Annotated in this window: 30 protein-coding genes, 1 tRNA gene and 1 pseudogene; 12 read left to right on the forward strand and 20 right to left on the reverse strand. The window is 41.4% G+C overall.

Annotated elements, in window-relative coordinates; translation table 11 throughout:
• Positions 1 to 661 (forward strand): annotated as a pseudogene (locus tag I3257_RS09675) (hypothetical protein); the annotation flags it as partial.
• Positions 662 to 665: 4 nt separating this feature from the next.
• Entirely contained in the window at positions 666 to 2378 is a 1713-nt protein-coding gene (locus I3257_RS09680; protein ID WP_238049608.1) for an AAA family ATPase, read from the forward strand.
• 51 nt (positions 2379 to 2429) lie between these two features.
• Here the strand turns inward: I3257_RS09680 and I3257_RS09685 are convergent, their stop codons facing one another.
• The 3 genes from I3257_RS09685 to I3257_RS09695 form a co-directional block, all read right to left on the reverse strand.
• Positions 2430 to 3107, reverse strand: a complete 678-nt coding sequence (locus I3257_RS09685; RefSeq protein ID WP_238049610.1) for a hypothetical protein — start codon at positions 3105 to 3107, stop codon at positions 2430 to 2432.
• A 39-nt stretch (positions 3108 to 3146) separates the two neighbouring features.
• Positions 3147 to 3866: a DUF805 domain-containing protein gene (locus I3257_RS09690; protein ID WP_238049612.1), complete on the reverse strand. Its 720-nt coding sequence runs from the start codon at positions 3864 to 3866 to the stop codon at positions 3147 to 3149.
• A gap of 558 nt (positions 3867 to 4424) precedes the next feature.
• The gene (locus I3257_RS09695) at positions 4425 to 5063 is read right to left on the reverse strand and encodes a helix-turn-helix domain-containing protein (RefSeq protein ID WP_238049614.1); all 639 of its coding nucleotides are present in this window, start codon (positions 5061 to 5063) and stop codon (positions 4425 to 4427) included.
• A gap of 307 nt (positions 5064 to 5370) precedes the next feature.
• Between I3257_RS09695 and I3257_RS09700 the strand changes: the two genes are divergently transcribed.
• The 3 genes from I3257_RS09700 to I3257_RS09710 are packed head-to-tail and all read left to right on the forward strand — an operon-like array spanning position 5371 to position 11268.
• On the forward strand, positions 5371 to 5697 hold the full coding sequence (locus I3257_RS09700; protein WP_238049616.1) for a hypothetical protein: 327 nt from the start codon (positions 5371 to 5373) through the stop codon (positions 5695 to 5697).
• Positions 5697 to 8021 (forward strand): hypothetical protein, encoded by a 2325-nt coding sequence (locus I3257_RS09705; RefSeq protein WP_218690661.1) that lies wholly within the window; start codon positions 5697 to 5699, stop codon positions 8019 to 8021. The genes I3257_RS09700 and I3257_RS09705 overlap by 1 nt, the downstream gene beginning before the upstream one ends.
• Positions 8014 to 11268, forward strand: a complete 3255-nt coding sequence (locus I3257_RS09710) for a site-specific integrase (protein WP_218690662.1) — start codon at positions 8014 to 8016, stop codon at positions 11266 to 11268. The genes I3257_RS09705 and I3257_RS09710 overlap by 8 nt, the downstream gene beginning before the upstream one ends.
• A gap of 57 nt (positions 11269 to 11325) precedes the next feature.
• Here I3257_RS09710 and I3257_RS09715 read toward each other — a convergent pair whose 3' ends face one another.
• From I3257_RS09715 to I3257_RS09750, 8 genes are all read right to left on the reverse strand, one after another.
• On the reverse strand, positions 11326 to 12597 hold the full coding sequence (locus tag I3257_RS09715) for a tyrosine-type recombinase/integrase (protein WP_218689752.1): 1272 nt from the start codon (positions 12595 to 12597) through the stop codon (positions 11326 to 11328).
• 171 nt (positions 12598 to 12768) lie between these two features.
• A tRNA-Ile gene (locus tag I3257_RS09720) sits at positions 12769 to 12845 on the reverse strand.
• Between the two features lie 95 nt (positions 12846 to 12940).
• Positions 12941 to 13105, reverse strand: coding sequence for an SDR family oxidoreductase (locus I3257_RS09725; RefSeq protein ID WP_238049618.1), 165 nt, complete (start codon positions 13103 to 13105; stop codon positions 12941 to 12943).
• Positions 13106 to 13119: 14 nt separating this feature from the next.
• Entirely contained in the window at positions 13120 to 14307 is a 1188-nt protein-coding gene (locus I3257_RS09730) for a tRNA nucleotidyltransferase (RefSeq protein ID WP_238049620.1), read from the reverse strand.
• Positions 14308 to 14514: 207 nt separating this feature from the next.
• Entirely contained in the window at positions 14515 to 16836 is a 2322-nt protein-coding gene (locus tag I3257_RS09735; RefSeq protein WP_060491229.1) for an NADP-dependent malic enzyme, read from the reverse strand.
• A 359-nt stretch (positions 16837 to 17195) separates the two neighbouring features.
• The gene (locus I3257_RS09740; RefSeq protein ID WP_238049622.1) at positions 17196 to 18662 is read right to left on the reverse strand and encodes a protein adenylyltransferase SelO family protein; all 1467 of its coding nucleotides are present in this window, start codon (positions 18660 to 18662) and stop codon (positions 17196 to 17198) included.
• Positions 18663 to 18985: 323 nt separating this feature from the next.
• Positions 18986 to 20164, reverse strand: a complete 1179-nt coding sequence (locus I3257_RS09745) for a fatty acid desaturase (protein ID WP_201539756.1) — start codon at positions 20162 to 20164, stop codon at positions 18986 to 18988.
• Between the two features lie 449 nt (positions 20165 to 20613).
• Positions 20614 to 21342 (reverse strand): glycerophosphodiester phosphodiesterase, encoded by a 729-nt coding sequence (locus I3257_RS09750; RefSeq protein ID WP_238049623.1) that lies wholly within the window; start codon positions 21340 to 21342, stop codon positions 20614 to 20616.
• Positions 21343 to 21779: 437 nt separating this feature from the next.
• Here I3257_RS09750 and I3257_RS09755 point away from each other — a divergent pair, with 437 nt between their 5' ends.
• The gene (locus tag I3257_RS09755; protein WP_238049625.1) at positions 21780 to 22715 is read left to right on the forward strand and encodes a hypothetical protein; all 936 of its coding nucleotides are present in this window, start codon (positions 21780 to 21782) and stop codon (positions 22713 to 22715) included.
• A gap of 169 nt (positions 22716 to 22884) precedes the next feature.
• Here the strand turns inward: I3257_RS09755 and I3257_RS09760 are convergent, their stop codons facing one another.
• Positions 22885 to 23481, reverse strand: a complete 597-nt coding sequence (locus I3257_RS09760) for a cob(I)yrinic acid a,c-diamide adenosyltransferase (RefSeq protein WP_109592647.1) — start codon at positions 23479 to 23481, stop codon at positions 22885 to 22887.
• Positions 23482 to 23698: 217 nt separating this feature from the next.
• Here I3257_RS09760 and cysS point away from each other — a divergent pair, with 217 nt between their 5' ends.
• From cysS to pdxH, 5 genes are all read left to right on the forward strand, one after another.
• Entirely contained in the window at positions 23699 to 25159 is a 1461-nt protein-coding gene (cysS, locus tag I3257_RS09765; RefSeq protein WP_238049627.1) for a cysteine--tRNA ligase, read from the forward strand.
• Between the two features lie 239 nt (positions 25160 to 25398).
• A complete protein-coding gene (locus I3257_RS09770) occupies positions 25399 to 27402 on the forward strand; it encodes a mechanosensitive ion channel family protein (RefSeq protein ID WP_238049628.1) in 2004 nt (667 codons plus the stop codon).
• A 411-nt stretch (positions 27403 to 27813) separates the two neighbouring features.
• Positions 27814 to 29286: an IMP dehydrogenase gene (gene guaB / locus I3257_RS09775; protein ID WP_045454296.1), complete on the forward strand. Its 1473-nt coding sequence runs from the start codon at positions 27814 to 27816 to the stop codon at positions 29284 to 29286.
• 213 nt (positions 29287 to 29499) lie between these two features.
• Complete coding sequence (gene glmM, locus I3257_RS09780; RefSeq protein ID WP_238049630.1) at positions 29500 to 30870, forward strand: phosphoglucosamine mutase; 1371 nt, start codon at positions 29500 to 29502, stop codon at positions 30868 to 30870.
• A gap of 43 nt (positions 30871 to 30913) precedes the next feature.
• Positions 30914 to 31558: a pyridoxamine 5'-phosphate oxidase gene (gene pdxH / locus I3257_RS09785; RefSeq protein ID WP_238049639.1), complete on the forward strand. Its 645-nt coding sequence runs from the start codon at positions 30914 to 30916 to the stop codon at positions 31556 to 31558.
• Between the two features lie 150 nt (positions 31559 to 31708).
• Here the strand turns inward: pdxH and I3257_RS09790 are convergent, their stop codons facing one another.
• From I3257_RS09790 to I3257_RS09820, 7 genes are all read right to left on the reverse strand, one after another.
• Positions 31709 to 32998, reverse strand: coding sequence for an HlyD family secretion protein (locus I3257_RS09790; RefSeq protein ID WP_238049632.1), 1290 nt, complete (start codon positions 32996 to 32998; stop codon positions 31709 to 31711).
• 107 nt (positions 32999 to 33105) lie between these two features.
• Positions 33106 to 34722: an MFS transporter gene (locus I3257_RS09795; RefSeq protein ID WP_238049634.1), complete on the reverse strand. Its 1617-nt coding sequence runs from the start codon at positions 34720 to 34722 to the stop codon at positions 33106 to 33108.
• Positions 34723 to 35254: 532 nt separating this feature from the next.
• Positions 35255 to 35884: a glutathione S-transferase gene (locus I3257_RS09800; protein WP_201614188.1), complete on the reverse strand. Its 630-nt coding sequence runs from the start codon at positions 35882 to 35884 to the stop codon at positions 35255 to 35257.
• 47 nt (positions 35885 to 35931) lie between these two features.
• The gene (locus I3257_RS09805) at positions 35932 to 36609 is read right to left on the reverse strand and encodes a type 1 glutamine amidotransferase domain-containing protein (protein WP_238049636.1); all 678 of its coding nucleotides are present in this window, start codon (positions 36607 to 36609) and stop codon (positions 35932 to 35934) included.
• 219 nt (positions 36610 to 36828) lie between these two features.
• Positions 36829 to 37878, reverse strand: coding sequence for an NADP-dependent oxidoreductase (locus I3257_RS09810; RefSeq protein ID WP_060491217.1), 1050 nt, complete (start codon positions 37876 to 37878; stop codon positions 36829 to 36831).
• 156 nt (positions 37879 to 38034) lie between these two features.
• Entirely contained in the window at positions 38035 to 39255 is a 1221-nt protein-coding gene (locus I3257_RS09815) for an iron-containing alcohol dehydrogenase (protein ID WP_238049637.1), read from the reverse strand.
• A 208-nt stretch (positions 39256 to 39463) separates the two neighbouring features.
• On the reverse strand, positions 39464 to 40066 hold the full coding sequence (locus I3257_RS09820; RefSeq protein ID WP_055124963.1) for a TetR/AcrR family transcriptional regulator: 603 nt from the start codon (positions 40064 to 40066) through the stop codon (positions 39464 to 39466).
• A 406-nt stretch (positions 40067 to 40472) separates the two neighbouring features.
• Here I3257_RS09820 and I3257_RS09825 point away from each other — a divergent pair, with 406 nt between their 5' ends.
• Positions 40473 to 41963: an aldehyde dehydrogenase family protein gene (locus tag I3257_RS09825; protein ID WP_238049638.1), complete on the forward strand. Its 1491-nt coding sequence runs from the start codon at positions 40473 to 40475 to the stop codon at positions 41961 to 41963.
• A gap of 94 nt (positions 41964 to 42057) precedes the next feature.
• Here the strand turns inward: I3257_RS09825 and I3257_RS09830 are convergent, their stop codons facing one another.
• Positions 42058 to 42288 (reverse strand): hypothetical protein, encoded by a 231-nt coding sequence (locus I3257_RS09830; protein ID WP_045446342.1) that lies wholly within the window; start codon positions 42286 to 42288, stop codon positions 42058 to 42060.
• Positions 42289 to 42557 lie beyond the last annotated feature (269 nt).

Raw genomic sequence — 42557 nt, forward strand, 5'->3', positions numbered from 1 at the left:
GGTTAATACGCTTAGTTTACCAAGTTTAGTTGTACGGTTTATTCAGCATAGCTCAGCGCAGAAATTATCATATTCAGGTAATAAAGATGCCGATAAGAGAGTGCAAGAGCTTGATGATGCCGAGCGATTACTTGATGAGCGTAGTGATGATCGTGATACCAAAGAGAAAGTTAAAACAAGTTTGACTAAAACATTAATTGAATTAGACGAATATCAAGAACAAGGAGCTTGGCCTAAAGCAGAGCTTGATCTTGAAGATGCTATTGAAGATTTGCGTGAGATTAATAATGAAAAAGGGAATGCTCAGTTTAGTGGTTTATTAACTGAGTTTGAAGCACAAGCCCGCCAGATTATATCCAAACAAGATGCACAAAGTGCTGCAAAACTTACAGAAGAAGTTAGAAGTGCTGCATTTAGCTTACATCGTCAAGATCCTGCTTTCTGGGTTGGTATGCTAGAGTATATGGATTATGGGTTTGACGATATTCAGTGGACTGATCGTGATGCTGCGTTTAGAGGTATCCAACATGCGAAACGCTTATTGCAAACAAGCCCTTCTCTTGACCAGTTGCAAGATGCTGTTGTCACCATTATGGGGCTAATGAAACCTGAAAGTAGGGCTGAAATGAATAACGTTGACACTAGTCTGCTGCGTAAGTAATGAGATGACTAATTCAGCATTTATTCGTGGCGATTTGATTGATAGTAAGTATTACGTAGACTTTTTTCTATATGAAGATGAGATAACTGAAACATATAGAGTTAAAACCAATAAAAATGAGCTTAAGTATCTTAAGCTCATTAAGTCTGAGTGTACGTCTATTTTGGAGGTGGAAGCTCTAAAAGAAGCACTATACTTGATAAATAAAAATAGCCACCAAAGTATTCTGACCTGCTCTGAGTTGCAAGCTTTACGCGTAGAAGGTCAATTCCAGTATTACTTTATACATGATTTCGTTCATGGGGAGTCTTTAAAACAGCGATTAGATAGAGAAATTAGTATAGCTGTATATGATGCGTGCAAAATGATAAGAGCAAGCTTTGATGTACTATCAAATGCTGGCATGTCTTCTACTCAGGTTTTAACTCCAAATGATATCTTTATAAACTACTTAGATGAAAAGGGGAGTGTATGCATATTCCCTTTAGATTTAACCCGCTATATAAAACACACAGAGTCATCTATACCTCGCTACTCATTGGCTTATCGAAGTAGGGATGAGGAACATAATACGAACTATTCACTAGCAACTTTGCTGTATAGGTGTCTGTTTGGTTTTTTACCTTGGCAGTATGATATTGAATGGACAGCTACTTACAAAGCAGTAGAGTATCAGGTCTTTTCTTACCGAGATTCAAACCCTCTAAGTCAATCAACATTTTACTCTCAGCACATACCGGACGATTTAAAAAGTATTGTTTTTCAAGCTTTAAATAATATAGGGGTAAACGAGTTTAGCAAGAAGTTAGACTTATTTATAAAGCAGTACTATGAGTTTCCTTATTATGAAGATATTCAGCTACCTAATAGTGAAACAAGAAACATCAAGCTTAAGGTATCAGAAGATTCTCATTATAAGAGTGCTCATGTCGGTCTAAGCAAAGTAGCAGGGATGATGGACCTCAAGTCGCTATTAATCACTGATATCATTGAGCCTTTAAAAAATAAGCAGACTTATAAAGAATATGGGATTAAGCCACTTAACGGCTTATTGTTTTATGGTCCTCCTGGCTGTGGCAAAACTTTTATAGCAAAACAACTTGCTGCTGAATTGGGTTATACATTCTTTGAAATTAAACCTTCTGACTTGGCCAGCACTTATGTACATGGTACTCAAGAAAAGATTGGCAAGCTATTTTTAGAAGCCAGCCTTAAGGCACCTTCGGTGATATTTATTGATGAGGTTGATGCAGTAATGCCAAGTCGTGATAGTGCACATATGGGTCAACACTATTCTTCAGAAGTTAATGAATTTCTCGCTCAGCTCACAGAATGTAGTGAGAAAGGCATTCTTACCATTATGGCTACAAATAGGCCTGATGCAATAGACAAAGCGATTCTAAGAACTGGTAGAGTTGATAAAGCGGTTTATATACCTCTGCCTGACTTTGATACTCGTAAAGAGATGCTGAAGATTCTCTTGAAAGGACGACCTATAGATAGTGGTTTGGATCTTGACTCTATAGCCATGTTGATGGCGCATTATACTTCCAGTGATATTAATTATATGGTCAATGAAGCGGCCAAACTTGCCCTGAAAGAAAATAGTAAAATTGGTCATGAACATTTAACGGAAGTGCTTCGCAAAACGAAATCATCTGTTAATTATGATCAGCTCGAAAAGTATGACTCTTTTACTGAGTTCCAAAGGTTTTAATTTTTTCTGTTTTAAGGCCTTAATCCAAGCTATGAGAATGTTGGTTACGAACTATCTATTAATTATTTTTAAGCTCTTTAGAGACTTAATAAACAAAGGCTTCCATACTTTTTCATCACTCAATCTATAAGATACGGTGACAAGGTGTTCCCTATCATTATTCTCAAAATAATACGCTCTAACAGCAACATAAGGGTTATTGCCTAATTGCCGTAAGTAACTTATTTCTAAAGCGTTTTGGTCGTTTATTTTCACAGGGTTAATACCGTACCAGCGTATTATTTTGATATTAATTTTAGCTAAAGATTGAGTTGTTTGGGTACGTAGTTGTTTGCTTAGTTGGTTACGTTCAAAGGCTGTAAGAGCATAAGGATCTTTCAAAGATGCGTATTCAGAGTAATTACCTAATGTTGTATGAATAATTATTCTAGCATAAGTATTAAATCCATTTTTATCGAAGCTATTCAAGCCTTTCTGCTGAAACACATAGCGGCCATCTTTTGATAATCCTAAGTCTGCTCTAGCATTAATTATTTCCAAAACCTCGTTATTAAGTTCTTTATATCTTCCTCCTTGAAGCTCCATACTTAACGGAATTGAAATTTCTCCGAGATTAGGAATAGAGTATTTTTGAAAATTAATATCAGAAGCATTGGATAATGATGACGCTAATAGTAGTAGCATCTGCAACAATAGGATGTCAAAATTGGTTTTGGCTTTTGAAAACATATTTTAATTCTCGAAGAATTTTATTTTACTTTGCATTTCTTATAAAAGCCTAGTCACCTTAGCTGGTGGACCCCATTTATTGTTTTGTGGAGAAGTGTTTTTACAGAGAAAGAATAGTATAACTATCCAACCTATAACTGGGATAAACCATAGTAATTGCCACCACCCTGATCTTCCAATATCATGCAAACGTCTTGTTCCAACAGCACAAATTGGGATAAGTAGCATTAAATTGATAATAGCTATAAAACTAAGAAGAGGTAATGCGCTTTCATAGCTTATATATTCTAAATTTATTATATATATGATTATTCTAGATATTTGAATTAAAATAATGGTAGCTAAATAAAAATACCAATACTCTTTTCTTCTTGCACGGCCCCTAAAGTCGGCAAAGTTTTTGAGTGCTTTTAATACCCAGCTGATAAAGCCGTATTTATTTTCGACCTGATATTTTTCATATTCCGCTGATTTTAGGTGTTCTATATCAATCGGGCTAGTTGAGTTATTAGTATGAGGTCTTAATGATTCTGGAGTAGCAGCAGGATTAGTCAACTCTTGGTTATATATCGTTTTATTTCTGTAGAACATCTCGTCTATGCTTCCTGTTCTAGAAAAAGTGAACTCTACTTCATCTTTAGGCACTGGCAGATTTTGTTCAGACCAGCTATAACCACTAAATATATATTTTTCACCATTACTTGCTTCTAAGCATCCTGAATTATTTTTACGATCATAGCTAGTTATCCTACCTTGCATTTATTCATACCTTTATATGTGAACCGCCCCGAGTATATCGGAGGCTATTTATTTAAGTTAGGTTACTAGTCTTAACTGATTAAGATTATCATAATAGCGTTTTTCAAACTCCAATATCAATCAAGCCACCTGAATGTTTCTAAAGATAGTAAGAACCCGCTAAAACATACCAGCAAATGACTAGTGGTTTTTTTGTATAATCAAGCCGATTGCTTTAATTTCCATAAACCTCTTACTGATAATGCTATACCCTGAGAAATTCATGACATTCACACCTGAGAAGGAAGAGCTGTGTTATCAGGCTTCATCTTATTTATGAGTAAAAATTAAGCTTTATACTCTTATTTAGTTAGAGTGGATACGTTCAAAGCCCTTAAGAAGTGACTTTTAACCACACTTATTAAGGGCTTTTTTTATATAGACTTAATATTCATATCACTACATTAATAATACCGGAGTACTTTCTATAGATCATTTACTGATAATAGTCTGAGATATACTGCACCAGGTTCAGGCTTGATATCTCCAAAATAAAAACCGTCAATTAAAAAACTGCTGTCACGTACTACTTTGACTGGACCTACTCAGCCGATAATCAAGCTTGGCCCGACTGATATTAAGTAGACGGGCAGCTTTAGAGACATTACCATCACATTTACTTAAAGCTGCTTGAATGATTTTGTCATTAAAGTGTTCTAGATCAAAACCTTCATAAAACAGGTTTTCAAGTGCACAATTAGCGATCTTATCATCCACGAGCTGTAAGCTACCACTGGTGGCAGATATCTTAAGTTTTTGCTCGCTTTCACTAATATCTTCTTTAATACTTGGTAGTAGTAGATCGCTCACATCAATCCAGTTATGACCTTCATTCAGGATGACCGCGCGTTCGGTGACGTTTTGAAGTTCACGTATATTACCTGGCCACGTATGTAAGCTGAGATGCTCTCGAGCTTGATCGGTAAATCCCTGAATATTTTTTTGATACATAGCAGCATATTTTTGTAGAAAAAATTTAGCCAATAACAATATGTCTTGTTTACGTTCTCTCAAAGGAGGCAGATGGATAGGAAAGGTACTCAGTCTATAATATAGGTCTTGGCGAAACTTACCTTGCGCGACTGCTGCTTGTAAGTCTTCATTGGTTGCTACAATGACTCGAATATCAACTGCTATATCAAACCCCGATATTAACAACAACACCTGAGAAAAATGAATTTCATATCTCGGTCTTCTAAGCTATACAAACAATAGTATATAAGAGTTTTCAAATCATTAGACTAAAATAAATCCGTGGCATATGGAGATGTTATTTATATTTTGGACACCATAGTATTGGGGTGTGTGCCACCTAATAAGTTATAGTTTAAATTAATATTTGGTCTACTCTAGCAGTGAATCCTTCTTCGCTATCGATGTTAATTTTAAAACTATAACTTAATAAAAATAAATATCAGATCAAAATTTTTTAAAATTATAATCTCCCAAGTTAATGTCTACGGATTTGACAGCAAAGGTCAATAGTGATTATCCGTGTTTAATTACGCCTGAAAGTATTAAAGATATTCAGCAGCTGGCATGGATGGAGGTTATAGATTTGATTTTCTTGAAAGATGCGCACCATCCTGATTTATTTAAAGCACTTAAAGGTACGGCACCTCGAAGCGTCATATGCCAACTAATGGGCATTAGATATCTGACTATAAAAGGCTATTGCCGTTTTGCAGGCATTAGTCAAAGTAGTTATGAATATATGCAATGTAAATTTGAACTAGAAGAGCGTGTTATAGGTATCCCTCAAAATATGAACTGGCTGAGTGATGTACCCTAATGAATATAAAGAAATTTGATAACAACGAATTAAAAATGGTTCTAGATCAGCTAGTACCACTTGATTCACCGCACTATATAAAAGTGCAAAATCTAATTATTAATCTTATTCAGATTAAACCTAGCTTTTGTCTTTGCGTTGGTGAACATGCCAGCCTAGTTATGCCAGTATTTACATCGTCTGAATGTGAAACTATCGTCAGGACAGTCATCAAGGGAAAAAAGATTGAGGATTGGGCAGTCACTTATATGCTGGTCTTGTTTTACCAGAAGTATGGTCAAGCACATATTGATAATGAAGCATGGCAGTTTATGAGTGCATATCTGCAAGTCATCATTATGATCGCTATACGTAAAGATGACCACTCCGCCAAAGTCAATCAGCTAAGTGTGCGTCTAAGGATGGGTTTAAAGGACAATAACCCACAATCTGAGATTGTTAAAAAATTGATTAGTATTCATGCTCAACATGCTTCACTCACAGATGTATTAGCGGCGTTACGTCAATACGAAGCCCAAATCGGAAATGATGAAAAGTTAGGCAGGATCGTTAATAAAAAGCTGGCTGGTAAAATTAGCCAGATCAGACTTGCTTATGAAGTGGTTGCAGAGAACAAAGCGTTTGTAGGTAAAACCTATAGCAATTCACAAAACAATGATCTTAATAAAGAACACGCTAATAAGCGATACCTAGATAGTGATGATGAGCCAATACGAGTCACAATATTTGGCAGACCCCATAAAAATGATAACGTGGCGGACGCTGAAAATATTGCTGATGATGACCCGCCTGCGCTCCTAGACAATGATTTTAAACCCTCCAGTACAACCGCTAAATCTTCAGAACTACAGCAATGGAAGCTAAAAAATAATTATCGACATGCCCGCCGTAATCAGTTTTATTTTCCTACCAACCTACGTCAACTAAGCCTACTAAGCTATCAAGTGCTATTTGCTCGGGTGTGGCAGCTTTTTATTATTGTCAGTTATAAGCAGCGTCAGGTTTATGCGGTCATATTACTATCACTATTAAGTGGTCGGAAGATCCAAGACGTAATTTATGAGTTAGAACTGGATAAAAGTCAGCGCAAGTGGTTGAGTCATGATAACGGTTCGGCTGCTGATAGTTATGCTATGAGTAATACTATTAACGTAACTTCGAATCGTAGGAGCCACTTATTACCGCATCGTCAAAGCCATGATAATGAATTTAAATTACCTCTGCCAGCTAGGCTACAAGCAGTTATTGAAAATAAGTTTTTGGTGGATAGTGATGAAGTATCTGAAGTGCTGGCAAGCTTAAAAACGCAACTAGAGCTACCAGTGTTATCAAATCAGCATATTGACGCTTGTTTATATACAGTTATAAAGAATGAGCTGCAAGAGCCATTACATGCCGACATGATTACTGGGGTTGACGTGAAACACAGCTCGCCCTTGTATTACACCAGTATTGAGACGATAAGCTTAGAGAGGACCTACTACAGCGCTATACAGCTATTGACTGAATACTGTACTGCAGACAGCCAAGGTGAGCTGCGACAGCTTAGTATGTCTAGCACCAAAAGCAATCGATATAAAAAATATATCGGTAGTGACATGACTTTGAATACTGATATCTGTCAAAAGTTTTTTGATGAGCTTGCTGAGGCAGCTGAGAGTTATAACGGTCGATTAAAGCGGAACGTAAGCATAAGGCAGGACCGTTATATTGAGCAGTTTAATGCTTATAGTGTCTGGCTATGGCACATCATCTTTATTCAGACTGGGATTAGACCTGTAAAGCATGCGCCTGGGCTTTTAAATCAATTTGATTTTAGGCAGCGGCTGTTATGGGTGTCGGATAAAGAAGAGCGTCATGGACAAGGGCAGGGAAGGCTTATTCCTCTTAGTGATTTCTTAATCACAGCTATTCAGAATTATATTGAATATATCAAGCAATTTGCGGTCATGCATAATTCTATATATCCCAATGATCAATTTCCTATAAATAACGTTTTCAACTCTAGTCAGCCACTCATTCAGCTATTTAGTCAAAATCCCAAAGGGTTTGCCGGTATTACGCCTAGTAAGGTTCGCTATCAGATAAAACATTTTTTTAGTCACCAAGATAATTGGCTAAGACATCAATTACGTTCACTACTAACGAATAGGTCTCCTGAGCATTTGATCTGCGCTTTATATGGTCATGAACATCCCGATCAGGAAGCTATGCATCCAATGTCGTCATTATCCATTAATGAGCTAAAAGAATTATCCGCTGACTTAGATAAAGTTGCTATTCGGCTTAACCTACGACAAGTTAAGGTGAATATATATGGATAATGCGGTTGCCCATCAGTTAAGAGAAGAAAATAAAAGTAAAAGTCATGAAGCTATCAAAAATGAGGCTAAGGTTTTGATAGCTTCGTATGTTGATGACAATCACATACCCACAGGGACAGATCTAACTGAATATTATCAAGCTATCGATAGTGTACTTGAAATGCATTTTGATACTGCGCATACCTATTATCTAGCCAGACAAGGGTTTTTAGAATATATACGGAGTTATAACAAAGCTCATGAACTGAATCTAGATGAACCAGTTGTGCCAGTCATAGCAGAGCGCGATAATTTAACAATATCTTATGATTGGATGGTGAATGGCACTCAAGTGAGTCATGCTAGCCAGCAGATGATTGAAATATGGCAACGAAAAAAAAGGTTCTCAAACAATGATTTTATTGAGTCGGCGCTCTACTGTAGCGTGATGTACGGGGGATTAGATGACATAGATGTGTTAAAAGCACTTTATCAATGGCTCCTAGGCGAACGTGAGATATACCAATTGCAGGTACCAGCAACTGATGAGTTACCAGGTTCAGGTATCGACCATGAGAGTTTGGCGCTAATCTTGCTAAGTATTGATGATGACAATTACGGTTGTTCTCATACGCAAGGTCATACTTCAGGGGATATATCTGATACAAGCTTACAGCGCTATGTCGAGTACATACCTGACGATATGACACTTTGCTTTTTATATGCGCTAAAAGATAAAAAGTTAAAAAAAGAAGGTGTGAAATCGTTTGAAACCATTATTAATGAGATTTGTAAGAAGCTAAAACTACAGAATAAAGATAAAAGTAAACCACATTTATCACAATTAATAAAATACGCTGACTATCATTGGCGGCAGATGAAAGGGGGCGATATAGACACTGCGCTGGCTATTGTTAGACAGGGCAGGATTAAAACGACGGGCTTAACTACAAATAAGCTTATTAATTATAATCAAGAGGTGTTTAAATCAAACCCACAGCCGCTTACTTGGTCAGAGTTGTTTGTAGCAAGTTATTCGGGATCAGACAAAAAAAGCACCAATAGTAGAGATTATCCAAGCTTTAGTAAGAATCTTATTAAAGAGGTTCAAGATGCCCTTAAAGGTAGTAAAGCATCCGCTATTATACAAGTAGAGCTGTTACAGCAGGAGTTAACCCAACCCAACGCCATGCGTCTTTTAGGATGGGTAAAGAGCTTATTGAATGATAGCAATAACAGGTTAGATACCATCAGTAAATATCTGGGATGTATTGGTCGGGATTGGCTGATGCTAACAATGGATGAGGAGCTTGATGAATGGTCTGATGAAGACTTTGAAGCTGTATATGAGGAGATTATTCAAAGTAAGATTAAGGATGGAAGAAAGCATTCTATTTTGCACAAAGACTCAGGCTTTGGTGAAGGCAATCTAGATACGGATGATGATTTAGTTGGCTGTGCAGACGATGTGTTAAGTCAAGGTAGTCTCAATGTCTTGAATAATGAGCATCTAAGCAAAAATAAAGTTTCATATCTGGATAAGCTCAAAGATACTCAAAAATTTACTTACGGCAGACTACGAGCTTTTCATGATTATCAGCGAACACACTACGATGCTCCATATGTGTATTTCCCGTGGGGTAATAAACGCCAAGTGGTAAATGCGAACATGATATCGCCTCGGATATATCATGCGATGAAAGAATATATAGTTAACTCAGAGCTAGACCTTGAGCAAAAAAGATTATGTTTACTAATCTTGAGTCTTGCATACCGAACAGGAATGCGAATTAAAGAACTTATCGGTATTAAAGTCGGTGATATAGCAGATATCTATACTGATGAGCATGGACAAAGAATAGAGCAGCCACAAATATGGCTAAGACCAAATCGCTATCGGAGATTGAAAAGTAGCAGCGCAAGTCGCCTTATAGCGGTTAACTGCCTACTTAAGAAAGACGAGCTAAAACAATTTACTCAGTTATATCGTCAGCAGAAAAGATTGAAGCGTCGTTACTTGTTTTCTCAAGGTTCAGGTGATCAGCCGTTACCCAGTGTGGTTTTTAGTAATCTCATGAAGTTAATTTGGGATAGATTGCTAGGAGAGCACGACTTCACATTTCATAGCTTTCGGCATACAGCTATTAGTCAGCAGGCGTTAGTATTAAGTAATTCGCCATTGGCACAGGTAATGACTGATTATGATAATGAGCAGTGTGGGAGAGTTATTGAAGGTATCCTTGGCTATCACAAGTATCAAGGCACTTGGTTTGGGCTAGCTAGCTTGGCAGGGCATTTAACGTGCGACACAACCTTCGAGCATTATATTCATACTGCTCATCTGCTGGCAGGGGAGCGGCTGAGTAACGCTTGCTTGGAGCTACCTATAACAGTTTTAGAGCTAATAACAGGACTAGATTACTCTATCATTTATAGGCAAGACAAAACTGCCTATGATGCAACGACAAAGACGGTGCAGTTAGATAAGATAAGATCATACTTTCTTAAAAAAATAGCTGTTAATAGAACTCCATTATTTAAGAATATAGATGAACCTAATAGCAATGCTATCCAGCAACTGTTAAACCGTAACTTAAATGGATTTAATGAGTCGAATATAAATTCAATTTTCATTCATCCTAAATATGCAGACGTCATAGGTTTTCTGGAGGAATTGCAGAAGTTAAGCATAAACTCTCGAGATGAGATGTTACCTGAGACTGCTATTAGACATGGCATAAATCTGACTGAAGCTCAGTCTATGTATCATCGCGCTAGAAAGATATTTGATGATGATAGGTTGTTATTAGGTAGACCTAGAGGTAGTGAAAATCAGGCAACGTTAATTAGAGCATTAAATAGAGCGTATCAGATGTCTATAAACAATCCCGACCAGTTGAAATTATTTATTAAGATATTTATTTTAAAACAAAATCTTAAACCTGCATCAATACATTTTGGCATCAAGCAAGAGCAATTACAGCTATTGCTTGATTTCATGGCGGTAGGCTGTCAGCTTATTGATTCATCCCAATGGCAGATTAGAGCATCAAGTAAACAAGCCGTTATTGATCTAAAAAAGAGCCTTAGAATTGATAAGCAAGTAAGAATAGGGTCGCGTCAAAATTTTCACGGGTACGATGTACGCGTCATAGAAAAGAAGCGTAAAAGGTCTGATAAAAATATGGCTAAGACGGATAATTATGACGCTTCATCAGGTGTATTGAGATACCTAGGTTATCTGTTGATGGTGTTGGTGGAATTCTAAAGGCTATAGAGTTTGTTTGGTTTATATATGCAAATATATGACAAGTGAAGTATTTCTTTATATAAGTTGTTTTATAAAATCGCTTTGTGTCATGCCAGCATGCTGACAATAGAAAGACTCTATTGAGTTTAAGGCTTCTCTTAATTGCCGCTGTGACACTTGGATATACTGTAGGGTAACATCATCGCTTGATTTAGCTTCACGATGATTGAGCAAGCGTTTAAGGACTGGATAGCTGATGCTAGAGTGATTAGCTACCGTTCCAAAAGTGCGGCGCAAATCATGTGGCGTAATATACAAGTTTGCTTGATTACCTATGGTTTTGTAACTGCCACTTAAATCTTTTATATGATCATCGCTGGCTTGCAAGTCACTCGGGAATACCCATCGCTTGCCAGCGCTTAATCTGAATCTTTCTTTAAGCAGAGCCTGTAAAATATCACTAGTAGGCATATGATAATCAGAACCGTTTTTTGTATCTTTGAATACTATTCTGCCAGCTTTAAGGTCGACGTCAGACCACTTTAAGGGCTGTGCTTCATTTAAACGCACACCAGTGAACATAAAAAGCAGCATGATATCTCGTGCATTATTGCTATGGGGCGCTTGCATGTGTGAGCTTCTATCAACATAATTTAAAAGTGTTTTGAGGTACATACCTAAATATTCTTCTTCAACATGTCTAGTACGCGGCTTAACTATATTCCAATCTTTCTTGGCGTTAAGTATGCGTACTGGTTGCTCTTTAATTAAAAAGTCTTCGTTATCATCTAAAAAGCTATCACGGCAATAATTCCAAACTGACCTTAGAGCTCTCATAGTTGCGTTAGCCTGAGCTTCACTATGTTTACTTATCTCTTTATGCTTATCACTTACCATTGACTTAGATATATCGTTTAAGGATACATCTAGCCAGTCTCCCAGCTTCTTTAGTATTTGACGATCATAAGTGGTAATAGTGCCTTTAGCTAAACTAGTCTTTGCTGATTTAAAGTAGGTATATGCATCTCTCAGTGTTGGTACATTATTAGTCTTATCTTTAGTGTCTTCCAAGATCTCATGAAGCCCGTCATAAACATGCATACCTTTTTTTATGTTTGCCATCATTATGCTGGCTTTCTCACGCGCTTCGGTTAGCGTAATCAAGTGCGTTTCTTCTACTTCGTCTCTATACAGCTTTCCATTGATGCGCTTATGTAATGTATAGCGCTTTGACTGCTTGCCTACACGTAGCGCAAAACCAGTTAGTACATCGTCCATATAGGTTTCAGTGCCTTTATCGGTATAGTCTACTGAATCAACAAGTTTTTTGGTAAGTTTAGCTTTCATATATCACCCATGTAGCAGTATATAACCATAGTGTTATTAGTCATCATACTTTAATTACTACAAGGATCAAAGTATCAAGATAGTATCAAAAAATTAATTACATCAATGTATTTACATAAAATTTAAGCAATAAAAAACCCTTACAAGCCAATGCTTATAAGGGTTTAAATATGGTGGGCCCAGTAGGACTTGAACCTACGACCAAAGGATTATGAGTCCTCTGCTCTAACCAACTGAGCTATGGGCCCTAACGCTAGACGGACAATGATACCTGAATTTTTTAATTTTTCAAGTAAAAGATAGGTAGTAATCAAGATATTTTTTATGATGCTCTGCTTTTCTATCAAATATGACCACCAGACAATGTCAGGCTGCGACCACCATCAACAGTAATAATCTCAGCAGTAACATAATTGGCCTGTACGAGGTACAACACATGATGGGCAATCTCGTCAGGTCGACCTATACGCTGCATAGGAATTGAGTCAATGATATCGCGTTGCTGCATCTTTTTAAATTTTCTTAACATTGGTTTCGTACTTGCAAGTGCTCAATTCTGGCTTGTTGTAATGCCGCACCAATCGCAGGGCCTGTTAGTGCTGAGTCAATATCCTGCATACGAATGGCATGAAAGCTATTCAGCGCTAGCATCATCTGACGGTGCTGTGTTGCCAATTGCAACACGTGGCTGGTCACTAATAGCTGCGATAACTTATCAGGCTCTTTATGAGCGCCGCAAATTTGTATGAGGTCAATTTTTTCAGCCGCGCTTAAATGGCTTATTGTGCTTAGCTTTGTGGCTTGCTGAGCGAAGAGAGTCGCAAATTGAGTATGGGTTTTTGGTACCTTAGCGGCGTTGCCTATATCATTGATACCTTTTATATTGGCTACTTTATTTACGTTTTCATTTGTATGTTCTGAGGTAAATAAAAATGAATTAAGGCTACTCATTAATAGCGCCCAACGTTGTGACAAGTTCAATTTCATTTGCCCTGCGAAATATAGCGCCGTCTGTACCGTTTCACGTATCTGAGTATTAGTCCAAGCTTCATGTAATGGCGCAAAATATTCTATGAGCGCACCAATCTCAAACAGTTGTTGCCAGTATACCTGCGGCGATAGCTGCATGGTTGCACGGCTAGATTCTTGCCAAATACGCTCTGCACTTAAATGCGCAAGCTCTCCAGAGTCGACCAATTGGCGCATCAAAGTCAAAGTTTCATCAGCAATGATAAAACCTAGGTCATAATAACGGCTATAGAATCGAGCGGTTCGAAGCACTCGTAGAGGGTCTTCGCTAAATGCACCTGATACATGACGCAAAATTTTGCTTTCTATATCAGCCATGCCACCATAATAGTCAATGACGTCACCGTTGATAGGCGTATCATCAGTTAAGCTGGTGACTTCTATCGCCATGGCATTAATCGTCAAGTCTCGACGTTGTAGATCTTCTTTTAAGCTGACGTCAGGACTGGCATGTACGCTAAAGCCTTTATACCCCAAGCCTTCTTTGCGTTCAGTGCGTGCCAGTGCGTATTCTTCATGGCTATTAGGATGCAAAAATACAGGGAAATCTGCACCCACTTGCTGGAATCCTGCATCAAGCATTTCTGCAACAGTTGCACCAACGACGACAAAATCTTTATCTTTAATAGGACGTGCTAACAGTTGATCGCGTACCGCGCCGCCGACAAGGTAAATTTGCATGAATGCCTCTATCTTTTATTTTTATTGAGCCAGTGATGACTGTTACTGAATAAGGCTACGTTGCGTCTTAGCCAATGTATAACAAGCAAAAAAAACCAGTCAACGCTATTTAATATCATTGACTGGTTTTAGTATAGCAGACGGTCTCTATAAATGAATAACAGAGACCATCTCGATAACACATACTACTAGGTAGCGCAGGATATATTACTGATTTTCGCTCGCCAAATCTTGAGCTTCAGTAACGGAAAGAGCAGTCATATTGACGATACCACGTGCAGTTGCTGATGGTGTGAGAATATGTACCGGTTTGCTAGTACCTAATAAAATAGGACCAATAGAGGCGCTACCAGTTGCTGTCTTGAGTAGGTTAAAGGCAATATTTGAGGCGTCAAGTGTTGGCAAGATGAGCAGATTTGCAGCACCTTTCAACGGACTTGATGGCATGTTGTTTAAACGAATATGTTCATTCAACGCGGCGTCACCTTGCATCTCGCCGTCGAATTCAAAGTCTACATTCATATCTGTCAGCAGTTCATAGACCTTGCGCATTTTTACAGCACTGGTGCGATTTGAAGCGCCAAAGTTAGAGTGAGAAACTAGTGCGACACGTGGTGTAATGCCAAAGCGACGTAACTGATCAACCGCCAAGACAGTCATTTCAGCCAATTGTTCAGCCGTTGGATCTTCGTGGATATAAGTATCGGCGATGAAAATATTACGATCTTGCATGAGTACCGCATTCATAGCATAGAAGTCATTCACACCTTCTTTTTTGCCAATAACGCTTTGTACATATTTTAAGTGCAACTGATAATGGCTAAACGTACCACATACCATACCATCTGCAGCGCCATTTTCGACCAATAGTGAGCCAATCAATGTGGTCTTACGACGAACATCACGGCGAGCAAGTTCAATACTCACACCAAGACGTTTGTTCTTCTCGTAGTAACCCTGCCAGTAGTCTTTATAACGAGGATCGTCATCGATATTGACGATAGAGATGTTCACACCATCTTTTAGACGTAACCCTAGTTTTTCGATATTGGCTTCGATGACTGAAGGACGACCAATTAAAATAGGTTGGGCTAGCTTTTCATCAACGACCACTTGCACAGCAAGTAAGATATTATTGTCTTCACCTTCACAGTAAACGATGCGTTTTGGATCGGCTTTAGCGCGAGCAAAGATTGGTTTCATCACGAATGCAGAGTTATAGACAAACTCAGACAGACGCTGACGATAAGCTTGCATATCAGCGATAGGTAAGGTTGCAACGCCTGAGTCCATCGCAGCTTGAGCGACCGCAGACGCGATCTCGATGATTAGGTTTGGCTCTAAAGGTCCTGGAATCAAGTAATCACGACCGAAACTTTGCATTTTTTCAATGTTTCTAGCGCTGGTGGTCGGCGTTGCTTCAACGTGTGCCATCGCAGCGATAGCTCTTACACAAGCAACTTTCATCTCTTCGTTAACAGTCGTGGCACCAACATCTAATGCGCCGCGGAAGATATAAGGGAAGCATAAAGCGTTGTTTACTTGGTTTGGATAGTCTGAGCGACCCGTTGCCATGATGACATCTGGACGTACGGCGTGCGCCAATTCTGGCATGATCTCAGGCGTTGGGTTAGCAAGTGCAAAGACGATAGGGTCTTTTGCCATACGGCGAACCATATCTTCAGATAACGTACCAGGCATCGATAGACCAAGGAACATATCGACATCATCCATCACTTCGTCGATAGTGGTCGCAGTCGTCTCACGCGCATAGCGCTGTTTGGTTTCGTCAAGATTTTCACGGATAGTCGTAATGATACCGCGTGAATCTGAAACAAAGATATTATTTTTGTTTACACCAAGTGCGCAAATAATATCTAAACAAGAAATGGCGGCGGCACCGGCACCTGAACAGACGATTTTAATCTCTTCGATTTTTTTGCCAGTAATCAATAGCGCGTTGAGCATCGCTGCTGCAACAATGATTGAAGTACCATGTTGGTCATCATGAAATACTGGAATGTTCATGCGCTTACGTAATTCGCGCTCAATTTTGAAACATTCTGGTGCTTTGATGTCTTCTAGATTGATGCCACCGAAAGTAGGCTCAAGAGAAGCAACGGCTTCGATGAATTTATCTGGATCATTTTGCGCAATTTCAATATCAAAAACGTCGATACCTGCGAATTTTTTGAATAAAACCCCTTTACCTTCCATTACAGGCTTCGATGCCAATGGCCCGATATTACCTAGACCCAGTACCGCTGTACCGTTGGTGATAACACCAACCAAGTTGCTACGGGCGGTATATTTAGCCGCTAACGTCGGATCTCTTTGAATCTCAAGACAAGGAACTGCCACACCTGGTGAATAGGCAAGTGCTAAGTCACGTTGGTTTGCCAACTGCTTAATAGGGGTGACAGAGATTTTACCTGGACGTGGGAACTCATGATAATGTAAGGCAGCTTGTTCAAACTGCTCTTTTTCTGTACTAAGGTTATCCGTATTCAAAGTGGTATCGTCATTCATAATAATTGCCATGGTTAGAATAAATTGGAATAAAGTAAATGGAGATAAAAATAACGTTTTACCCTCAAAAAATCATGGAATAATAATCCTCTAAGGGCAACGTGACGCTAAACAGTTAATAATTTAAAGTGTCAGGATTAGCGATTAAGCATTGAGCCAAAAAAGTAATCTAGTGGAATAGTTATTCTAGCACTATTGCCAATTCACTGCCTAGTCAGCTGCCGTGAACGGCAAGAATAATATAGTAAAATGATATTCATTATTTAGCCAATTAATAATGCCAAAAAATAGGGTTAAATATCAACCTTAATCTTATAATGTTTCAAAATATTACAGAATAGCAGTTTAATAACATATCATTAAGACGAGCAACTAATCGGCATTTGCGGCGCATGTGGGGTAGGCGGCATCGTGTCGAGAAGGGTAGCGATTGCTTGTACCTGATAAGGGTTAGCCAGTAAATCGAATACTCGATTCACTTCTTCGAACTGTCCTTGTTCTGCTGCCGTAATGGCACGCTGCGCCATACTATTACGCAGTACATAAACAGGATTATTGTGCTGCATATCATCGATAGCTTGCTCAAGTGGCAGCTGCTGTATTTGCGCCATATAACGAGTCGACCAATCTTGCCAGACTTGCTGGGCATCATCGCTAAGCTCATTCGTCATGGTTGACAATAGCTGCTCTTCATAATGGTGCCCATTCGGCGCGACCAAACCGAGTAGCGCACGGAAGCTATTGGTATAGTCTAGCAAGTTGTCTTCTAGTAAGGTTAGCCATTCAAAAGCCAAGGTTAAGCTCTCTTTTGCATGCGTCAGCCCAAGCTTGAGGCACAGTCCTTGCTGATAGTGCTGCATAAAGGTTGGCTCATAAGGCGCTAGACAGTCTGCTAACGCCTCACGTGTTACGCCCTCTAAGCGCATAAAATGTGGCAGCCAAGCATTGAGATTCCAGTGACCGATAGCTGGCTGGTTTTGATAAGCGTAGCGACCAGTATGATCAGAGTGGTTGTTGATCCAAGCAGGGTTGAAGCGCTCCATAAAACCAAATGGACCAAAGTCTAAGGTGCTACCAGTGATAGAGATGTTGTCAGTATTCATCACGCCATGCGCAAAGCCAATCAGTTGCCAGTCAGCAATCATTCGTGCGGTTCGCTCAACCACCGTGGTTAAAAATGTCAGTATGGGAGCGTCACTATCACGGCACTCTGGATAATAAGTGTCGATCATATAATCAGTGAACTCAGCGAGTAAATCAGGAGCAAAGCTGGCAATCCACTCGATATGACCTAAGCGAATGTGACTATCAGCCACGCGCATCAATGCCGCACCTGCTTCCATGCGCTCACGGCGCACCCTCGTATTGGAGACAACAAATCCCAAAGCATTAGAGGAAGGAACACCTAATTGTGTAAGGGCATGACCACATAAATACTCGCGAATAGTACTGCGCAAGACAGCGCGACCATCACCCATCCGCGAGTAAGGCGTCAGACCAATGCCCTTAAGGTGCAAGTCTTGCAATTGATTATTGTGATCGAGCACTTGTGCCATTAGCAAGCCGCGCCCATCACCCAATTGGCCTGCCCATTGTCCAAATTGGTGACCCGCATAAACCATGGCCAATGGCTTAAAATCCGCTGGCACGTATTGACCACCGAGTATCTCTACCCAATGTGTCATTAAATCTTCATCATTTGTCCAGCCTAACTGCTGCGCAACTTGCATGTTGAAGTGTCCAGCACGTGGATTGTCCAGCGGCGTTGGCGGTTGCTCATGATAAAGGCGAGTGTCTAGATTGACATAGGTATTTTGATAGCGCATACAAGCCGTTCCTGCTTTTGAAATATAAGTAAAGTGTAGGGGCGATAAAAGCACTATAGCATAGCCTTGATATTACATCGTTTCACTCTGTCCATCTCTTGTAATAGCGCACCCAAAAACCATTAGTAATATTGAATGCATTTAGCCTATCAAACAAAGATATTGCTTCCACCTATCTTTTTTATTTTCATAAATCAATGTTCGACACGATCTATAAAAGATGAGCAAAAAAATCCCTCTATCTGCTACAAATAGAGGGAAGGAGAAGCTTTACAATTATTGTTCATCACAAAGGTAATAAAATACAGCTAAATAATCAGCAATTATGCCGCTTTTTTACTGATACCAATCGAGCGAAACGCGGTTTTTAAATTGCTATTATGCTCAAGAATTTTTTGTTCAATCTTAGCATAGTCGTGCTTTAGCTCATCTTCCACTTCATGCAAGCGATCGGCATATTCTGTCTTTTTCAGCTCAATCGTTTTGGCTTTGAGCGCTTGCCATTCTTCAACAGTCTGCATAAAGGCATCATATTCAAACTTAATACGATCTTGGAAGCTTTTCATGGCATGAGGAAGATCAAGACCGCCCACTGCTGCCGTATCAATCTGCTGCTGTGCCGCTTTAAATTGCATTTGTACTTCTGCATGCTTGATAGTGGTGTCATCAACGGTACGTAGCTCACTGGTTAAGCCCAGCTTTGATAGGCCAGCAATCAACCATTTAGTAGGATCATACTGCCACCATTTTACGCCGTTACGATAGTCGTATTGGAAGAAGTGATGGTAGTTATGATAACCCTCACCCCACGTAAAGATAGCTAAGAAGAAGTTATCGCGAGCAGTATTGGTATCCGTATAAGGACGCGTGCCAAACATATGACATAGCGAGTTAATAAAGAAGGTAAAGTGGTGCGTCAGTACTAGACGTAGTAAGCCTACGATGACCAAAGTACCCCAAACATCACCCAATAACCAACCGATCGCAGCGACCACACCGATGTTTAATGCCGCAACCCATAAACCGTAATATTTATGCTGAATCTGTAAGGTTCTATCTTTGGTTAGGTCAGGGATATTTTTATAGTCAAATTTACCGCTAGGATAATTGCGTAGCATCCAGCCCATATGACTAAAGAAAAAGCCACGCTTTGCTGAGTACGGGTCTTCTAAGCGGTCATCGACATGACGATGATGCGTACGGTGACCAGAAACCCAATCAAATGCTGAACCTTGTACGGCAAAGGTGGAACCTAGCAATAAAAAGTTTTTGACGATTGGATGCGCTTTATAAGCACGATGCGATAGCAGGCGATGATAACCAGCGGTAATACTAATGCCTGTCCATACCATAAAGGCACCAAATACGCCCCAAACTGGCGCGCTAACATCATGAGTAAACAAATACCATGGTGTAATGATCGCAGCAGCAATAGGTGTGGCTACCAAGATAGTCGCTGGAATCCAGTTGATCGGCGCTTTTGTAAACTCAAACTCGCGCATATCAATGCTGTCTTTTTTAGTAGAGACATCTTGCTCTCCCGCAGCATGGGCGTAGTTGCGTTTGGCAACAGGCTGCTCATTAAGCGAGCTTGCAGTTTTACTCTCGTCAAAACGTGTCTTAAAACGTGTGGCTTGAGTGCTGGCGGCTTTGATAAGCGTATCACCAGATTTGATAGCGAAACGTAAGCCTTTAAGCGGTAAGCCAAGTGCTTTTTTTGCAATCATATAATATCCCTAGCGGTATTAATTTAAGCCTATATGATACCTTAAAAAATCAATAAAGTGAACAGTTATACACTGTAAAAATATTGCTAAATAACAATAACTTGTATTGATTATGGAATGTATTAATGAAAATAATGGATGACTTATCAGGCATTGAGGAGAAGTGTAAGTAACACCGTAGATATGTAGATGATTTTAAATAAATCAAATAAAGGCGATGCTTATTAACCCAGCAGTAAATGACTTGGATAATCAGTGATGATAACGTCAGCTTGCCATGCGATCAGCTGTTTAATCGTGTCAATATCATTGACCGTCCACGCACTCACTGGCAAGCCATGACAGTGGCTATGTTTAATGACTGCTCGACTAATCAGCGGATAGTGGATACCTAGCTGAATACAGCCAAGTTGCAAGGCGGTATTCGGTGCAGTCATTAAGACTTCAGGTGTGCGAATGAGCAAGCCGCGAGAGATATGCTTTAGTAATGGATGACGTTGTAAGCGAACATGTAGCTCTACATCGAAACTGGTCAGCACAATGGGTAGTTTGGCAAGTGGGCTATCGATGAGGTTGTGTGTCAATGCTTTTACCAATTTAGCATAATCAGTACGGTCATGCGTTTTAATCTCCAGTTCAATATCAGTAAAGCCCTTTAGCAACGGCACTACCTGCCCTAATGTCATAATCTGATGACCAAACTGCGAATGGCGTTGAATCTCAGCAAGATTTAACTGATCAACACGTGCTTGCTGACCACACATGCGTTGCAGCGTGTCATCATGGAACACGATTAAATGACCATCCGCACTCAGTTGTACATCAAACTCAACCCCTGCTAAACCCTGAGTGTTGAGACGTTGAGCGTACTCAAAGCCTGAAAAGGTATTTTCTAATGCTTCGCCACGCGCACCGCGATGACCCAATAAAAGCGTGTTTTCGAAATTTATCATAATTTATATGGTTGGTTAGTGATACGCGCAATCATATAGTGCTAAAACAACAGCGTCTAATAAAATTTGCTCGATAAAGCAATATTACTATGTGGTTCCTTTTATCCAAAAACTTTATAGAGATGAGCTGAGCGAAATCTTAGAATAGGTTTACTGTCTGTCAAACATTCAACAGACCTAGTTAATCGCGGTAGTCTAAAAGCGTATTTATAACGAATTCATAAGTATGTATTTGTTATGTTTTTGCAACTAAATACAGGTTTTACCTATAATGAGGGGCGTTATTTGTATATCCATGGGCTACACTAATGAACATTTTATTTAAACACCGTATAATAATCTGGTTTTCAAACCTAGGGCAGCTAGGGTTGCGGTTTGAACATCAATCACTGTCCATCAGTGGCGGTACGTATTAGTAAATTGGGAGCAAAAGAAATATGAGCGTAGCAAATAAAAACGTGAGCAAGTGGTATAAAGTGGCTGGTATTGGCATGGTATGTGGTTTAGCGCTTGCTGGCTGTGATCGCTCAGAGAAGGAAGATACCACCGAGACGGCAGAGCTCACAGAGCAAGAGTCTGCGTCTACTGAAAACACCGCAGCTACTGCGGTAAGCTGTGATGACCCAATGGTACAAGATCGTCTCAAAACGGCTCTAAAAAACACGCTCAATCAACAAGCACAAACGCTGGCTGCCAACTACGCAAATGATGCAGAGATCAGTCTCGCTAGCGGCGCTATCACTAATAAAACCAACGGCATTGTGATTGATGTACAAAATGCTGCAGTCTTACAAGCAGCCAATGACAATGGTATGACGACTTGTCAGGCAAGTGTGAGCATGACGTTGCCAAGCGAAGATTTGTATCAAGCCAGTCAAGTACAAGCAGCCAACAATCTGCCGAGCCTACAATCACGCTTAGCGCAAAATAACATCCGTATCAATAACAACATGTTGGTTGATGATGCCTTTACCTATGTCGTTGGTACTCAAGGCGGTCAAGTACGCACACGTATTGCTGGGCAGCCAGCATTGATTACTGTGGTCGCCGATGTGATGGCAGGTTCTGTATTTAAATCAGCGATGGATGAGCAGCGTGCCCAACGTAGCGCAGAGCGCCGTGCAGCACAAAACGATGACAGTCAGTCAGCACCCGTTCGTCAGCCTCAAGTAGTCAAGCCAGTTGAGCCGATTCGTCCTACTCAGCCTGCCACGCCGCCGACTATCAACAATCCAAGCAGTAGTAATACGGATAGCAGCGCGTCAGCCACTCCTGAGGTCAAAACCCCAGCCACACCAGCCGTACCGAAATCAGTACCTAAAGATGAAAGTATCGATATGGTCATTATTGAAGATGACAGCGCTACTTACTAATTAGTAAGATTTAAGCTGTTCTCAAACAATATTGTCGTGACTGAATAGTATTAATCAGTCAGTAAAAAGCCCGCAGTGTTAAGGTTGCGGGCTTTTTTATATTTTATGCTAAACCTTAATTCTAGGGTCTGCTTTTAGCGTTTTAGTCCACTGAAGTAGTCCTGCGCAATTATTTTTTATCAGCGAATTTTTGTAATACCTGACTGTCCCATAAGACTTCAGAGACTTTATTGGGATCTGTACAAAAGCGAGCAGCGACAAACAACCAATCCGATAAGCGATTGATAAAGCTCACGGCCGTACTGCGAATCGCTTGTGGACGCTCTTGCTGTAATAGCACTGCTTGGCGCTCTGCACGGCGACAGATCGTACGTGCAACGTGTAGTTGGCTGACCAATACCGAACCTGTGGGCAAGATAAAATCTTTTAGCGGCGGCAAGGTCGTATTCATCACATCAATTTGCTGTTCTAACCATGTAATGTGAGTGGCATTGACGCCTTCATATTCTGGCATAGCCAGCTCACCACCGATATTAAACAATAAATGCTGAATGATGACTAACGCTTGAGAAAATTCCTTCTCTATAGACTGTCCTTTATTATGCTGTAACTGAGCACGTACCAGACCAATGTGTGAGTTAAGCTCGTCGATATCACCCATTACGCTAAATAGATTGTCTGCTTTGCTGACGCGGCTGCCGTCTGCCATGCCAGTGCTACCGTCATCTCCAGTACGCGTATATATTTTGCTTAAACGATTGCCCATATCTAAATCCTTAACAGTTTTTATGATTGAATGATGTTAGTTGCGGGCTCATTGTAGTATTTTATGGCTGTTTTCGCTAAGATAATGGGTTAGGTTTTATGTTGCCGCTGTTTTTACAGTTATAGCGACCATAGTCAGTGCTGTTTAATATCCAAACATTGATTATATTTTTGTTTTTATTTTATCTATTTCATTTATATTAAAAGGCTTTTTAACCATGACCACACCACTTGCCGATGCGATGTCTCAGCTTGCTATTCATGACTCACTGACTGGCGGAAAACGTCAGTTTGTACCACTCAAATCAGGGCAAGTAGGCATGTATGTGTGCGGTATGACCGTTTATGATTATTGTCATATTGGGCATGCGCGGGTGATGGTTGGTTTTGACATGGTAGTGCGCTGGTTGGCTCAGTTAGGCTATGACGTTAATTATGTGCGCAATATCACCGATATTGATGACAAAATCATCACTCGTGCCGCTGAGAACGGCGAAGAGATTGGTATGTTAACGCAGCGTTTTATTGAAGCCATGCACGAAGATGCAACCGCTCTTGGTTGCGAGATGCCAGACGCTGAGCCGCGCGCGACTGATCATATCGATGATATGCAGCAAATGATTGAGACCTTGGTCGCAGGCGACTATGCGTACGCAGGCGACAATGGTGATGTCTACTATGCCGTCGATAATTTTGCAGATTATGGTAAATTGTCTAAGCGTAATCTCGATGAGATGCAAGCAGGTTCACGTGTCGATGTCGAAAATGATAAGCGCAATCCGTTTGATTTTGTCTTATGGAAGGCAGCAAAACCCAATGAGCCACAATGGGCGTCACCATGGGGTCAAGGGCGTCCAGGTTGGCATATCGAATGTTCAGCGATGTCGACTAAGTGCTTAGGTAATACCTTTGATATTCATGGGGGTGGTCATGACTTGCAATTTCCGCATCACGAAAACGAGATAGCGCAGTCTGAAGCCGCGACTGGCTGTGAATACGCGCGTAACTGGATGCATGTCGGTTTCATTAATGTCGATGGCGAAAAAATGTCCAAGTCGTTGGGTAACTTTTTTACCATTCGTGACGTGATGGCAAGATATCTACCTGAAACGGTGCGCTTTTTCTTATTATCAAGCCATTATCGCAGCCAAGTCAATTTTTCTGATAACGCATTGGACGAAGCACATAATAGCCTAAGCAGATTATATAATGTGTTAAAATTGGCCGAACAACAAAAAGGGCAGACGCTTGTAGTCAGTGATACGCTGATAAATGATGTTTATAGCAGCAGTGCTGGACAAGACTTTATCAAAGCCATGAACGATGATTTTAATAGTTCAACGGCGATCAGTGTACTGTTTGGGCTGGCGCGTGATATTAATAAAGCTATTAAAGCCGAAGAGGTAGACACTGCATGGCAATTAGCAGAGCAGCTCAAAGCGTTGGCACAGGTACTCAATATTTTACAGCAGCCAGTTCAACAGTTTTTGCAAGCAGTGATTGGTGAACAGGCGGATGATGGTTTAACCGATGACACTATCGATAATTTAATCATTGAGCGTGCGGATGCCAAAACCAATAAAAACTTTGCGCGTGCTGATGAGATACGTGAGCAGCTAAAAGATGCTGGTATTGAGCTTGAAGACAGCCGTGCTGGCACGACATGGCGCCGCGCTTAAGGCAATCATGTTACAGAACACTCATATAGATAGTCATAAACTAAGTCAGCTTTGAGCTGGCTTTTTTTATAGGCTAAACTAGGGTATATCATCATTCTAAAAATGGTGCTAAGAACAAGATAAATTGCAGTCAAACCATAAAGATGAAGCTAAATTGGCTATGTAATCTATGTAAGAATAAGCTTTGTAGGCAAACTTCAAGAGATGCAAACATCAAGTGAATTAATGGCTTTTAAAATATGAATATTCTCAAAAAGAGCATTGTTGGCGGTCATTGTATAGCAACTGATACCGACGGTGACTACTATCCTAACGGCCAACGTTGGAATGTGCGCGCCAGTACTTTGTCATTACTATTAGTTTTTTTTATAGTCAGCATGAGTGCTGTGTTTGCATCCGCTAATGCCACAAGCACTAGTGATATGCAAAGCGATAGCGAACAAGTTGATGATGAGCAGTCCAGCTCGTCATCGACTTCAGTCAGCAAGCCCGATAATCTGGCTGAATATGCCACTCAGAAAATCAATACAATTAAAGACGAAAGCCTCAGTATCTCTGGCGTTGCAGAAGAAATATTTGATCCTACCGAGCGTAATGCAGTAGAGCAAGCGGGTAATTTGCAGGGCGATTCTGGACTGACGGGTGAATACAATGAAAGTTATTATTTGCTAGACAAGCTCAATGTAGGCTTGCCGCCATTGTCTGAACTGCCAAATTTAACCACGCCACTAGCGACTTTAGAGTTTTTTCAGTCAGCGGTCATGAAGCAACAATACGACTTGGCTGCTTATGCACTCAACATTAATTTAATCGATCAGAAAATTCAGCGTAACCACGCGCTTGAGTTATCAAAACGGTTGGATTTTTTGTTAACGGAAAAAGAGCTTTATGTTTTTGATGATCTGCCAGATCGCCCAGATGGTTTAATCGAGCCACCACTTGGCAATACCAGTAGTATCATGGGTATCCCTAGACGTTCGATTCAGCTAGGTTATATCGACTATCGTGAGCGCCGTGTTCCCATCTATTTGCAACGAGTACGGGTTGGTGAGGCTGCGCCTATTTGGGTATTTTCTGCACAGACCGTTGATAATATTGACAATCTCTATGAACAATATCATCCAGCGGAATTTGAGCGTTATTTACCTGGATGGTTAAAACTTAAGATTTTCAGTATCGCACTATGGGAGTTTTTGGCATTAGCACTGTTTTTCTTAGTGACCATGGGAGTAGGGTGGTTACTCAGTAAAGGCACGGAAAAAATCATCAGCCGTTATATCGACGATGAAAAATACAGCAATTATGTTGGTAGTACTAATGGCGTGGCAGATTTGGTTAATAAGCTGACCGTGCCGTTGACTTTTACCATCAGTTTTTTGCTCGTCTTTACTTTAGTGTCAGGCGGCTTTCCTTATTTGGATGCGGTAGCTTCATCGACTCGTCCGCTTATCTGGATTGGGCTAGTATTTAGCACCTTATGGCTTGGCATTCGCGTTATTAACTTTTTTGCTAATCGCTATCAAAGCCTACAAATTGAAAATCTGGCTGAAGAGCACTTTGATAAAGAGCGCCGTCGCCGTACTTATGTATCGATATTTCGCCGCGTCTTTATTTTTGTCATGATTTTGGGCAGTATTTGGATTGGTCTCAGTGAATTTGCCAACATGGAAGGTCTTGGCAAAACGCTATTGACCTCGGCTGGTATCGCAGGCGTGGTCATCGGAATTGCCGCGCAGCCGATACTGGGTAACATCATTGCTGGGGTACAGGTGGCCGTGACCCAGCCGGTACGGATTGGCGACAGTGTGATAATGGATGGCAACTTTAGTACCGTTGAAGACCTGCGTTATACGTATGCGGTACTCAAAACATGGGATGAACGTCGATTGATCGTGCCGATGCGCGAACTGATCACCGAAATGGTAGAAAACTGGTCACATACCGAAGTACATCAGACTTGCCCTGTGTTTTTATATGTCGATTATGGCGCAGATATTGAAGCCATTCGCCAGCAATTTATATCGGCGGTTAAAGATAATAAGCTTTGGGACAACAAAACTGAGCCTGAAATGTTTGTCATTGAGGTGACTGCCAACATTATTCACCTGCGCGGCGCTGTTTCAGCGGTAGGTCCCATAGAAGCATGGACACTGGCCTGTGAGATACGTGAGCAGATGTTGAATTACTTATATAGCAAACAAAAAGCTTATCTGCCTGCTGAACGTTTAATATTGAAGGGTTAAGACCAGTAACCGACGATTGAGTATGTTTTCTATGCTTTTAAATAGCTGAGCTTTACAGACGTCGATATCGATAGACAAGCGCTAGCAAAATAAGCTGACAAATATAGCATGCGATTTGTCTGATTATTTGTTATAATATGGCGTTATTTTTAAGGGATAAATGAGCGATTAAGAGTAGGGGCGCGCTATATTTGTGCAAACTTATTAGCATCAATCAATTGCAATTTTCGAGTGTCTCTGTTTGTTTAATCACAAACACCGGCTGGCTCATTGCTGATTATCTAAAACTTTGTGATACAAGGTCTTTAATTTTAAGACTTTAGCTTCATAAAGTCATATCGGTGATTTTGGTTGATTGTCTTAATGCCAAAAATATCCCACCCATCAAAATAACCACCACTAGGGGTCTGTATGTTGCGAATTGTCGATGAAGCCTTAACCTTTGATGACGTTTTATTGTTGCCAGCTTATTCTGAAGTCTTGCCAAAAACTGCCGATCTGACCACTCGTTTGACCAAAAACATCACGCTGAATTTACCGCTGATTTCTGCCGCGATGGATACCGTGACCGAATCTGAAATGGCCATTACGATGGCACAGCTAGGCGGTATGGGTATCTTGCACAAGAGCATGGATATCGCCAAGCAAGCAACACAAGTACGCCGCGTCAAAAAATTTGAAGCAGGTACGGTTGTAGATCCGATTACTGTGCATCCAGAGATGACGATTGGTGATCTGCTACAGCTGACGCAAGACAATAATATCTCAGGCGTACCTGTGGTAGAAAGAGGCACTGATAATGTCGTGGGTATTGTGACTCACAGAGATTGGCGCTTTGAAACCAATCTGTCTTTGCCAGTTAGTAAAATCATGACGCCAAAAGATCAGTTGGTGACAGTACATGAAGGTGAAAGCAACGAAAACATCAAGCGTCTGCTACATGAACACCGTATTGAAAAAGTCATCGTTATCGACGATCATTTCCGCTTACGTGGTTTGATTACGGTTAATGATTTTGCAAAAGCTGAAAACAATCCAAATGCTTGTAAGGATGAGCAAGGTCGTCTGCGTGTTGGTGCTGCTGTTGGTACTGGTGCAGATACCCAAGCGCGTGTTGAAGCATTAATCGCTGCTGACGTCGATATCATCGTGGTTGATACCGCACACGGTCATTCAAAAGGCGTGATTGATAAGGTGTCTTGGATTAAAAAGCACTATCCACACGTACAAGTCATCGGTGGCAATATCGCAACAGGGGATGCTGCACTTGCACTACGTGATGCAGGCGCTGATGCGGTAAAAGTCGGTATTGGCCCTGGTTCTATCTGTACTACGCGTATCATCGCTGGTATCGGTGTGCCGCAAATCTCAGCCATCGATAACGTCGCTAGCGCATTAAAAGACAGTATTCCACTGATTGCAGATGGTGGTATTCGCTATTCAGGTGATATGGCAAAAGCCATCGCTGCTGGTGCTTCGTGCATCATGGTAGGCTCATTGATGGCTGGTACTGAAGAAGCGCCAGGTGAAGTTGAGCTGTTCCAAGGTCGTTACTACAAAGCTTACCGCGGTATGGGTAGCCTTGGTGCGATGTCAGGCTCAAACGGTTCATCAGATCGTTACTTCCAAGATGCTAAAGATGGCGTAGAGAAATTAGTACCAGAAGGTATCGAAGGCCGAGTTCCTTATAAAGGTCCAGTTGCTGGTATTGTTAATCAGTTGGTTGGCGGTTTGCGCTCATCAATGGGTTATACTGGCTCTGCGACCATCGAAGATATGCGTACCAATCCGCAATTCATTAAGGTGACATCGGCGGGTATGAAAGAGTCGCATGTCCATGATGTTCAAATCACTAAAGAAGCACCGAACTATCGTGTGAATTAAAAGATGTTCTATAATCCTGCATTACGTCAACGATAGCTATTTTGCAGGGCTGCAGTGACCTTAAGATACAAACAGCCAACAATGCCTTGTTATTGTTGGCTGTTTTTTTTGTAAAATACACAAGCGGATTATAATAATAACTACTTAGACTGTTTATACGTTATTGTTTGCGTATTCGTCTGGTTTTCACTCTTAGATTTGGGAGCATACATAATGAGCTACTTTGGCACCGATGGTATTCGCGGAAAATTCGGTGAGTCGCCGATTACCCCTGATTTTATTTTAAAACTGGGCTATGTGACGGGACGTGTGCTGATAGAGAATAATGACAACCCTGCTCGCAAGCCAAGCGTGGTCATCGGTAAGGATACGCGGCTGTCAGGTTATGTGATTGAAGGCGCATTGCAAGCGGGGTTTAATGCCGCTGGTGTTGATGTGCATATGCTTGGACCATTACCCACACCAGCGATTGCGCATTTGACCCGTAGTTTTAATGCAGATGCTGGGGTAGTTATTTCAGCGTCGCACAATCCTTACTATGATAATGGTATCAAACTGTTTTCAGGAGATGGCAAAAAGCTGACTGATGAGATGCAAAACTCCATTAATGATAAGCTAAAAGCGATTATGAGTGCCTCTGAGGCGGACAATAATGTGATCATGCCTATTCTTGATCCAGCACAATTGGGGAAAAATAATCGAATCAATGATGCCAAAGGTCGCTATATCGAATTCTGTAAAGGCAGTTTTCCCTATCAGTACGACTTGAGTCATCTGACTGTCGTTGTAGATTGTGCCAATGGTGCAGGCTATAGCGTGGCACCAAGAGTCATGCGTGAGTTGGGTGCCAATGTGATTGCTATTAACAATACGCCTGATGGCGTCAATATCAATGCCGACTGCGGCTCTACCCATCCTGAAGGCTTACAGAAAGCAGTGATTGAGCACGAGGCAGATGTTGGTATCGCACTAGACGGTGATGGTGATCGTATTGTGATGGTTGATGAGGCTGGTAATCTGGTTGACGGCGATGGCATTTTATACGTACTTGCTACCCAAGGTCAGACTAAGGCGAAAGGTGTGGTTGGTACGCTGATGAGTAACATGGGCTTAGAGCTGGCACTCAAAGCAGCAGATATTAAATTTACGCGTGCGAAAGTAGGCGATCGTTATGTGATGCATGAGCTTGAAGCGAATGGCTGGATACTGGGTGGCGAACCATCGGGTCATATTCTATGTTTGGATAAGAGTCGTACGGGCGATGCCATTATCGCCGGCTTGCAAGTGCTTGCGGTGATGGAAGCACGTGGTAAAGCGCTCAGTGATTTGACCGAAGGCTTTGAAAAATTGCCACAGAAACTGGTCAATGTACGCTTAAGTAAAATGCAAGATCCGTTTGAACATGAAGAGCTGGTTGCTGCTTTTGCAAAAGCACAGGCTACTTTAGAGGGTCGTGGTCGTCTGCTCATTCGACAGTCAGGTACAGAGCCTATGATACGTGTGATGATTGAGTCGGATGATGAAATAGAATGTGATGTATTGGCAAATGATTTGGCTGACCATATCAAAGCAATATTGGGTTAAAGTCATAATATAGTTATATTAAAATAAGGAATATTTTATGAGCATGGATTTTACCGATCAGCGTTTGTCATACGAAAAAGGTGAGCTTGATCAACAGTCCGTCCCAGACTCTCCATTTGAGCTACTAAAAGAATGGATGAATGAGGCAATAGCACAAAAGGTGCAAGAGCCTTATGCGATGAGCTTGGCGACGTGCGGTGCTGATAATAAACCTAGCGTGCGCATCGTACTTATGCGTGAGATTACTGAAAATGGTGTGGTGTTTTATACCAACTATGAAAGCGCTAAAGGTCAAGATATTGCCGAAAACCCGAATGTCGAAGCGCTATTCTTTTGGCACGAGCTGGAGCGTCAAGTACGTATTAGTGGCAGCATTGCTAAAATCGATGCTAATAAGTCAGCTGCTTACTTTCAAAAGCGTCCTCACGACAGTCAAGTGGGTGCGTGGGTCAGTCAACCGCAAAGTGGCGAGGTTGCTGATCGTGAAGTGATGCAAGCCAAGTTTGATGAGCTGCAAAACCAGTATCCAGAAAGTAGCCAAGTGCCAACACCAGCGTTTTGGGGTGGTTACGAGATTAGCATTCATGAGATTGAGTTTTGGCAAGGTCGTGCCAATCGTATGCATGACCGTATTGTCTATACTAAAGACAATGGTGAAAGCTGGACTACCAAGCGCCTTTTGCCGTAACCCAAGCGCGCTATTCATATTTTCATAGAACTAGAAAAGCCAATCTAGGCGTCATAGTGATTATGACATCTGGACTGGCTTTTTATTTTGCGGTTTGTCTGGAGCAATTTTAGAAAATAGCAGTGCCTATTTGTGAATGTCCAACATGCTCTAGTTCGGTTTAGTATCGACATCGACCGACACCGACATACCGGGGCGCAATTGCGCAAGCTCAGGTTGTCCTTGCTCTAAATCTATTCGTACCGGAATACGCTGAGCGATTTTAATATAGTTGCCAGTCGCAGGGTTTGCCGCGCCTGCGCTAAATTCACTGCCAGTCGCTGGCGAGATATTGCTGACATGACCTCGAAACTTAATGCCGCCTAGCGCATCCACATGAATAGTTGCAGGCTCACCGACAGTCATATTTGCCACTTGGGTTTCTTTAAAGTTGGCGATAATCCACACGCCTTTCGGCACCACATACATGAGCTGTGTGCCCGCGCTGACATATTGCCCCGCTTTGACGCTGACTTGACTCAGTTGTCCTGATTCCGGTGCTCTGATAATAGTATTGTCTAAATTAAGCTGTGCTTGCTTAGCAACTGCTTCTGCATTTTTAATATTGGCATCGAGTGATGAGCGGCTACCACTGGTTTTTTTGCTGGCTTCAAGGGCGACTTGTAAATTGGCTTCTGCTTGCTGCACGCCCGCTTGTGCTTGAGCGAGCTGAGCTTGGGCATGAGCAACTTCTGCTTTGGATACTGCGCCAATCGCATCAAGCCCTTGATAGCGCTTTACATCTTCGCGTGCACTATCAACGCTGACTTTGGCACTATATAAGTCCGCTTTACGTGCTTCGATTTGTGCCTGACTGGTGCCCGTATCTTGCGCATTGCTTGAGCGGTCGGTCATAGCGACTTCGATATTGGCTTGTGCTTGTTCGAGCTGCTGCAAAAAGGCACGGTCGTCTATCTTGACCAATAAATCACCTGCTTGTACATTTTCAAAATCTTGCACTGCCACTTCTGTGACATAGCCAGAAACTTGCGGGCTGATAATCGTTGTTTGACCTTTTACAAAGGCATTATTAGTCTGCTGAACCGTAGGCGTAAAGGGCGGTAGCTTCCATGCATAAAGAATCAAAAGGACGCCAATAATGATTAGTGCAATCAATAAGCCTAGGTTAAAGTAAGATTTCTTTTTAGGCGACCAACTTGTAGCGTCAGGAATAGGCTCTTTTGGCGGCATTGGCGTTTCATCAGTATCAGCAACTGACGTTATTACCGAGTCCTCTTTTTTCGGTACGGTCACAGTATCATCACTTTTCGATTGGTTTAGAGGCATCTCTATTGCTGCTGCATTGGATGATGTCTGATGGTTTTCAGCAGTATTTTGGGTGGCATCTTGAGCAGTGTCTTGATTATGGTCATCAAGATCATTTAATTTGTCTTCGCTCATGATGCGCTCCTAATGAGATTGATAAACATGGTGGATAACTTTTTAAAATATAGTAATTAGCATAAGAAGAAAAGGTAACAGCAACAAATCGATATGATTATCACCTGTTATTTTTTGCCCATCATTTCTGCCAATGCGGCAAGTTCTTTACTAAGTGGATTGCGTTTATGATAAAGGTAATAAAAATAAACCATCAATAAATATAGCGCGGTGATGGTGGCGCTCACGGCCATCAAAAAGAATAAATCGTCATAAGCGGCGACCGTTGCTTGACGTTGCACACCCTGTAGCATTTGGGTCATCGTAGCAGGATCAGTGGTATTCATTGAACTGACCATATCGGCATAATGCATCTGAGTACGAATGGTGGTAAATGCTTGAATACCTGCCGCGCCTGCCAAACCGCCGACAGTTTGTGAGATACCAAAAATCACCGAGAAGCTAATAATATAGGCAGGTCCGTTAGCAATGGCGCGAAACATACCTTCAAATACCATTGGTCCCATGAAGTAAACGGCAGCAAAAGCGATTATAAACTGACTGAAATAGAACATATAAGGGGCAGAGTTTAGCGACACACCCGTATCTATCCATGCACCAATCGCAATCAATGCAACCGCAAAAATCACTGGTCGGCGCAGATCCGTCGCTTTGGTGGTAAAAATGCTAATCACTAATGCCAGTATGCTAGCCACCAAGATGATGGCATAGAAAACAATCAGCTGGTCATTACCATAACCAAGGTTTGCTAATAACCCTGCGGCGCCCACACTTTGCTCAGACAGCAAAATACGCATAACGGCACCAGTAATCATAAAGGCAATAATGGTGCGACTACGCATCCAGCGCACTTGTAACATAGGGTTTTTGCGGTGCGTTTCAATCCATAAAGCAATTGAGATAGTCACGACGGCAATGATCAATGGATAGCTAAGCCAAGGCATTGTCCACCATTGAATTCTACCTTGTACTAAAAATACCGATAGGGCGGCAAGACCACTGGCAAAAAAGCCAAAACTCACCAAATCAAGTTTTTCAAAGACCTTTTCCGTGTTGCCCGGTGGTAGCTCAAGAATGTTAATAAGCCCAAAGCAAATCAGCGATAATCCCACTTGGAATAAAAATAAACCTTCAAGCTGACCATCAACGGCTAAATAAGGCGAGATAATCCGTGACAGTGGAATGCCAAACTGCACCAAGCCAAAGCCCAAAATAAGTCCGCTGATACGCCGAGCAGTTGGCATGCCTTGTAGACAATAAAAAATAGACAATACCGTCATCGCACTAGCCACCACACCACTAAAGCCACGGGCGAGCAGTTCTAAATAATAAGGCTCAATGCTAACCCCAATCGTCGTACTGAGTAGATTGCTACTGACCAACCACTGCATACTGGTGGCTGCCAATAAAAAGAACAAGGTGATTTTGCTAAATAACGACATGCCAAATTGCTGGCGAATTTTGTACAGCAGCACCGTGACACAAGCATTGGTCATATTGTAAGCGACTGATATCCAGCCACCTTCTACTGGTGTTAAGCCCATTTCACCTTGGATTTGAGTGAGATTCGCGACCAATAGACCATTCTGAAAGCTGGCAGTTAAGCCGATAAAAATACCAATCAGTAAATAAAATACTTTACGGTGCACAGGGTGATCAGGGGTGGCAGGCGAGCCAAGCATGAATGGTCGTTCATGGGGCTTAAACTGGTATTCAGTACTCATGGATGGATAATCTGCGTAGAGGGATAAAATGGTGTATAGCCGTTGTTAAACAAGCATCGCGCTCGTCGGATAGTCATGAAAATCAAGGCGTTCAAAGTCATTTAATAAAAAGTCATTTAATAAAAAGTCATTTAACAGAAAGTCATTTAACAGAAAGTCATTTAGTAGACTGATAAAACCAAAAAAGTATTCTAAACCCTGTTTTGAATATTTTATCATAATTTTTGTTGAGTATTTATCACGCATAACTCACACATTGAAAATCAAGTTAAAAGATAGATGCAGCTGTCTGTCAATGATAGACGATAAGAAACACAGTGCTATAGTCAGAGCACTTTTAAACCGCTACGGTGTTACCCACCCTAGATGTACTCAGTATACTATCTGCGGTCGGTCGCCATGTAGCGATTCTAAAATTCCTTGACTATATGTCACATAGCTACGACTCAGGTCATTTTTACCCATAAAAAACAGCTCTATAAAGAGCTGTTTTTTATACATTAGATAGTCGATAAACAGTTAGACCATGGTACTAAATAGAGTGATCATAATTCGCCTCTAAACGCATGCTGCGCTGATAGCTATCAAGACTGGCGAGTTGTAAAGCATACTGCTTAATATGCGGATAATCATCTAACGCTTCACGCTTAGCCAGCATGATTAAGTCAAAAGACAGCATAAAGTCAGCGCCGCTTAGCTTATGACCAACGATAAATGGCTTATCTGCAACTTCCTCGTTTAGATAGCTCAACAGTCTGTGTTTTTCTTGACTGATATAACCATCTAAAAACTCGTTATCGACGATACCGGCTTTTTTGGTAAATAGCTCCAGTAATAACGGCAACATGAGCGAGCTTTCAGCAAAGTTAATCCATTGCAGATAATGTCCATAGTCTGCGCTATCAGTCGTAGGACGTAAGCGCTCTGGCGCAAATCGCTCAATCAATAACTCAGTGATTGCACCCGACTCAGCATAAAGTTGACCATCCATCTCGATAACCGGAGATTTGCCGAGTGGATGTACCGCCTTTAAACTGTCTGGTGCCAAATGAGTATTAGGATCGCGTTGATGACTAATGATCTCATAAGGCACGCCCAGCTCTTCTAAAAGCCATAAAATACGTAATGAGCGAGACTGGTTGAGATGATGTAAGCGAATCATGATAGTGGCCTTTTTGCATGGTCTATTATATTGACGTTAAAAAGATATTAACCTTTCAGCTTAGTGATTAAGCGCTTGGCAGCTTCCTCTGATGACGCTGGGTTTTGTCCCGTAATCAGCAAGCCATCTTCGACCACAAATGATTCCCAATCAGCGGCTTTTTCATAGTTACCACCATTGGCTTTTAGTGCATCTTCTACTAAGAATGGCACGACATCTGTTAGACCAACGGCGTCTTCTTCTGAATTGGTAAAGCCAGTCACTTTTTTGCCTTTGACTAAATACTCACCGTCAATTTTGACATTTTTAAGAGCGGCTGGAGAATGACAAACAAAGGCGACAGGTTTGTCTTGTTTGACAAACGTCTCAATCAAATTGATCGAATTTTTATCAACTGCCAAGTCCCATAGTGGACCATGACCGCCTGGATAAAAGACTGAATCAAAATCTTCAGCGTTCATATCAGCGAGTTTTTCAGTATTGGCAAGATGCTTTTGAGCATCGCTGTCTTCTTTAAAACGCTTGGTATCTTTCGTTTGCGTGTCTTCAGTGTCACTGCTCGGATCAAGCGGTGGCTGCCCGCCAGCAGGAGAAGCAAGTGTCACATTGACGCCCGCATCGATAAAAGCGTAATAAGGCGCGGCAAACTCTTCTAGCCAAAAGCCCGTTTTTTTACCAGTATCGCCCAACTTATCATGTGAGGTTAGTACCATTAAAATATTCATAGTCGTCCTTATTTATTATTGATGTTGTTCTTAAATCATGGGTTGTTAGCAGTCATGCTTAATTGGTCATCTGTAATCAATATGAGTATTAGCAATGACTGCTAGCGGTATTCATATAACAGTATTCATGGTTGAGAGGTCATTTTCAGTGGTTGTCTTAGCAAGTTATGTTGTTAAGTCGTTATTTGCGATTCAACCAACTGATAACCATTGGTTCTGTTATTCAACCTCAGAAACTTTAACCACTGTTTTACCAAAGTTATCGCCATTTAGCATGCGAACAAAGGCATTTGGTGCATCGTCTAAGCCTTCAGCAATATATTCTTTGGTTTTAACATCACCTGACTCGACCCATTTACTCATGGTTTTTAAGAATTCTGGGAAGTGATCGCCATATTCTTCAAAAATAATAAACCCTTTGATGGTGAGACGACGGCTTAGAATGTTGCCCATTAATACGCCTAGACGATCTTTACCATCAGGCAGCTCGGTGGCGTTGTATTGCGAAACCAGACCACAGACTGGGATACGTGCATGCGCATTTAATAATGGCATAACGGCATCAAACACTTTGCCACCGACGTTTTCGTAATAGATATCGATGCCATCTGGGCACGCCGCTTTTAATTGCTCGGCAAAGTCATCAGCTTTATGGTCAATACAGACATCAAAGCCTAGCTCATTGACAGCAAAGTCACATTTTTCTTTGCCACCAGCCACACCAACGGTACGTAAGCCATATTGGTTGCCAACTTGACCTACCGTTGCACCAACGGGACCCGTTGCGGCTGCGACGACCAAAGTTTCCCCTTTTTGCGGCTTACCGATGTCGGTCAAACCCATGTAACCGGTAAAGCCGGGCATACCTAATACACCTAAACCATAAGAAGGATTTGACATGTTTTTGTCAAGCTTTAAGACGCCTTCGCCATCACTGACGCTATAGTCTTGCCAGCCTGAGTTTGAGACCACTAAGTCACCCACAGCAAATTTATCGATATTGGATTCAACGACTTGGGCAACCGTTCCACCCATCATGACATCACCCACTTCTAGCGGATCAGCATAGCTTTTTGCATCGCTCATACGTCCACGCATGTATGGATCTAATGATAAGTAAACGGTACGCAGCAGCATTTCATTGTTATTTGGCGATGGGATATCGCTGGTTACCATATCAAAGTTTTCAGCTTTTGGCTCACCTGTTGGACGGCTTGCCAATTTGATTTGACGGTTTGTTTTTTGATTTTGTTGTTTATCAAAGCTCATTATCAGATTCCTTTTCTATTTATTGATTTTAAGATTCTATTGATTTTAATATTTACTGGTTTTGATATTTAATGGTGAATGGAGTAGTTACTCAGTGCTGAGCAACTACTATAAATAGCATAACAATATGTGTTTCTTATTACGGTGGTGTTTTTATTAAGCAGCTTTACTACTAATAGCACGTTGCAGAATACGGCGTGACACTTCTAAATCATTGTTGCTGTGCTCGCCTAACTGAACCATGTTGTGCGCCTCAAGCTGCTTGATAATCGGGTCAATAGCTGACGCATCAAGTTCTGCATCTTCTAAACTGACAGGCAAGCCAAGGTCGCGGAAGAAGTTTTCTGTACGGACAATAGCGGCTTCAATGACAGCATCTTCGTCTTGATGGGTATCATCAAGCGTAATATTCCAGACATTATGCGCATATTGAAGTAATTTCTCTTTTTTGCTGTCTTTCAACTCACGCATTACTGAGGGTAATAAAATGGTTAGGGTGCGAGCATGATCGATGCTGTGTAACGAGGTTAGCTCATGACCGATCATATGTGTTGTCCAGTCTTGCGGTACGCCTGCACCGATTAGACCATTGAGTGCCATGGTCGCTGTCCACATAATATTCTTACGAGTTTCTAAGTTTTCTGGATCTTGTTTAACGATACGACCTTCATCAATGAGGATTTTCAGCAAGCTCTCAGCAAAGGCGTCTTGCACTTTTGCGTTGACTGGATACGTTAGGTACTGTTCCATGACATGGACAAAGGCATCCGCAACACCATTCATCACTTGACGCTCAGGTAATGTCAGTGTTTTGATTGGATCTAATATTGAGAACTTAGGGAAGGCAAGTGCGTTGCCAAATGGTAGCTTAGCTTGACGTTCACTATAATTGATGACGCCGCCTGAATTCATCTCAGAGCCAGTGGCTGGAATGGTCAAAACAGCACCCAAATCGATGGCAGAATAAATGTCTCTGCAATAGCTGGTTAGTGCGTTCCATGCTTGTTCGCGTGAGACAGTCGTGCCATCTTCTTCAGTAAGTGACGATACCAATGCCACAAATTTGCTACCATCAATGACTGAGCCGCCCCCGACCGCTAGCAAAAAGTCAATATTGTGCTCATTGACCATATCTGCTGCTTTTAAAAGAGTTGTGAATTCTGGATTGGCTTCAATACCACCAAATTCGAATACGGTACGTGTACCGCTCGCAGCCAAAGCTTCTTTTACTTCGTCTAGCGTACCTGTGCGCTGTGCCGAACCGCCACCATAAGTGATAAGCACACGGGCATCAGTCGGGACCAATTCTGATAGTTGTTTGATTTGACCTTCACCAAAGACGATACGTACTGGATTGTAATATTGGAAGTTATTCATAGTATTCCTAAAATTATTAAATATTTGTGTTGAGCGTATGGGGTGCAAAAATCTCAGTGGCAAATTAGCCATTCGTTTTTGCAACTGTGGGCATTGTACACTAAATAGACCAGTCGTCTAGTAATTTTTACAAAACTCTCTTATAACTCAATTTTTTGCTTTAGATCTAGGGACGTATAAATGGCTAAAAAGCGTTTAACGCACGAGATTAGCGTCCCAATTGAGAAGTAGTCATCTGCCATACTTCTGCAAGCGGTGTATTGGTTTGGCTAATCTTGGCGATTAAACTGGCACCAAGCCAAGCAAAATACCAACGTTTTGCCATGCTCTCGGCCGCGATATTGTCAGGTTGTGGTACAGAGTCATCCGCCCAGCCTGCTTTGATTTGTTCGGCAAGCCAGCTGATGGTCTGCTGGTAACCAGCATTCAGTGCGATGCGCATAGGTTCAGACAGATCTGCAACCTCAGCGCTGAGCTTAACCACCAAGCACTTTTCATGATCACAGCCATTTTGCTGGGTGTCATACCAGCTTTGAAAGTAATCATAAATCTTTTGCTGGGCATTAACTTTTTGACGACCAATGGTGTCTAAGCGTATCTTATAGTCAGTGAAATAATGACTGATGATAGCTTCACCGAACGCTTCCTTTGAGGCAAAATAATGGTAAAAAGAGCCTTTAGGAATACCAGCTGTGTCTAGTATTTGTTTGATACCGACGGCAGTAAAGCCTTTTTTGGAAATCAGTTGATAGCCTGTTTCTAACAGATGCGTTTTGGTATCTGGTGGGATTGTGGTTGAGGCCGCAGACATAATGGTAATGTCCTCCTATATTTTTTATGAATGTATTTCAGAGATAAGGTATGGCGAATAATGCTACTTAGCGCGCTATTAACAATTATTCATGATACTTTCTATGGGTCGATGCAGATTTTTATCTTTGCTTATAATGAGTGCTTATTGTAAGGGTTGATATGGTCACGTTACGTTTTTTCAACAATACTTGCTGACAAAATACGCTTATTTGTATGAGGTCTATGGTAGCATTAGACCAGTCGTCTAGCAAGTTTCGTTTTGATGTGCTTAATCAAATGTCGCGAGCGCAGGCTATTTAATATAAATAACTGTGTTAAGAGTTATTTTTTATCTGTCTCAATTTGCTAGTCATACTGTTTTATTGACAACCAACATAACATCCCTAAAATAAATGAGAAGAATTATGTCAACTGATACCGATAATAACAAAGCCAATGCCTATAATGATTTCCACCTTCAGTACATTGCAGGGGAATGGCAAAGCGGTCAAGACGATAGCGTCAATACCAATACCAACCCCTACAATGGCGATACACTTGTAAAGACTCAGCAGGCGACAGAAACACAGCTTAATGAAGCGTATCAAGCAGCAAGTGCGGCACAAAAAGAGTGGGCACAGCAGACGCCAGCGACACGAGCAAGTGTGCTATATAAAGTGGTTGAGATTTTAGATCAGCGCCAAGATGAAATCGTCGATTGGCTCATTAAAGAGTCGGGCAGTACCCGTGTTAAAGCCATGGTGGAGTTTGCTGCTACCCGCGCCATTACCCTTGAGGCTGCGACTTTCCCCAGTCGTGTACATGGCGAGATTCGTCCATCTAACACCCCTGGCAAAGAAAACTTTGTTTACCGTGAGCCCATCGGTGTCGTCGCTGTCATTAGTCCGTGGAACTTTCCATTACATTTGACCCAACGTTCTATTGCACCAGCTTTAGCACTTGGTAACGCTGTGGTACTAAAGCCTGCGAGTGATACCCCAGTGACTGGTGGTTTGCTGCTAGCAAAAGTATTCGAAGAAGCAGGTTTACCAAAAGGCTTGCTCAACGTGGTTGTTGGCTCAGGCAAAGAGATAGGAGATGCGATCGTTGAACACAAAACCCCAAGCTTTGTATCATTTACGGGCTCTACTTCAGTCGGTAAGCGCATTGGCGAGTTGGCTAATGGCGGTGACTACATTAAACAAGTAGCGCTTGAGTTGGGTGGTAACAGCCCATTTGTGGTACTAAAAGACGCTGATATTGAGCAAGCGGTCAAAGCAGCAGCCTTTGGCAAATTCTTACATCAAGGTCAAATCTGTATTGCTATTAATCGTATTATCGTTGAAGACGAGATTTATGATGACTTCGTTGAGCGTTTCTTGGCGCATGTTAAAACGTTAAACGTCGGCGATCCGAGCAAACAAGACACGGCGGTTGGTCCGATTATTAATAAAAAACAGGTCGAATCGTTGAAAGAGAAAATCGCCAACGCGCAGCAAGAAGGCGCAAAAATGATATTAAGTGGTGAGATTAAAGGGCAAGTGGTACCGCCGCACATCTTTATTGAAGTGACGCGCGAGATGGATTTGTCACGTAATGAGGTGTTTGGACCATTGGTCGGTATCATCCGTGCCAAAGATGAAGAGGATGCGTTATCGATTGCCAATGACTCAATGTTTGGTCTGTCGAGTGCGGTATTTACAAAAGATATGGCAAAAGGCATGCGCTTTGCTCGTGGTATCAGAGCGGGCATGACACATATTAATGATATTTCAGTCAATGATGAAAGTAACTTACCATTCGGTGGCGAGAAAAACTCAGGTATTGGTCGTTTTAACGGTGAGTGGGTGCTAGAAGAGTTCACTAGAACGCACTGGATATCTATGCAACATGAGCCACGCGAGTATCCGTTTTAAGCGATGTATATTTTCAATGCTCTAAATTAAAGTTTGAATAATAAAAAAGCCTGCAAATCAGCGGGCTTTTTTTATGGGAACGTTGAAAGTGTGATTATTTAAGGTGAAAGCCTAGCAAGCCTTGTATCTCCTCGACGGTCATATGTCTAACGAGCGCTTGATCTTCTACCGACAAGCGATTGGTGTGCTCTTTTATCATAGTATGGATGCTACGAGCGACCTCAGAGGTGCTAGCATAATACATTTGCGGCTCCTCTTTAGTGAGTTTCATCAAAAACTTATCGATGATTTTGCGCTTTTCATGGGAAGCGTGTTCTTGAGTCATGACATTCTCCTAGTTATAAACCATCTAAGCAGTCAGCTCAGTGATAGTCAATGCTTATGGCTAGTATAACGCAGATAACAACGAGGGTAGCGACTTAAGTTGAACGGGTAACACGCTCTATACTGTGTGTCACATTCTAAAATATTATCATCTAGCGCCGTAAAACCACGTCCTTCTAGGGCGTGGATATCAGGCGTCAACCGTTGTCACCTAAGATTGAACATACCTTGATAACCAAATACATTGAGATCATAATTACCCCATGAAAA

The sequence above is a fragment of the Psychrobacter sp. Ps7 genome (assembly GCF_022129225.1).
GTDB classification, from domain to species: domain Bacteria; phylum Pseudomonadota; class Gammaproteobacteria; order Pseudomonadales; family Moraxellaceae; genus Psychrobacter; species Psychrobacter immobilis_A.

Bases quoted from the DNA above. Each gene is read 5' to 3' on its own strand.
- glmM (WP_238049630.1), top strand. From the start codon at position 29,500: ATGAGCTACTTTGGCACCGATGGTATTCGCGGAAAATTCGGTGAGTCG.
- I3257_RS09805 (WP_238049636.1), bottom strand. From the start codon at position 36,609: ATGAATATTTTAATGGTACTAACCTCACATGATAAGTTGGGCGATACT.
- cysS (WP_238049627.1), top strand. From the start codon at position 23,699: ATGACCACACCACTTGCCGATGCGATGTCTCAGCTTGCTATTCATGAC.
- I3257_RS09705 (WP_218690661.1), top strand. From the start codon at position 5,697: ATGAATATAAAGAAATTTGATAACAACGAATTAAAAATGGTTCTAGAT.
- I3257_RS09755 (WP_238049625.1), top strand. From the start codon at position 21,780: ATGAGCGTAGCAAATAAAAACGTGAGCAAGTGGTATAAAGTGGCTGGT.
- I3257_RS09760 (WP_109592647.1), bottom strand. From the start codon at position 23,481: ATGGGCAATCGTTTAAGCAAAATATATACGCGTACTGGAGATGACGGT.
- I3257_RS09795 (WP_238049634.1), bottom strand. From the start codon at position 34,722: ATGAGTACTGAATACCAGTTTAAGCCCCATGAACGACCATTCATGCTT.
- I3257_RS09790 (WP_238049632.1), bottom strand. From the start codon at position 32,998: ATGAGCGAAGACAAATTAAATGATCTTGATGACCATAATCAAGACACT.
- I3257_RS09820 (WP_055124963.1), bottom strand. From the start codon at position 40,066: ATGTCTGCGGCCTCAACCACAATCCCACCAGATACCAAAACGCATCTG.
- I3257_RS09725 (WP_238049618.1), bottom strand. From the start codon at position 13,105: ATGCAGCAACGCGATATCATTGACTCAATTCCTATGCAGCGTATAGGT.
- I3257_RS09745 (WP_201539756.1), bottom strand. From the start codon at position 20,164: ATGCGCGAGTTTGAGTTTACAAAAGCGCCGATCAACTGGATTCCAGCG.
- I3257_RS09710 (WP_218690662.1), top strand. From the start codon at position 8,014: ATGGATAATGCGGTTGCCCATCAGTTAAGAGAAGAAAATAAAAGTAAA.
- I3257_RS09830 (WP_045446342.1), bottom strand. From the start codon at position 42,288: ATGACTCAAGAACACGCTTCCCATGAAAAGCGCAAAATCATCGATAAG.
- I3257_RS09730 (WP_238049620.1), bottom strand. From the start codon at position 14,307: ATGCAAATTTACCTTGTCGGCGGCGCGGTACGCGATCAACTGTTAGCA.
- I3257_RS09770 (WP_238049628.1), top strand. From the start codon at position 25,399: ATGAATATTCTCAAAAAGAGCATTGTTGGCGGTCATTGTATAGCAACT.
- I3257_RS09800 (WP_201614188.1), bottom strand. From the start codon at position 35,884: ATGATTCGCTTACATCATCTCAACCAGTCTCGCTCATTACGTATTTTA.
- I3257_RS09690 (WP_238049612.1), bottom strand. From the start codon at position 3,866: ATGCAAGGTAGGATAACTAGCTATGATCGTAAAAATAATTCAGGATGC.
- I3257_RS09685 (WP_238049610.1), bottom strand. From the start codon at position 3,107: ATGTTTTCAAAAGCCAAAACCAATTTTGACATCCTATTGTTGCAGATG.
- I3257_RS09825 (WP_238049638.1), top strand. From the start codon at position 40,473: ATGTCAACTGATACCGATAATAACAAAGCCAATGCCTATAATGATTTC.
- pdxH (WP_238049639.1), top strand. From the start codon at position 30,914: ATGGATTTTACCGATCAGCGTTTGTCATACGAAAAAGGTGAGCTTGAT.
- I3257_RS09810 (WP_060491217.1), bottom strand. From the start codon at position 37,878: ATGAGCTTTGATAAACAACAAAATCAAAAAACAAACCGTCAAATCAAA.
- I3257_RS09680 (WP_238049608.1), top strand. From the start codon at position 666: ATGACTAATTCAGCATTTATTCGTGGCGATTTGATTGATAGTAAGTAT.
- guaB (WP_045454296.1), top strand. From the start codon at position 27,814: ATGTTGCGAATTGTCGATGAAGCCTTAACCTTTGATGACGTTTTATTG.
- I3257_RS09740 (WP_238049622.1), bottom strand. From the start codon at position 18,662: ATGCGCTATCAAAATACCTATGTCAATCTAGACACTCGCCTTTATCAT.
- I3257_RS09750 (WP_238049623.1), bottom strand. From the start codon at position 21,342: ATGATAAATTTCGAAAACACGCTTTTATTGGGTCATCGCGGTGCGCGT.
- I3257_RS09815 (WP_238049637.1), bottom strand. From the start codon at position 39,255: ATGAATAACTTCCAATATTACAATCCAGTACGTATCGTCTTTGGTGAA.
- I3257_RS09735 (WP_060491229.1), bottom strand. From the start codon at position 16,836: ATGAATGACGATACCACTTTGAATACGGATAACCTTAGTACAGAAAAA.
- I3257_RS09715 (WP_218689752.1), bottom strand. From the start codon at position 12,597: ATGAAAGCTAAACTTACCAAAAAACTTGTTGATTCAGTAGACTATACC.